The 56,991-nt window shown below is 74.1% G+C and carries 52 protein-coding genes (1 of these 52 only partly in view); 20 read left to right on the top strand and 32 right to left on the bottom strand.

The features are described from left to right. From ACI78V_RS13510 to ACI78V_RS13485, 6 genes are all read right to left on the bottom strand, one after another. Positions 1-238: the 5' end (the start) of a peptide chain release factor 3 gene (locus tag ACI78V_RS13510; RefSeq protein WP_456851508.1), read on the bottom strand. The gene continues 1,385 nt to the left of window position 1, outside the view; the window shows 238 of its 1,623 coding nt (coding positions 1-238); the start codon lies at positions 236-238; its stop codon lies off the left edge, out of view. A 195-nt stretch (positions 239-433) separates the two neighbouring features. Beyond that, positions 434-1,612, bottom strand: a complete 1,179-nt coding sequence (locus tag ACI78V_RS13505) for an alpha/beta hydrolase family protein (RefSeq protein WP_456851506.1) — start codon at positions 1,610-1,612, stop codon at positions 434-436. A gap of 17 nt (positions 1,613-1,629) precedes the next feature. After that, complete coding sequence (locus tag ACI78V_RS13500; protein ID WP_456851504.1) at positions 1,630-2,592, bottom strand: fumarylacetoacetate hydrolase family protein; 963 nt, start codon at positions 2,590-2,592, stop codon at positions 1,630-1,632. Further along, positions 2,592-3,530 (bottom strand): VOC family protein, encoded by a 939-nt coding sequence (locus ACI78V_RS13495; RefSeq protein WP_456851502.1) that lies wholly within the window; start codon positions 3,528-3,530, stop codon positions 2,592-2,594. Before ACI78V_RS13495 ends, ACI78V_RS13500 begins: the two co-directional genes overlap by 1 nt. Positions 3,531-3,619: 89 nt before the next feature. Further along, positions 3,620-4,750 carry an FAD-dependent oxidoreductase gene (locus ACI78V_RS13490; protein ID WP_456851500.1) on the bottom strand — a complete coding sequence of 377 codons (1,131 nt, stop codon included), beginning with the start codon at positions 4,748-4,750 and terminating at the stop codon, positions 3,620-3,622. A gap of 11 nt (positions 4,751-4,761) precedes the next feature. Further along, positions 4,762-5,745 (bottom strand): cyclase family protein, encoded by a 984-nt coding sequence (locus ACI78V_RS13485; protein ID WP_456851498.1) that lies wholly within the window; start codon positions 5,743-5,745, stop codon positions 4,762-4,764. Between the two features lie 87 nt (positions 5,746-5,832). Between ACI78V_RS13485 and ACI78V_RS13480 the strand changes: the two genes are divergently transcribed. The 3 genes from ACI78V_RS13480 to ACI78V_RS13470 all read left to right on the top strand — a co-directional run bounded on the left by ACI78V_RS13480 (position 5,833) and on the right by ACI78V_RS13470 (position 9,093). Further along, positions 5,833-6,753, top strand: a complete 921-nt coding sequence (locus tag ACI78V_RS13480; protein WP_456851496.1) for a LysR family transcriptional regulator — start codon at positions 5,833-5,835, stop codon at positions 6,751-6,753. Positions 6,754-6,881: 128 nt separating this feature from the next. Beyond that, positions 6,882-8,135, top strand: a complete 1,254-nt coding sequence (locus ACI78V_RS13475) for an MFS transporter (RefSeq protein ID WP_456851494.1) — start codon at positions 6,882-6,884, stop codon at positions 8,133-8,135. Positions 8,136-8,340: 205 nt separating this feature from the next. Then, entirely contained in the window at positions 8,341-9,093 is a 753-nt protein-coding gene (locus ACI78V_RS13470) for a glycerophosphodiester phosphodiesterase (RefSeq protein WP_456851493.1), read from the top strand. 33 nt (positions 9,094-9,126) lie between these two features. Here ACI78V_RS13470 and ACI78V_RS13465 read toward each other — a convergent pair whose 3' ends face one another. From ACI78V_RS13465 to ACI78V_RS13450, 4 genes are all read right to left on the bottom strand, one after another. After that, on the bottom strand, positions 9,127-10,626 hold the full coding sequence (locus ACI78V_RS13465) for a flavin-containing monooxygenase (RefSeq protein WP_456851491.1): 1,500 nt from the start codon (positions 10,624-10,626) through the stop codon (positions 9,127-9,129). 26 nt (positions 10,627-10,652) lie between these two features. Beyond that, complete coding sequence (locus ACI78V_RS13460; RefSeq protein WP_456851489.1) at positions 10,653-11,468, bottom strand: alpha/beta fold hydrolase; 816 nt, start codon at positions 11,466-11,468, stop codon at positions 10,653-10,655. 409 nt (positions 11,469-11,877) lie between these two features. Next, positions 11,878-12,510, bottom strand: a complete 633-nt coding sequence (locus ACI78V_RS13455) for a TVP38/TMEM64 family protein (RefSeq protein WP_456851487.1) — start codon at positions 12,508-12,510, stop codon at positions 11,878-11,880. Further along, positions 12,450-14,135: a ribonuclease J gene (locus tag ACI78V_RS13450; RefSeq protein ID WP_456851485.1), complete on the bottom strand. Its 1,686-nt coding sequence runs from the start codon at positions 14,133-14,135 to the stop codon at positions 12,450-12,452. The genes ACI78V_RS13455 and ACI78V_RS13450 overlap by 61 nt, the downstream gene beginning before the upstream one ends. Positions 14,136-14,204: 69 nt before the next feature. Here ACI78V_RS13450 and ACI78V_RS13445 point away from each other — a divergent pair, with 69 nt between their 5' ends. The 3 genes from ACI78V_RS13445 (at position 14,205) to ACI78V_RS13435 (ending at position 18,926) form a co-directional block, all read left to right on the top strand. Continuing rightward, positions 14,205-14,744, top strand: a complete 540-nt coding sequence (locus ACI78V_RS13445) for an N-acetyltransferase family protein (protein ID WP_456851483.1) — start codon at positions 14,205-14,207, stop codon at positions 14,742-14,744. Positions 14,745-14,847: 103 nt separating this feature from the next. Next, positions 14,848-18,090, top strand: coding sequence for a fused isobutyryl-CoA mutase/GTPase IcmF (gene icmF, locus ACI78V_RS13440; protein ID WP_456851481.1), 3,243 nt, complete (start codon positions 14,848-14,850; stop codon positions 18,088-18,090). Further along, positions 18,090-18,926 carry a helical backbone metal receptor gene (locus tag ACI78V_RS13435; RefSeq protein WP_456851479.1) on the top strand — a complete coding sequence of 279 codons (837 nt, stop codon included), beginning with the start codon at positions 18,090-18,092 and terminating at the stop codon, positions 18,924-18,926. Before icmF ends, ACI78V_RS13435 begins: the two co-directional genes overlap by 1 nt. Before the next feature lie 8 nt (positions 18,927-18,934). Here ACI78V_RS13435 and ACI78V_RS13430 read toward each other — a convergent pair whose 3' ends face one another. Then, positions 18,935-19,390 (bottom strand): MaoC family dehydratase, encoded by a 456-nt coding sequence (locus tag ACI78V_RS13430; RefSeq protein WP_456851478.1) that lies wholly within the window; start codon positions 19,388-19,390, stop codon positions 18,935-18,937. A 74-nt stretch (positions 19,391-19,464) separates the two neighbouring features. Between ACI78V_RS13430 and ACI78V_RS13425 the strand changes: the two genes are divergently transcribed. The 3 genes from ACI78V_RS13425 (at position 19,465) to ACI78V_RS13415 (ending at position 22,844) form a co-directional block, all read left to right on the top strand. After that, entirely contained in the window at positions 19,465-20,619 is a 1,155-nt protein-coding gene (locus tag ACI78V_RS13425) for a CaiB/BaiF CoA transferase family protein (RefSeq protein WP_456851476.1), read from the top strand. A 53-nt stretch (positions 20,620-20,672) separates the two neighbouring features. Next, positions 20,673-21,437, top strand: coding sequence for a crotonase/enoyl-CoA hydratase family protein (locus ACI78V_RS13420; RefSeq protein WP_456851474.1), 765 nt, complete (start codon positions 20,673-20,675; stop codon positions 21,435-21,437). Positions 21,438-21,551: 114 nt separating this feature from the next. Then, complete coding sequence (locus ACI78V_RS13415) at positions 21,552-22,844, top strand: MFS transporter (RefSeq protein WP_456851473.1); 1,293 nt, start codon at positions 21,552-21,554, stop codon at positions 22,842-22,844. A gap of 3 nt (positions 22,845-22,847) precedes the next feature. Here ACI78V_RS13415 and ACI78V_RS13410 read toward each other — a convergent pair whose 3' ends face one another. The 4 genes from ACI78V_RS13410 to ACI78V_RS13395 form a co-directional block, all read right to left on the bottom strand. After that, positions 22,848-23,222: an ester cyclase gene (locus ACI78V_RS13410; protein WP_456851471.1), complete on the bottom strand. Its 375-nt coding sequence runs from the start codon at positions 23,220-23,222 to the stop codon at positions 22,848-22,850. 43 nt (positions 23,223-23,265) lie between these two features. Then, positions 23,266-24,507 (bottom strand): acyl-CoA dehydrogenase family protein, encoded by a 1,242-nt coding sequence (locus ACI78V_RS13405; RefSeq protein ID WP_456851469.1) that lies wholly within the window; start codon positions 24,505-24,507, stop codon positions 23,266-23,268. A 72-nt stretch (positions 24,508-24,579) separates the two neighbouring features. Further along, positions 24,580-25,410 carry an IclR family transcriptional regulator domain-containing protein gene (locus ACI78V_RS13400; RefSeq protein WP_456851467.1) on the bottom strand — a complete coding sequence of 277 codons (831 nt, stop codon included), beginning with the start codon at positions 25,408-25,410 and terminating at the stop codon, positions 24,580-24,582. A 74-nt stretch (positions 25,411-25,484) separates the two neighbouring features. Then, positions 25,485-26,972, bottom strand: coding sequence for an amidohydrolase family protein (locus ACI78V_RS13395; RefSeq protein ID WP_456851465.1), 1,488 nt, complete (start codon positions 26,970-26,972; stop codon positions 25,485-25,487). A 241-nt stretch (positions 26,973-27,213) separates the two neighbouring features. Here ACI78V_RS13395 and ACI78V_RS13390 point away from each other — a divergent pair, with 241 nt between their 5' ends. From ACI78V_RS13390 to ACI78V_RS13365, 6 genes are all read left to right on the top strand, one after another. Beyond that, positions 27,214-28,428, top strand: coding sequence for a CaiB/BaiF CoA transferase family protein (locus ACI78V_RS13390; protein WP_456851463.1), 1,215 nt, complete (start codon positions 27,214-27,216; stop codon positions 28,426-28,428). Beyond that, positions 28,425-29,279 carry a citryl-CoA lyase gene (locus tag ACI78V_RS13385; RefSeq protein ID WP_456851462.1) on the top strand — a complete coding sequence of 285 codons (855 nt, stop codon included), beginning with the start codon at positions 28,425-28,427 and terminating at the stop codon, positions 29,277-29,279. The genes ACI78V_RS13390 and ACI78V_RS13385 overlap by 4 nt, the downstream gene beginning before the upstream one ends. Beyond that, positions 29,272-30,135, top strand: coding sequence for a DODA-type extradiol aromatic ring-opening family dioxygenase (locus tag ACI78V_RS13380; RefSeq protein ID WP_456851460.1), 864 nt, complete (start codon positions 29,272-29,274; stop codon positions 30,133-30,135). The genes ACI78V_RS13385 and ACI78V_RS13380 overlap by 8 nt, the downstream gene beginning before the upstream one ends. Before the next feature lie 34 nt (positions 30,136-30,169). Then, the gene (locus ACI78V_RS13375) at positions 30,170-30,529 is read left to right on the top strand and encodes a hypothetical protein (protein WP_456851458.1); all 360 of its coding nucleotides are present in this window, start codon (positions 30,170-30,172) and stop codon (positions 30,527-30,529) included. Positions 30,530-30,545: 16 nt separating this feature from the next. Next, positions 30,546-31,529: a quinone oxidoreductase family protein gene (locus ACI78V_RS13370; RefSeq protein WP_456851456.1), complete on the top strand. Its 984-nt coding sequence runs from the start codon at positions 30,546-30,548 to the stop codon at positions 31,527-31,529. Between the two features lie 141 nt (positions 31,530-31,670). Further along, positions 31,671-32,876 (top strand): cytochrome P450, encoded by a 1,206-nt coding sequence (locus ACI78V_RS13365; protein ID WP_456851454.1) that lies wholly within the window; start codon positions 31,671-31,673, stop codon positions 32,874-32,876. Between the two features lie 9 nt (positions 32,877-32,885). On the opposite strand, the gene ACI78V_RS13360 is transcribed toward ACI78V_RS13365, so the two are convergent. Continuing rightward, on the bottom strand, positions 32,886-34,028 hold the full coding sequence (locus ACI78V_RS13360) for a glycerate kinase (protein ID WP_456851452.1): 1,143 nt from the start codon (positions 34,026-34,028) through the stop codon (positions 32,886-32,888). Positions 34,029-34,045: 17 nt separating this feature from the next. Beyond that, positions 34,046-35,335, bottom strand: coding sequence for a nickel-dependent lactate racemase (gene larA / locus ACI78V_RS13355; RefSeq protein WP_456851450.1), 1,290 nt, complete (start codon positions 35,333-35,335; stop codon positions 34,046-34,048). Between the two features lie 319 nt (positions 35,336-35,654). Between larA and ACI78V_RS13350 the strand changes: the two genes are divergently transcribed. Beyond that, positions 35,655-36,848, top strand: coding sequence for an acyl-CoA dehydrogenase family protein (locus tag ACI78V_RS13350; protein WP_456851448.1), 1,194 nt, complete (start codon positions 35,655-35,657; stop codon positions 36,846-36,848). A 154-nt stretch (positions 36,849-37,002) separates the two neighbouring features. Here the strand turns inward: ACI78V_RS13350 and ACI78V_RS13345 are convergent, their stop codons facing one another. After that, positions 37,003-37,809 (bottom strand): alpha/beta fold hydrolase, encoded by an 807-nt coding sequence (locus ACI78V_RS13345; RefSeq protein WP_456851446.1) that lies wholly within the window; start codon positions 37,807-37,809, stop codon positions 37,003-37,005. A 384-nt stretch (positions 37,810-38,193) separates the two neighbouring features. Here ACI78V_RS13345 and ACI78V_RS13340 point away from each other — a divergent pair, with 384 nt between their 5' ends. After that, the gene (locus tag ACI78V_RS13340) at positions 38,194-38,745 is read left to right on the top strand and encodes a flavin reductase family protein (RefSeq protein WP_456851445.1); all 552 of its coding nucleotides are present in this window, start codon (positions 38,194-38,196) and stop codon (positions 38,743-38,745) included. 21 nt (positions 38,746-38,766) lie between these two features. On the opposite strand, the gene ACI78V_RS13335 is transcribed toward ACI78V_RS13340, so the two are convergent. Continuing rightward, the gene (locus tag ACI78V_RS13335; RefSeq protein WP_456851443.1) at positions 38,767-39,597 is read right to left on the bottom strand and encodes an IclR family transcriptional regulator domain-containing protein; all 831 of its coding nucleotides are present in this window, start codon (positions 39,595-39,597) and stop codon (positions 38,767-38,769) included. Positions 39,598-39,810: 213 nt separating this feature from the next. Between ACI78V_RS13335 and ACI78V_RS13330 the strand changes: the two genes are divergently transcribed. After that, the gene (locus ACI78V_RS13330; protein WP_456851441.1) at positions 39,811-40,674 is read left to right on the top strand and encodes a dioxygenase family protein; all 864 of its coding nucleotides are present in this window, start codon (positions 39,811-39,813) and stop codon (positions 40,672-40,674) included. Here the strand turns inward: ACI78V_RS13330 and ACI78V_RS13325 are convergent. Further along, positions 40,644-41,093 (bottom strand): STAS domain-containing protein, encoded by a 450-nt coding sequence (locus ACI78V_RS13325; RefSeq protein ID WP_456851439.1) that lies wholly within the window; start codon positions 41,091-41,093, stop codon positions 40,644-40,646. The genes ACI78V_RS13330 and ACI78V_RS13325 overlap by 31 nt on opposite strands. A 224-nt stretch (positions 41,094-41,317) precedes the next feature. Here ACI78V_RS13325 and ACI78V_RS13320 point away from each other — a divergent pair, with 224 nt between their 5' ends. Continuing rightward, complete coding sequence (locus ACI78V_RS13320) at positions 41,318-42,346, top strand: chemotaxis protein CheB (RefSeq protein WP_456851437.1); 1,029 nt, start codon at positions 41,318-41,320, stop codon at positions 42,344-42,346. Between the two features lie 4 nt (positions 42,347-42,350). After that, positions 42,351-44,327, top strand: coding sequence for a CheR family methyltransferase (locus ACI78V_RS13315; protein WP_456851435.1), 1,977 nt, complete (start codon positions 42,351-42,353; stop codon positions 44,325-44,327). 15 nt (positions 44,328-44,342) lie between these two features. Here the strand turns inward: ACI78V_RS13315 and ACI78V_RS13310 are convergent, their stop codons facing one another. From ACI78V_RS13310 to ACI78V_RS13255, 12 genes are all read right to left on the bottom strand, one after another. Then, positions 44,343-45,647, bottom strand: coding sequence for an ANTAR domain-containing protein (locus ACI78V_RS13310; protein ID WP_456851433.1), 1,305 nt, complete (start codon positions 45,645-45,647; stop codon positions 44,343-44,345). A gap of 9 nt (positions 45,648-45,656) precedes the next feature. Continuing rightward, positions 45,657-46,058 (bottom strand): hypothetical protein, encoded by a 402-nt coding sequence (locus ACI78V_RS13305; RefSeq protein ID WP_456851432.1) that lies wholly within the window; start codon positions 46,056-46,058, stop codon positions 45,657-45,659. 43 nt (positions 46,059-46,101) lie between these two features. After that, positions 46,102-47,010: an LLM class flavin-dependent oxidoreductase gene (locus tag ACI78V_RS13300; protein WP_456851430.1), complete on the bottom strand. Its 909-nt coding sequence runs from the start codon at positions 47,008-47,010 to the stop codon at positions 46,102-46,104. Positions 47,011-47,013: 3 nt separating this feature from the next. After that, positions 47,014-47,346: a ferredoxin gene (gene fdxA / locus ACI78V_RS13295; RefSeq protein WP_456851428.1), complete on the bottom strand. Its 333-nt coding sequence runs from the start codon at positions 47,344-47,346 to the stop codon at positions 47,014-47,016. A gap of 28 nt (positions 47,347-47,374) precedes the next feature. Next, positions 47,375-48,457: an NAD(P)/FAD-dependent oxidoreductase gene (locus tag ACI78V_RS13290; protein WP_456851426.1), complete on the bottom strand. Its 1,083-nt coding sequence runs from the start codon at positions 48,455-48,457 to the stop codon at positions 47,375-47,377. After that, complete coding sequence (locus ACI78V_RS13285; protein WP_456851425.1) at positions 48,454-50,133, bottom strand: benzoate-CoA ligase family protein; 1,680 nt, start codon at positions 50,131-50,133, stop codon at positions 48,454-48,456. Before ACI78V_RS13285 ends, ACI78V_RS13290 begins: the two co-directional genes overlap by 4 nt. A gap of 75 nt (positions 50,134-50,208) precedes the next feature. Then, positions 50,209-51,690 (bottom strand): benzoyl-CoA 2,3-epoxidase subunit BoxB, encoded by a 1,482-nt coding sequence (gene boxB / locus ACI78V_RS13280; protein ID WP_456851423.1) that lies wholly within the window; start codon positions 51,688-51,690, stop codon positions 50,209-50,211. Positions 51,691-51,692: 2 nt separating this feature from the next. Next, a complete protein-coding gene (gene boxC / locus ACI78V_RS13275) occupies positions 51,693-53,423 on the bottom strand; it encodes a 2,3-epoxybenzoyl-CoA dihydrolase (RefSeq protein WP_456851421.1) in 1,731 nt (576 codons plus the stop codon). A gap of 105 nt (positions 53,424-53,528) precedes the next feature. After that, positions 53,529-54,230, bottom strand: a complete 702-nt coding sequence (locus ACI78V_RS13270; RefSeq protein WP_456851419.1) for an ABC transporter ATP-binding protein — start codon at positions 54,228-54,230, stop codon at positions 53,529-53,531. After that, entirely contained in the window at positions 54,231-55,022 is a 792-nt protein-coding gene (locus ACI78V_RS13265; RefSeq protein ID WP_456851417.1) for an ABC transporter ATP-binding protein, read from the bottom strand. It abuts the gene before it with no gap. Beyond that, complete coding sequence (locus ACI78V_RS13260) at positions 55,019-56,059, bottom strand: branched-chain amino acid ABC transporter permease (RefSeq protein ID WP_456851415.1); 1,041 nt, start codon at positions 56,057-56,059, stop codon at positions 55,019-55,021. The genes ACI78V_RS13265 and ACI78V_RS13260 overlap by 4 nt, the downstream gene beginning before the upstream one ends. Further along, positions 56,056-56,991: branched-chain amino acid ABC transporter permease (locus ACI78V_RS13255; protein WP_456851413.1), on the bottom strand; the 936-nt coding region annotated here is incomplete at its 5' end. The genes ACI78V_RS13260 and ACI78V_RS13255, both read right to left, overlap by 4 nt.

The following is a 56,991-nucleotide window of genomic DNA, read 5'->3' as shown; positions in this document are numbered from 1 at the left end:
TCCCGCGGTCCCGCTCCATGTCCATCCAGTCCGACACGGTGCCGCGCCGGCCCGCCTTGCCGTGCACCGCGCCGGCCGAGCCGATCACCCGGGCGTGCAGGGCCAGGGCCTCGGTGAGCGTCGACTTCCCGGCGTCCGGGTGGCTGATCACCGCGAACGTCCGCCGCCGGGCGGACTCCCCGACGACCGGGTCGTCCGCCGGACGTGCGCCGACGACGGCCATGGGGGACGAGCTCACGGGGACTCCTGGGTACGCGGGTGGGACGGGGTGCCGGTCCCGGACCGCTGGGCTGCGGAGACCGCGCGCAGTCCCGGGACTCCCCGTCCTCCCGACGTTACGGCACGTACCGTGCCGGGCGCCGTGTCCGTCGCCACCCGGGTCGGGGCAGCCCGCGCCCGGGCCGGTGCCCCGGGCCCGGGCGCGAGCGCCGGGTCACCCCCGCCCGAGCTCGGCGAAGGTGTCGGCGACCCAGTCGGCGATGAAGGTGCTCACGTACGGCAGGTGGTCCAGGCCGATGTGCTCGGTGGCGCCCTCCTCGGGGGTGAACACCCGCAGCTCGCGCTTGGGCGAGTTGACCGCCTGGTCGTAGGAGCGGTGCGCCATCTCCAGCGGGATCTGCCGGTCGCTGGCGCCGTGGGCGATGAGGAACGGCACGGTGATGTTCTCGACGACGCCGTCGAGGTGCACGCCGTCGGCGAAGTCGAGGAAGGCGTCGAGGTGGTGCTCGTCGCCGTCCTTGCCCCAGACCCAGAGCACGTGCTCCCAGTAGTGGGGGACGGGGCGCTCGCCCTCGCGCTCCTTGCGGCGGCGCTGGACCGTGCCCCAGTCGTGGTTGGCGCCCCAGGCCACGCAGAGGGCGAACCGCTTCTCGAAGGCGGCCGCGCGGGGGGCGTAGTAGCCGCCCAGCGACCAGCCGACGATGCCGATCCGGCTCGCGTCGACGTCGGGCCGCTGCTCCAGCCAGTCGACGGCCGCACCCGCCCAGGCCTCGGTGTCGATGCGGGCGGTCAGCGCCTGCAGGCGCAGCGCCTCGCCGGTGCCGGGCTGGTCGAGCATCAGGCAGGAGATGCCGCGGGCGGCCAGCTCCTCCCAGTGGCCGGAGGAGTACATGTGCTCCTTGGTCGAGTCCAGGCCGTTGACCAGCACGACCACCGGCACGGGCCCGTCGTCGGCGGCCGGCGCGACGCTGAGGTAGGCCGGCAGCGTGGTGCCCTCGTAGGGGATCGCGACCCGCGAGACGCGGGGGCTGTGCAGCTCGAACGCCTTCTGCGCCAGCTCCAGCAGCCGCCGGTAGGTCGGGATGCGGTTCGGGTCGGAGTGGGCGAGCATCCGCTCGGCCTGGGCCAGGTAGTTGCTGGCGCGGGCGTACAGCCGGCCGGCGGTGCGGGGGTGCCCGGCCTTCTCGGCCTCCTCGGCCTGGCCGACGAGCTGGTCGGTGAGCGCCGTCCACGCGCGCAGGAAGTCCGGGGTGCCGGCGTCCTCGCCGGCGTTCGCGGCGTCCTTGATCGGCCGGCAGGCGCGGTCGACCTCGTCGATCAGCCCGCCGGAGTTCAGCGTCGCGACGACGCTGAGGTTCCAGGTGTAGGGACCGGTGGGGAAGTACTCGAACACGGGTGGGTCCTCTTCTCTCAGGTGGTGCGCGTGCGGGTGCGCGGCCGCGGCCGGGCGGGGCGGACCGGCGGCAGCTCGAGGCCCTCGACGACGCGGTTGCGGATGGTGCCGATGCCCTCGACGGTCATCTCCACCACGTCACCCGGCTGCAGCGGGGGCGGGGTCTGCTCGCCGCGCCGGCCCCACAGCTCGCCGAGGCAGCCGCCGTTGCCGCAGGTGCCCGAGCCGAGGACGTCGCCGGCGCGCACCTCCGTGCCGCGGGAGGCGTAGGCGATGAGCTCCTCGAACGGCCAGCCCATGTTGGAGAGCAGGTCCTGGCCGATCCGGGTGCCGTTGACGCTGACCCGCATGTCCAGGGCGAGGAAGCCCTCGTCGTCCCGGTGGGGCTCCAGCTCGTCGGCGGTGACCAGCCACGGGCCCAGAGTGGTCGCGGAGTCCTTGCCCTTGGCCGGGCCCAGCTTGACCGCCATCTCGCGGAACTGCAGGTCGCGGGCGGACCAGTCGTTGAGGACCGTGTACCCGAAGACGTGCTCGCGGGCCTGCTCCGGGGTCAGCGACGCGCCGTCCCGGCCGACGACGACCGCCACCTCGAGCTCGAAGTCGAAGCGCCGCGAGCCGGGCGGGACGGCGACGTCGTCGAACGCCCCGACCAGCGCGTACGGGTTGGTGAAGTAGAAGGTCGGCGCCTGGTACCACTCCGGCGCGACCGGCTCGCCGCTCGGGGCGACCATGCCCTCCACGTGCTCCTCGAACGCGACGAAGTCGCGCACCGTCGGCGCGGCCAGCGGCGGCAGCAGCCGGACGCCGTCCACGGGCACCGCCGGCCGCTGCAGCGCCGCGGCGCCGGCGTCGAGCGCGGCCGGGAGCCCCGCCCGGACGAGGTCCAGCACCGTCGTCCGGGCGGGGAGCTCGTGCAGTCCGGCGTCGCTCACCACGCCGGCGCGGACCTCGCCGTCGGCCTCCCAGGTGGCGAACCGCATCAGACCGGCGGGGCCACGAACAGGCCCTTGTCCGGGTCGTTGAACGAGCGCGCGGCGACGAACTCGTTCATGGCGTTGGCGGTGCCCCACTGGTCGGAGACCTCGGGCCGGGTGAAGTCGTAGACGTGCGGGTGCCAGGTGTCCTCGTCGAGGACCTCCAGCTCGGTCGTGTACTCGACGGTGTTGCCGTGCGGGTCGAGGAAGTAGGAGAAGGTGTTGTTGCCGGCCAGGTGGCGGCCCGGGCCCCAGATCTTCTCGACCCCGGCGCGCAGCAGCCGGCCGGTGCCGCGCATGTACTCGTCGAGGCCGCGCAGCTCGAAGCTCGCGTGGTGCAGCGACGGGTGCGGGCCGCGGGCGATCGCCATCGAGTGGTGCCAGGCGTTGGTGCGCAGGAACCACATCATCGAACCCATCCGCGGGTGCATGAGCGTGTCCGACAGCGAGAAGCCCAGGTGCCGGTCGTAGAAGGCGACGGTGGCCTCGGGGTCGGCGGAGTTGACCACGACGTGGGACAGGCGGACCGGGACGGACTCGCCCTCCTCGATCTGCCGGTGCTGCCGCACGGCGACGTCCGAGCTGACCTCGATGGTGCGGCCCTCGTTGTCGAAGAACCGGAAGCCGTAACCGCCGCCGGGGGTCTGCAGCGTGCCGGGCTCGGTGACCAGCCGGACGCCGTCGGACGCCAGGCGGCCGGCCAGGGTGTCGACGTCGGCGGCGTCCCGCGCCCCGAAGGAGATCAGGTCGATCCGCTTGTCGGCGGACTCCCGCAGCCGGACGACGTACTGCTCGGGGGAGCCCTCGGCGGCGAGGAAGGTGAGCCCGGAGTCGGTGTGCTCCTCCGTGAGGCCCCAGGTGGTCGTGAAGAAGCCGCGCTGCACGGCGAGGTCGGGCACGGCGAGGTCGACGTGCCGCAGGTGGGTGATCAGGCGGTCGGTCATGGTGGGTGTCGCTTCCTTCCGATCAGGACGGCCCTCCTGCAGGGGCCCGGCGCGGGCGTGCGAGCGCCGGGGGGCAGGAGGGTCCTTCCTCAGGCGGGCTGGCTGGTCAGCTGGGCGATGCGGCGCATCACCGCGGGGACGTCGCCCCGGACGTGGTCGAGCTGCCACTGGGCGACCTGGTTGGAGGCGTCGACCACGGTCGTCGCGCGGTCGAACCGGCGGGCGGTGAAGGCGTCCCACAGGCCGTCGTCGACCGTGGTCCGGGTGAGCAGCAGGTCGGTGAGGGCGTAGGCGTCCTCGAGGGCCTGCGCGCCGCCCTGGGCGATGGTGGGCGGGCAGGTGTGCGCGGCGTCGCCGATGAGCACGACCCGGCCGCGGTTCCACGGAGCGGGGAGGAGGTGGGTCTCGAACCAGGTGTAGTTGACCCGGGCCGGGTCGGTGAGCGTCGCGCGGATCTCGTCCCAGGGGCCGTGGTATGCCCGCGACAGCTCCCGCATCGTGGCCAGCTGCTCGTCCGGGGTCAGCGTGGAGCGGTCCTGGGCGGGCTCGACGATGTAGGCGTAGAGCGAGTCCTCGCCGGTGGGGCAGTAGCCGGCGATGAACGACGGCCCGCCGTAGTAGAGGTCGGTGCGGGTCACGCTCGCCGGCCGGGGGCCGAAGGCACGCCAGATGCCCATGCCGACCGACCGGGTCTCCAGGTCGATGCCCAGGGCGCGGCGGGTCCAGGAGCGCACACCGTCCGCGCCGACGACGAGGTCGTAGCGGCCGGTGGACCCGTCGGCGAAGGCGACGTCGACGCCGTCGGCGTCCTGGTGCAGCTCGGTGTGCGTCGTGCCGAACCGGACCTTGACGCCGACCTCGACCGCGCGGCCGACGAGGATGCGCGCGAGTTCGGGTCGGGGCATGCCCATGGCGGCGGGCAGGTCCGGGCCGCCGGTCCTGGCGTCGGGGATCTCGGCGACCACCGTGCCGGCCGGGTCGGGGGCCCGGATGCCGGTGACGTCGAAGGCGTAGCCACTGGCCTGCACCTGCTCCCAGACGCCGAGGGTGCGCAGCTCGCGCAGCGCGTTGCCCTGCAGCGTGATGCCGGAGCCCAGCGCGCTGGTCTCGGGCTTGATCTCCACGAGGTCCACGGCGACGCCGGCCTCGGCGAGGCGGACGGCGGTCGCGGTGCCGGCCAGGCCGGCGCCGACGACGAGGACCGAGTTCACGGCGGACACGGGGGTGCTCCTCACTTGACGGCGATCGGGTTGACCGGGGCGCCGACGGCGCCGGTCACGGGCAGGGGAGCGGCGGTGAGGAAGAAGTCCCACCGGCCGTCGGCGGCGCAGTCGGCCGCGAGCGCGTCGAGGTCCCACATCTCGCCGATGAACAGGCCCATGTTCGGGATCGCGACCTGGTGCAGCGGCTGGAAGGCGACGTCGAACTCGTTGGGGCGCACCTCGAAGCCCCAGGTGTCGGTGGCGATCCCGGCGATCTCGGTGCCGTGCAGCCAGTCGGCGGTGGTGAAGCTCAGCCCCGGGGAGGCGCCCCCGGCGTAGTCGCCCCACCCCTCGCGGCGGGCCCGCGCGAGCCGGCCGGTGCGCACGAGCAGCAGGTCGCCGCGGCCCACCCGGGCGCTCCCGCCCTGGGCGGCGATCGTGGCGTCGAGGTGCTCCGCGGTGATCGCGAAGCCGTCGGGCAGCTCGCCGTCGGTGCCCAGCGCCCGGCCGACGTCGAGCAGCACGCCGCGGCCGGCGATCAGCGCGGCGACGGTCTCGATGCCGGTGACCTTGTCGCCGGCGCTGGTGACGACGTCGCCCGCGCGGCGGCCGTTGTAGGCCATGCCGTGGTCGAAGATGTGGCCGAGGCCGTCCCACTGGGTGGAGGCCTGCAGCGGCATGAAGACGACGTCGTCGGCGCCGCCGATGCCGTGCGGGAAGCCCTGGGTGCCGCGCTCGGCGTCCAGGCCGGTGTCGAGCATGGTGTGCACGGGGTTGGTGCGCCGCCGCCAGCCCTTCTGCGGGCCGTCCGTGTCGAAGGACTGCGCCAGTGAGAAGCTCGCCCCGCGGCGGACCAGCCGGGCGCCCTCGACCCGCTTGGCCTCGTCGAGGAAGTTCAGCGTGCCGAGGACGTCGTCGGCGCCCCAGCGGCCCCAGTTGGAGCAGCGCTTCGCGGCGGCGGCGATGGCGCCCTCGGGGTCGGTGCGGTCGAGGTCCGGGGTGGCGGCGGTCACGCCGTCCACGGTCCGGGGCGGCCGGGGTATCAGGGAAGACCGAATGGGTGATGCCGGTCATCAACGCGGTCTATACGCTGCCGAGCCGTGAACCTGGCCAACCTCGACCTCAACCTGCTGGTGTCGCTGGACGCGCTGCTCGACCAGCGCAGCGTCACGCGCGCGGCCCAGCAGCTCGGCCTCAGCCAGCCGGCGCTCTCGGCGTCCCTGGCGCGGCTGCGCCGGCACTTCGGCGACGAGCTCCTGTCGAGGGTCGGCAACACCTACCGGCTGACGCCGCTGGCCGCGCAGCTCAAGCCGCGGGTGCGGCTGGCCCTCGACGGCGTGGAGCGGGTGTTCAGCGCCCAGCCGGACTTCGACCCGGCCGAGTCGACCCGCGAGTTCTCCGTGCTGATCAGCGACTACGGCTGCGCCGTCCTCGGCGACACGCTGGCCCAGCTGCTGGAGGAGGAGGCGCCAGGGGCGCGGTTGCGGCTGGCGCACAACACCCCGGACGCGGTGGACCAAGCCCAGCAGACGCTGCTCAACACCGACCTGATGGTGCTGCCGCGCGGCTTCCTCGCGGACCTCCCGTATGCCGACCTGCACCGCGACCGGTGGGTGCTGGTCGTCTCCGCGGACAACGCCGACGTGGGGGAGTCGCTCACCGTCGAGCAGCTGCAGACCATGCCGTGGGTGGCCACGTACCACGGTCCGACGGCGTCCACCCCGGCCGCGCGGCAGATGCGGATGCTCGGCATCGAGCCGCGGGTCCAGGTGGTGACCGAGGGTTTCCTGACCGTGCCGGCCCTGGTGGCCGGCAGCGGCCGGATCGCGCTGCTGCAGGCGCGGCTGGTCGAGCTGCTGCCGCTGGACGCCGGCGTCCGGGCGCTGCCGCCTCCGTTCGACGTCGGGCCCCTGCTGGAGGCGATGTGGTGGCACCCGGTGTACGACCGGGACCCGGAGCACCAGTTCTTCCGCGGCCTGGTGGCGCGCGCGGCGCGGCAGGCCACCGACCCCGTGGGCTGACCGCACCGTCATCAGTGACGCTGATGCCCGGCATCAGCGATCGGTCGTTCCCTGATGCGCACCGTGGTCCGCACACTCCTCGCCCAGTGACGCCGGTCACGGGACCGGCGCCCGATCGAGGAGTGCCCGTGTCGGAACAGGTCACGACCCCTGCCCAGGTCGCCGCGGACCCACTGGCCGGTGAGATCGCCGTCGACCCCGCCACCGGTCGCCCGGCTGGCCGGCCGCAGGCCCTGGTCCTCCTGCTCTCCAGCTGCCTGGCGGTGCTGGGGGCGGTGCTGCTCGCGCCGGTCCTGCCCCGCATCCAGGACGCCTTCGCCGGCACACCCGGCGTGGAGACGCTGACGCCGATCGTGCTCACCGCGCCGGCGCTGGTGATCGGGCTGACCGCGATGGTGGCCGGCCGGATCGTCGACCGGGTGGGCCGCAAGCGGCTGCTCGTCGGTGCGCTGGTGGTCTACGCGTTCGCCGGCACCGCGCCGCTCTGGCTGGACAGCCTGCAGTTGATCGTCGCCAGTCGCGTCCTGGTCGGGCTGACCGAGGCGGCGATCATGACCTGCTGCACCACGCTGCTCGCGGACTACTTCCACGGCTCGCAGCGGGAGCGGTACTTCGGGCTGCAGGTCGTCTTCACGACGGTGGCCGCGACCGTCTTCTTCGGCCTCGGCGGTGCGCTGGGGGCGCAGCACTGGCGGACGCCGTTCTGGCTGTACGCCGTGAGCCTGCCGCTGGCCGTCCTCGCCGTGAGGTACGTGTGGCAGCCCGCTCCGCAGGCCGCCGCGCGCACCACCGCGCTGCCCCCGCTCCCGTGGCGGCAGCTGGCCGCGCCGGTGGGCGTCAGCCTGCTCGGTGGCCTCGTGTTCTACGTGCTGATCGTCGAGCTGTCGTTCGTCCTCGACGGCATCGGGGTCGAGTCGACCGGGACCATCGGCGCGGTCAGCGCGATCGGTTCCCTGGGCACGGCGGCCGGGGGCTTCCTGTTCGCCCGGGTCGCCCGCCTCGGTCCCGCGGTCACCGTGCCGGCGGCCTTCGCCCTGTCGGGGGTGGGGCTGGTCGGGCTGGGCCTCGCCGGCTCGGTGCCGGTGGTGGTGGTGTTCGCCGTGGTCACCGGTTTCGGCAACGGGCTGCTCCTGCCCGGGCTGCTCAGCTGGGCGCTCGGCTCGCTGGGCTTCGAGCAGCGCGGCCGCGGCACCGGCGTCTGGACCTCGGCCATGTTCATCGGCCAGTTCGTCTGCCCGCTGCTGGTGCTCGGTCTGAGTGACGCGATCAGCGGCCTGGACTCGGCGCTCATGGCCCTCGGCGTGGTGGCGGTCGCGGCTGCGGCCGGCGTCCGGCTCGCCCGGCCGGTCGGCAGCTCCGAGCCGGTGACCGCCGCGCACTGATCGCGGCGGACCCCGTCCGGCCGGCTGTCCCTGGGGGGCGGCCGGCCGGACGCGCCGCGGGCCCGTCCCCTCGTCGGCGGGTCGACCTCGCGGCCGGGCGAGGTGTCGACACGTCCACCGGCTCGGGGCTGAGCTTCACGGGGCGGACACCGGCGGCTCGTGTCGCCGTCACGGGCCCGCCGTCCGGCGTCGACAGCGTGCGGGCATGCGCGTCATCGGCCATCGCGGCACGCCCACCTGCTCCCTCCACCCCGAGAACACCCTCACCGCCGTCCGGGCCGCCCTGGAGGCCGGCGCCGACGGGGTCGAGGTCGACGTCCGGAGCACCGCGGACGGCGTGCTCGTCCTCTCCCACGACCGCGACCTCGGGCGGGTGCTCGGCGCGGGCCCCGACTCCGGGCCCGTGGTCGCGCAGACGTCGTCGGCCGAGCTGCTCGACGTCGAGCTGCCCGGCGGCACCGTCGTCCCGACCCTGGGCGCGGTGCTGGACCTCGCCGCGGTGTACGGGGCGCACGTCCTCACCGAGGTGAAGCCCGAGGCCGGTGGTCCGGAGGCGTGGCGGACGGCGAACCTGCTGGCCGCCCACCTGATCGACCGCCGGCGGCGGCTGCCCCGAGCCGACCGCGTCACGACCACGTCGTTCGACCTGACCACCGCCGCGTCGCTGTCCGGGTGCGGCACCGTCTCCGGCGCCCTCATCGTCGCGCCCGGGCTCGACCCCGACCGGGCCGCCCGCCGGGCCCGTGAGCGCGGGCTGACCGACGTCCACCTCGCACCCGCCCACGTGCGGGCCGACCGCGCGGTGGTGGCTCGCGTCCGCGCGCTCGGCCTGCTCGTCGGGGTCGGCGTGCTGGACGACCCCGACGAGGCGGCCGAGCTGGCGGCGCAGGGCGTCGACATGGTCTGCACCGACGACCCGGCGGGGCTGGTGCGCGCCCTGACGCCGGCCGCTGCCTGAGCGGGAGCCGGTGGCGCGTCCCCGCCCGGGGCCTCAGACCCCGGCGGGGACCAGTTCGTAGTCGGCGACGTCGAGCTCGGCGGTGCGCTTGCGGTAGTCCTCGACGCTGCCGGACCAGTTGTTCGTGATGCGGCCGTCGGGCGTCTTGTACCAGCTGTTGCACGGCCCGGCGAAGGACGTGCCGCGCAGCTCGTCCTGCAGCTGCGCGTTGTAGTGCTCGAGGACCTCCGGCCGCAGGTCCAGGGCGGCGCGCTTCTCCTTGCTGGTCTGCACCGCCCGCAGGACGTAGTCGAACTGGCACTCGAGCATCGCGATGATCGAGTTGTGGCCCAGGTTGGTGTTGGGCCCGTAGAGGATGAACATGTTCGGGAACCCCGACACCGTCATCCCGAGGTAGGCCTCGGGACCCTCCCGCCAGGCGTCGCGGAGGGAGACGCCGTCGCCGCGGCGCTGCGGCCAGCTCTTGGGGGAGCGGCCGACGACGTCGACGTGGCCGACGAAGGACAGCGTCTCGAAGCCGGTGGCGTAGACGATCACGTCCATCTCGTGCAGCCGGCCGTCGGCGGTCCGCACCCCCGCCGCCTCGATCCGCTCGATCCGTTCGGTCACCAGGTCGACGTTGTCGCGCATGAGCGCCGGGTAGAAGGTGTCGGCGATCAGCAGCCGCTTGCAGCCGATGGGGTACTTCGGCCACAGCTTCTCGCGCAGCTCGGGGTCGGGGACCTGGGACTCCAGGTGCTCCCGGGCGATCCGGGTGAACTCCTGGGCCACCGGGTTGTCCTCGAGCTTCATCGCCCCGATCCAGCTCTCGTGCTCCCAGTAGTACCCGTCGCGGCTCTCCCGCAGCTTCGACGGCTCCTCGAGGAACATCCGCCGCTCCTCCTCGGTGTAGGGCCGGTCCAGCCGCGGGACGCAGTAGTTCGGCGTCCGCTGGAACACCGTCAGGTGCCCGGCCACCTCGGCGACCTCGGGGATGAACTGGACGGCGCTGGCGCCGTTGCCGATGCTCGCGACCCGCTTGCCCCGCAGGTCGACGTCGTGCCGCCACCGCGCCGAGTGCCAGGACTCACCCTCGAAGTGCTCGCGGCCCTCGATGCCCTTGAAGCTCGGCCGGTTCAGCTGGCCCCACGCCGCCACGAACGCCCGCGCCCGGATCTGCTCACCGGTGAGGGTGGTGATCACCCACTGCCCGGTCTCCTCGCTCCACACGGCCTCGGTGATCTCGGCGCCCAGCCGGATGTGGTGGTTGAGGCCCCGCCGCGCCACCAGCCGCTCGATGTTGGCCTGGATCTCCGGCTGCATCGCGAAGACGCGGCTCCAGTCCGGCTGCTCGTCGAAGGAGAACCAGTACAGGTGCGACTGGACGTCGCAGCTGGCCCCGGGGTAGCTGTTGTCCCGCCACGTGCCGCCGACGCGGTCCTCCTTCTCCAGGATGACGAAGGACTCCTCGCCGGCCATCTTCAGCTTCATGCCCATCCCGAGCCCGGCCAGGCCGGCTCCCAGGATGGCGACCTCGTACACCTCGGTGTCCATGGATCCCCCTCGTCGTCGGTGCGTGCTCAGCGCTGGATCGGGTGTTCGCTCAGGAAGTCGGTGACGATGCGCAGCAGGTCGTCGGGGCGCTCGATGTGCATGCCGTGGCTGGAGCCCGGGCCGGTGACCAGCTCGTAGCGGGCCCCGGGGATCCGGTCGGCCACCGCCTTGGACTGCCACGGCGGGGTCAGCAGGTCCTGCTCGCCGACGACCACCAGCGTCGGGGCGGTGATGTCGCCCAGCCGGTCCAGCGTGTCGTGGGCGAGGTCGGCGTCCCACTGCTCGGTGGTCACCGCCATCTGCGCCTCGTCCTGCGGGAAGGCGGGCAGCATCGGCTCGAGCAGTTGCAGGAAGTCCGGCCGGTCCAGGATCTGCGGGGAGAAGGCCAGCCCCGCGGCCCCCAGCGCGGCCTCCATGTCCCGGGTCGCGTACGGGTGGCGCAGCGCGGTGAAGACCGACCGCTGGAAGCCGTCGCAGCGACCCCAGGTGGCGTAGAGCACCGCGGAGGCCACCTGCTGCGGGACCGCCAGCGCCATCTCCTGGGCCACGGCGGAGCCGAGCGACCACCCCATCACGTGGGCCCTGGGCACCTCCAGCGCCTCCAGGAGGGCGGCGGCGTCGTCGGCCATGGACGCCGCGGTGATCGCGCCCTCGCCGCGCTCGCTGCCGCCGAGGCCGCGGTTGTCGAAGGCGATGACCCGGAACCGCTCGGCCAGGCGGGGGACCACCTGGCCCCACAGCCCGATGGACCCGGAGGTCCCCATCACCAGCAGGAGTGGGTCGCCGTCCCCGGTGGACTCGTAGTTCAGACGGACACCGGTGCGGACGGCCTGCTGCGGCATGACACTCCTCGGTCGGGCTCCACGGTCGTCGTGACGGTGTCAGGACGTGACGCACGTCACGGGAGCCCGAGCATGGCACGGGGGAGGGTGACGACAACAGCCCGCCCGGACGACGTCCGGACGGGCTGTTGTCTGGTCCTGGGGTCAGGCGGCGCGCTGCACCTGCCGGATCCCCACGGCCGCGGCGACCCAGCGCATCTCCATGTGCCGACGCCCCGAGGCGTCGACCACGGACACCCACCGACACTGGGGACAGTTCTCGGTTCGCATCGCAGCCACCTCTCGTTCACCTGTTGTTCACCTTCTCGTCAGGTGGGGCCGGATCACACCTTCGCGGGCGGATCGTGACCGATCCGTGACCTCGGAGGTGGGCGGTCCCGGCGAGGAGGCGAGCGGCTCCGTCGATCTGCTACAGCCAGCCCAGCACGGAGGCGCCGATGCCGACGTGCAGCACCGAACCGGGCACCACGCCGACGGCGGTCCCCAGGGCGTGTGGCAGCCAGCGCACGCTGGACAGCCCCGCCGCGTAGCTCACCACCCAGAACGGCACGGGGCTGATCCGCGCGGTCAGCACGGCGAGGAACCCTCGGTCGCGCAGCAGCCGGTCCGCGCGGGACAGCCACCGCCCGGTCAGGCGGGCGACGGCGTCACGGCCCAGTCGCCGGCTGAGCGCGAAGCCGGCCAGCCCCCCGAGCAGCCCGGCGGCCACCGCGACGGCGAGCCCGGCGGGGAACCCGGCCGCGGCACCGAGCAGCACCGACAGCGCCGTCCGCGGGACCGGGGTGCACAGCGCCAGCGCCACCCCCAGGACGAGCGCGCACCACCCGCCCGGCCCGGTGTCGTGCAGCCAGGCGCGCAGCGCCGGGACGCCGGGCCGGTCCACTGTCAGCGCCAGGACGACGGCGCCGGCCAGCAGCAGGCCGAGGACGACGACCCGCGACCGCCAGGCCGGCGCGGGCGTGTCCGCCGGCGGTCCGGGGCTCAGGCGTCGACGACGATCGGGATGACCATCGGGCTGCGGCGGTAGGTCTTGTTCGCCCACGACCCGACGGCCCGGGCGATGAGCTGCTCCAGCTGCAGCGACCCGCCCACGCCCTCCTCGGCCGCCCTCGCCAGCGCCTTCTCGATCACCGGGATCGCCGTCTCGAACGTCGCCTCGTCGTGCACGAAGCCGCGGGCGAGGAAGTCCGGCTCCTCGGCCAGGGCCCCGGTGTCGGCGTCGACGATCGCCACCACGGTGATGACGCCCTCCTGGGCCAGTGTGCGGCGGTCGCGCAGGTGCGCCTCGGTCGCCTCGCCGACGGTCGTCCCGTCGACGTAGACGTTGCCCGCGGGGACCTTGCCGGTGATCCGCACCCTGCCGTCGAGGAGGTCGACGACGACGCCGTCCTCGGCGATGACGACCCCGCGCGGGTGCACGCCGGTGCGGATCGCGATGTCGGCGTTGGCCCTGAGGTGCCGCCACTCGCCGTGCACCGGCATGACGTTGCGCGGGCGGACGACGTTGTAGCAGTAGGCGAGCTCGCCGGCGCTGGCGTGCCCGGAGACGTGCACCTTGGCGTTGCCCTTGTGGACGACGTTCGCGCCCCACCGGGTCAGCTCGTTGATCACCCGGTAGACGGCGTTCTCGTTGCCGGGGATGAGCGAGCTGGCCAGCAGCACGGTGTCGCCGTCGGTGATCCGGATGACGTGGTCGCGGTTGGCCATGCGGGAGAGCGCGGCCATGGGCTCGCCCTGGGAGCCGGTGCAGATCAGGCACACCCGGTCCGCGGGGAGCTTCTCCAGCTCCTTCATGTCCACCAGCAGGCCGGGCGGCACGGTGAGGTAGCCCAGGTCGCGGGCGATGCCCATGTTGCGGACCATCGAGCGGCCGACGAACGCGACCTTGCGCCCGTGCGCGGCGGCGACGTCGAGGATCTGCTGGATGCGGTGCACGTGGCTGGCGAAGCTGGACACGATGACCCGCTTCGGGGCGGTGCGGAACACCGTCTCGATCGCCGGCACGAGCTCGCCCTCGGAGGTGGTGAACCCCGGCACCTCGGCGTTGGTGGAGTCGGTGAGGAAGAGGTCGACGCCCTCCTCGCCGAGCCGGGCGAAGGCGCGCAGGTCGGTGATCCGCCGGTCCAGCGGGAACTGGTCCATCTTGAAGTCGCCGGTGTGCAGCACCATCCCGGCCGGGGTGCGGATCGCGACGGCCAGTGCGTCGGGGATGGAGTGGTTGACCGCCACGAACTCGCAGTCGAAGGGGCCGAAGGACAGCTCGTCGCCCTCGCGCACCTGGCGGGTCACCGGCCGGATGCGGTGCTCCCTGAGCTTGGCGTCGACGAACGCCAGCGTCAGCTTGGAGCCGACCAGCGGGATGTCCTGCCGCTCGCGCAGCAGGTAGGGGACGCCGCCGATGTGGTCCTCGTGTCCGTGGGTGAGCACGATCGCCACGACGTCGTCGAGCCGGTCCCGGATGGAGGTGAAGTCCGGGAGGATGACGTCGACCCCGGGCTGGTGCTCCTCGGGGAACAGGACCCCGCAGTCGACGACCAGCAGCTTCCCGGCGAACTCGAAGACCGTCATGTTCCGGCCGATCTCCCCGAGGCCGCCGAGGGCGACCACCCGCAGGCCGCCGGCCGGGAGCGGCGGTGGCGTGCGGAGTTCGGGGTGTGCGTGACTCATGCCGCTAACGCTACGGCGGTGGGCCGGGGCGGCTGCGCCGACCGGCCGGGACCCCGGTTGGATGGCCGGGTGGGCACGGGGTGGCGGGTCAGGGACGCGACCCCGGAGGACGCCGCCGGCTGCGCGGAGCTCTACACCCCCTACGTCCGCGACACGGTCATCTCCTTCGAGACCGAGCCGCCGACGGCCGCGGAGATGGCCGCGCGGATCACGGCGGCCCTGGCCACGCACGCCTGGGTGGTGCTCGAGGACGACGAGCGGGTGGCCGGCTACGCCTACGGCGGGCCGTTCATGGCCCGGGCCGCCTACCGCTGGTCGGTGTCGGTCAGCGTCTACACCGAGCGGGGACGCCGCCGCCCCGGGGCCGGCCGGGCGCTGTACACCGCGCTGTTCGACCGGCTGGCCGCCCGGGGCTACCGGATGGCCCTCGCCGGCATCGTGCTGCCCAACGACGCCAGCACCGGTCTGCACCGGGCGCTGGGGTTCGAGCCGGTCGGCACCTACCGCCGGGTCGGCTGGAAGCACGGCCGCTGGCACGACGTGGTCTGGTGCCAGCGCCCCCTGGGCGACGCGGCGGACGACGACGCACCGCCGGGACCGCCCGTCTGACCCGGCCCGCGGGGAGCGTGGACAGCACCGGTCGGCGGAGAGATACTAGGACGTCCAACTAATTCGGCGCGGCGGTGCTCGCGACCGGAGACCAGGGAGTGGCATGTCCGCCTCGGCGCCCGATCTGCACGTCCCCGTCCACCCGGTGCGGTTCGTGACCGCGGCGAGCCTGTTCGACGGGCACGACGCGGCGATCAACGTGATGCGACGGTTGCTGCAGGCCCAGGGGGCGGAGGTGGTGCACCTCGGGCACGACCGCAGCGTCGATGCGGTGGTGCGGGCCGCCCTGGAGGAGGACGTCCAGGGCGTGGCGATCTCCTCGTACCAGGGCGGGCACGTCGAGTACTTCAGCTACCTGGTGGAGCGGCTGGCCCAGGCGGGTGCGGGGCACGTGCAGGTCTTCGGCGGCGGCGGGGGCGTGATCGTGCCCGAGGAGATCGCCCTGCTGCGCGAGCGCGGGGTGACGATCTTCTCGCCGGAGGACGGCCAGCGCCTGGGCCTGCCGGGGATGGTCAACGAGTTGATCCGCGCCTGTGACGTCGACCTGACCGGCTCCGGGCCCGACGTCGACGCGCTCCTGACCGGCGACCCGGCGGCGCTGGCGCGGGCGATCACCGTGCTGGAGGCCGGCCGCGGCCCGGAGCTGGCCGCCCGGCTGCGGGAGGCGGCCGCGGCGCGCACGGTGCCGGTCCTGGGGATCACCGGCACCGGGGGGTCGGGGAAGTCCTCGCTGACCGACGAGCTGCTGCGCCGGCTGCGGACCGACCAGGAGGACAAGCTGCGGGTCGCCGTCCTGGCGATCGACCCCACGCGGCGCCGCGGCGGCGGTGCGCTGCTCGGCGACCGGATCCGGATGAACGCCCTGGAGACCGGGGAGGGGTCGCACACCTTCTTCCGGTCGCTGGCCACCCGGTCCGCGGGCGCGGAGACCCCGGAGCACCTCGACGACGTGCTGTGCGCGGTGAAGGCCGCCGGGTTCGACCTGGTGGTCGTGGAGACGCCGGGCATCGGCCAGGGCGACGCCGGCATCGTGCCGTTCTCCGACGTGTCGCTGTACGTGATGACGCCGGAGTTCGGCGCCGCCTCGCAGCTGGAGAAGATCGACATGCTCGACTTCGCCGACGTCGTGGCGGTCAACAAGTACGAGCGCCGCGGCGCCGAGGACGCCCGCCGCGACGTCGCCCGCCAGATGCTGCGCAACCGCGAGGCGTTCGGGCAGGCCTGGGAGGAGATGCCGGTCTTCGGCACCAGCGCCGCCCGGTTCAACGACGACGGGGTGACCGCGCTCTACCAGCACCTGCTCGGCCTGCTGGCGGACGAGGGGCTGCCGGTGGGGTCCGGCGTCCTCCCGCGGGTCGACGTCAAGGCGTCGTCCGGGCTCTCGTCGGTGGTGCCGTCGTCCCGGTCGCGCTACCTGGCCGAGATCGCCGAGGCGGTGCGCGGCCACCACGCCGTCACCGAGGTGCAGGCCGGGATCGTGCGGCGGCGGCAGCACCTCACCACCGCCGCCGACGTGCTGGACGGGGACGCCGCCGAGGCCGCCCGGGCCGCCGTGGCGGCCGCCGACCGGGAGCTGCTGCCCGAGGTGCGCACCCTGCTGGAGGAGTGGCCGGCCCGGGTCGAGGACTACTCCGGCGACGAGTACGTCTACACCGTCCGCGGGAAGGAGATCCGCACCCCGCTGACGCGGGAGACGCTGTCGGGCACGAAGGTGCGCCGGGTGTCCCTGCCCCGGACGACCGACGAGGCCGACCTGCTGCGCTTCCTGCGGCGGGAGAACCTGCCCGGCTTCTACCCGTTCACCGCCGGGGTGTTCCCGTTCAAGCGGGCCGGCGAGGCGCCGGCCCGGATGTTCGCCGGCGAGGGTGACGCGTTCCGCACCAACCGCCGCTTCAAGCTGCTGAGCGCCGGCAGCGAGGCCACCCGGCTGTCGACGGCGTTCGACTCGGTCACCCTCTACGGGCGCGACCCCGACCCGCGCCCGGACGTCTACGGCAAGGTCGGCACCTCCGGGGTCTCGATCGCCACGCTCGACGACATGCAGGTCCTCTACTCCGGCTTCGACCTGTGCAGCCCGACCACCTCGGTGTCGATGACCATCAACGGCCCGGCGCCGGCGATCCTGGCGATGTTCCTCAACACCGCCATCGACCAGCGGCTGGACGCCTTCCGCGCCGAGGAGGGCCGCGAGCCCGACGCCGCCGAGGCCGAGGAGATCCGCGCCTGGGTGCTGGCCAACGTCCGCGGCACGGTGCAGGCCGACATCCTCAAGGAGGACCAGGGCCAGAACACCTGCATCTTCTCCACCGAGTTCGCGCTGCGCTGCATGGCCGACATCCAGCAGTGGTTCATCGACCACCGGGTGCGCAACTTCTACTCGGTGTCGATCTCCGGCTACCACATCGCCGAGGCCGGGGCGAACCCGATCAGCCAGCTGGCCTTCACGCTCGCCAACGGCTTCACCTACGTGGAGTCCTACCTGGCGCGCGGCATGTCGATCGACGACTTCGCGCCCAACCTGAGCTTCTTCTTCTCCAACGGCATGGACGCCGAGTACTCGGTGATCGGCCGGGTGGCCCGCCGCATCTGGGCGGTCGCCATGAAGGAGAGGTACGGCGCGGAGGAGCGGTCGCAGAAGCTCAAGTACCACGTGCAGACCTCGGGCCGGTCCCTGCACGCGCAGGAGATGGACTTCAACGACATCCGCACCACGCTGCAGGCGCTCTGTGCGATCTACGACAACGCCAACAGCCTGCACACCAACGCCTACGACGAGGCCGTGACCACGCCCTCCGAGCACTCGGTGCGCCGCGCGCTGGCGATCCAGATGATCATCGACAAGGAGTGGGGGCTGGCCGGCAACGAGAACCCGCTGCAGGGCTCTTCCGTCATCGAGGAGCTCACCGACCTGGTCGAGGAGGCGGTGCTCGCCGAGTTCGACCGCATCGCCGAGCGCGGCGGCGTGCTGGGCGCCATGGAGACCGGCTACCAGCGCGGCAGGATCCAGGACGAGTCGATGCTCTACGAGCACCGCAAGCACGACGGCACCCTGCCGATCGTCGGCGTCAACACCTTCCTCGACCCGCACCGCGACCAGACCCCGCCCAAGCCGCTGGAGCTGGCCCGCGCCACCGAGGCGGAGAAGCAGTCCCAGCTGCAGCGGCTGGCGGACTTCCACGCCCGCCACGCCGACGAGGCCCCGGCGGCGCTCGCCCGGCTGCAGCAGGCCGCGACCGAGGGCGGCAACGTCTTCGCCGAGCTGATGTCCGCCGTCCGGGTCTGCTCGCTCGGGCAGATCTCCGAGGCGTTCTTCGAGGTGGGCGGCCAGTACCGGCGCAACGTGTGATGGAGGACCCCGCCGCCCCCCGCCGCTCGCTCCGCTCGCGGCGGGACCCTGCAGCAGGGCCGTTCCCGCACGTCACCACCGATGACCTCGGGACGGACGTCGAGCTGCCGGCGCCGCCGCGGCGGGTGGTCTCGCTGGTGCCCTCGCTCACCGAGGCGCTGGCGGCCACCGTCCCGGAGCGGCTCGTCGGCGCCACCGACTGGTGCACGCACCCCGCCGGCCTCGACGTGGCACGGGTGCGGGGCACCAAGAACCCCGACCGGGCCGCGATCGAGGCGCTGGCGCCCGACCTCGTGGTCGCCAACCGCGAGGAGAACCGACGGCTGGACGTCGACCGGCTGCGCGCGTCGGGCGTCCCGGTGTGGGTCACCGTCATCGAGTCGGTCGACCAGGCGCTGGCCTCGATGCGGCGCCTGTTCGCCGAGGTGCTCGACGTCGGCGAGCCGGGCTGGCTGACCGAGGCGGCCGACGTGTGGGCCCGGCCGGCGCCGGAGCGCGGGGTGCGCGTCGCCGTCCCCGTCTGGCGGGACCCGTGGATGGTCGTCGGCGCGCGCACCTTCACCGGTGACGTCCTCACCCGGCTCGGCCTGGTCAACGTGTTCGCCGAGTCTGACGACCGCTACCCGAGGGTGACGGTGGAGCAGATCGCCGCGGCCGGCCCGGACGTCGTCGTGCTCCCCGACGAGCCCTACGTGTTCAGCGCCGACGACGGCCCCGAGGCGTTCCCCGGCACCCGTACCGCGCTGGTGTCCGGCCGGGACCTCACCTGGTACGGCCCCTCGCTGGGGCCCGCGCGCCGCCGGCTGCTCGAGGCGATCGGGCAGCGCCCCCGCTGAGGTCGGGCTCAGGCGGCCGGGCGGGCGCGGATCAGGTTCATCGCGACCATGCTCAGGGCGACGACGCCGTCCTGGTTGCGCAGCTCGATGCGGGTGCGCACCAGGCCGCGGTCGGGCTTGGAGCGCGACAGCCGGGCCTCCTCCACGGTGACCCGCAGGGTCAGCTCGTCGCCGGGCCGGACCGGCGCGGTCCAGCGCAGCTCGTCGACGCCGGGGGAGCCGAGGCTGGAGACGGGGGAGAGGTACTCGTCGGCGAACAGCCGCATCATGAGCGCGCAGCTGTGCCACCCGCTGGCGATCAGCCCGCCGAACGGCCCGGCCGCGGCGGCCTCGGCGTCGACGTGGAACGGCTGCGGGTCGAAACGCCGGCCGAAGTCGACGATGTCGTCCTCCTCCACCTGCAGCCGACCGAACTCGGCGGTCGTCCCGGGCACGTAGTCCTCGAACCAGCGCTCGTCGCTCACCGGCCGAACGTAGGGCACCGGTACCCCTCCCGCGTGCCGGGTGGGCGGGGTCCCGCATTGCTAGCGTGACCGGCGTGCCGTCCGCCTCCGGCCCCCTCGCGGGCATCCGCGTCGTCGAACTGGCCGGCCTGGGCCCCGCCCCCTACGCCTGCATGCTGCTGGCCGAGCTCGGCGCCGACGTGGTGCGGGTCGACCGCCCCGGCGGTGGCACGCGACTGGTGTCCCCGGCCAAGGAGGCGCTGCACCGCAGCCGCCCCTCGATCGCCGTCGACCTGAAGACCCCCGGCGGCCGCGACGTGGTCCTGCGGCTGGTCGAGTCCGCTGACGTGCTCGTGGAGGGCCTGCGACCGGGCGTCACCGAGCGGCTGGGCCTGGGCCCCGACGACTGTTCCGCCCGCAACCCCCGGCTGGTCTACGCGCGGATGACCGGCTGGGGCCAGGACGGCCCGCTCGCCGCCCGCGCCGGGCACGACATCAACTACCTCGGCCTCACCGGCGCCCTGCACGCGATCGGGACGGCGGACAAGCCCGTCGTCCCGCTCAACATCGGCGCCGACTTCGGCGGCGGGGCGATGTTCCTGGTCGTCGGCGTCCTCGCCGCCCTGCTGGAGCGGGGCGGCAGCGGGCAGGGCCAGGTCGTCGACGCGGCGATGGTCGACGGCGCCAGCTCCCTGGTCACCATGGTCTACGGGATGCTCGGCGCCGGGCTGTGGCAGGACCGCCGCGCGGCCAACCTCCTCGACGGCGGCGCCCCGTTCTACGACACCTACGCCTGCGCCGACGGCCGGCACGTCGCCGTCGGCGCGATCGAGCCGCAGTTCTACGCACAGTTCCTCGCCGGCCTCGGGCTGACCGGCGACCTGCCCGGCGGCCAGCACGACGTCGACCGCTGGCCCGAGCAGCGGCAGATGATCGCCGAGGTCCTCGCCACCCGCACCCGCGACGAGTGGACGACGGTCTTCGAGGGCACCGACGCCTGCGTCACCCCGGTGCTCGGGCTGACCGAGGCGCCGACCCACCCGCACCTGGCCGCCCGCGGCACCTTCGCCGACACCCACGGGCACCCCCAGCCGGCCCCGGCGCCGCGCTTCTCACGCACACCCGGCGCGGTGCGTGGCGCTCCCCGCGCCCCCGGGCAGGACACCCGGACGGCGCTGCGGGCGTGGGGCGTCCCGACCGACGAGGTGGACCGGCTGCTGGAGTCCGGCGCCGTCGTCCAGGCCGACTGAACCGGCCTCCCCAGGGCCGCGACACGCAGACGAGAACTCCCGGAGGAGGCCCGGTGGCGGACGAGGTACTGGTCGAGCGGCGCGACGGCGTCCAGGTCATCACGATCAACCGGCCGGAGGCGAAGAACGCGCTCACCCGGGCGGTGGCCGAGGCCGTGGCGGCCGCGGTCGACGAGCTCGACGCCTCCGACGAGCTGCGCGTGGGCGTCCTCACCGGCGCCGGCGGCAGCTTCTCCGCGGGCATGGACCTCAAGGCGTTCCTGCGCGGGGAGACCCCGGCCATCGAGGGCCGCGGGCTGTGCGGCATCACGCAGACCCCGCCGCGCAAGCCGTTCATCGCCGCCGTCGAGGGGTGGGCCCTGGCCGGCGGGTTCGAGCTGGTGCTCGCCTGCGACCTCGTGGTCGCCGCGGAGGACGCGCGCTTCGGCGTCCCGGAGGTCAGGCGCGCCCTGGTCGCCGCCGCCGGTGGCGCGCTGCTGCTGCCGCGGCGGGTCCCGGCCAACGTGGCGATGGAGATGTTGCTGACCGGCGACCCGCTGTCCGCTCGGCGCGCCGCCGAGGTGGGCCTGGTCAACCGACTGACACCCACCGGCGGCGCGCTCGACGGCGCCCTCGAGCTGGCCGCCGGCATCGCCGCCAACGGGCCCCTGGCGCTGGCCGTGACCAAGCAGATCGCGCGCAGCAGCGCCGACTGGACGACGGCGGAGGGGTGGGCCCGGCAGGCCGAGCTCCTGGAGCCGGTGTTCACCAGCGAGGACGCCCGCGAGGGGGCCACCGCCTTCGCCGAGAAACGTGCACCGGTGTGGCGGGGGCGTTGACCGGGCACCGGCGCGCGGACGTCGTCCTCGTGCCGGAAACGCCGTCGGTCCGGCTGCCGCCGCGGTGGTAGACCGGCAGGGTGCAGGCCGAGGGCCTGCCGGATCGAGGAGGACATGAGCGCGGAGACCACGCCGGACCCGGGGATCGCCACCGCGCAGCCGGCGGCCCCGCAGGCCCTGGGGGCGCTGGCGATCCTGCGCATCGGCGGCTTCCTCGTCCTCTACCTCAACGCCGCCGCGGTGTTCCTCGGCGTCATGGGGCAGGCCATCGCCCGCAGCTGGCTGGCCTTCGAGCTGACCGGCTCCAACGCCGCCCTCGGCGGGGTGCTGCTGTCCTTCGGCATCGCCCTGCTGATCGCCACCCCCTGGGGCGGGGTGGCCGCCGACCGGCTGCCCAAGCGGCTGGTGCTGCAGCTGTCGGTGCTGATCCTGGCCGCGTCGAGCGCGTGGATCGGCCTGGCCGTCGTCTTCGACGTCATCGAGTACTGGATGCTGCTCGGTGCCGGCGTCCTCCAGGCGGTCGGGTTCGCGCTGTTCAACCCCGCGCGGATGGCGTTCCTGTCCGAGCTGGTGCCGCGCGGGTCGGTGCCGCAGGCGGTGTCGCTGCTGCTGGTCAACGCCGAGGTGAACCGGGTGGTCGGCCCGGCGCTGGCCGGCGTGGTGGTGGGCGCGGTCGCCTGGGGCACCGAGGCGGTCTTCCTCGCCAGCGCCGGGCTGGCCACCGTCGGGGTGCTGCTCACCGGCGCGCTGCCGCCGGGACGCCGGCGCGGGGAGCCGTCCGACCGCTCGCCGCTCGGGGAGCTGGCCGACGGCGTCCGCTACGTGCGGCGCCATCCCGAGCTGTCCGCGCTGACCTGGTGCGGCATCGGCGTCACGATGTGCGGGATGCCCTACCTGGCGTTCATGCCGACCATCTCCAGCGACCTGTTCGGGCTGGGCTCGGTCGGCTACGGCGTGCTCTCGGCGATGTCGGCGGTCGGCGGGGTCACCGCCGGTCTGCTGCTCGGGCGGCGCTCGTCGCGGGCGCGGGAGGACCGCGTGTTCGCCGGCTCCGGGGCGCTGTTCGGCGTGGCCATCTGCGGGTTGGCCGTCACGCCGAACGCCGGCGTCGCGGTCGCCGTCCTGCTGGTGATCGGCGGGTCGATGCTGGCCTTCCAGACCACCAACCAGGCCCAGCTGATCGCGCTGTCGGACATGGAGTACCACGGCCGCGTGCAGTCGCTGATCATGCTGAGCTTCGGCGCCTTCGGCATCGCCGCGCTGCCGCTGGGCCTGCTCGCCGACGTCATCGGCCTGCGCTGGACGCTGACCGGGATGGGTGTCGGCGTCCTGCTGTTCGTGCTGCTCTACGTGCTGGTCAGCCGGCGCCGCGTGGGCCGTGCCCGGCGGCTGCGCGACCTGGGCTGACGCTCAGCGCCAGTCGACCCCCGGCAGCGTCGCGCTCCAGGATTCCACGATCCGGCCGTCGGCCACCCGGTGCACCACCAGCCAGGTGACCACCGAGGTGTCCCCGGTGTCGAGGTTCACCCCGGTGGTCGTGGCGCGGGTCCACACGCGGTCGCCGGCGGTGACCTGGTCGTCGACGGTCGTGGCCGGGTCGTGCAGCAGCTGCCAGGAGTGGGCGACCTCGCGCTTGAACTCCGCGCGGCTCAGCGACCGGGTGCCGGCGGAGGAGTGCCGGACGTAGGGCTCGCCGATCAGCTCGTCGATGACGCCGAGCTCGCGCCGGTTCCACAACCCGTCCCAGTACCGCCGCACGATCCCGGTCACCACCTGCTGCTCCACGAGCGGGGATCGTAGAGGCCCCGTCCCGGGCCCCGCGCCGAGCTCAGTCGACGACCACCCGGCCGGGGGGCAGCAGGGGCTCGCGCTTGAGCTCGGCGCGGGCGATCGAGCGCAGGTGCACCTCGTCGGGGCCGTCGAACAGCCGCATCGCCCGGTGCCAGGCGTACATGGCCGCCAGCGGGGTCACGTCGGTCATGCCGGCACCGCCGTGCACCTGGATGGCCCGGTCGATGACGCGGGTGGCGGCCCGGGGCACGGCGACCTTCGCCATCGCCACGAGGTCCTTCGCCGCCTTGTTCCCCTCGGTGTCGATCACCTGGCAGGCGCGGTGGCACAGCAGCCGGGCCTGCTCGATCTCCAGCCGGGACTCCGCGATCGACTGCTGGACGACGCCCTGGTCGGCCAGTGGCCCGCCGAACGCCACCCGCTCCTGCGCCCGCGCCGTCAGCAGGGCCAGCGCCCGCTCGGCCGCGCCGAGGGCGCGCATGCAGTGGTGGATCCGGCCGGGGCCCAGCCGCGCCTGGGCGGCGGCGAACCCGCCGCCCTCCTCGCCGACGACGTTGGCCACCGGCACCCGGACGTCCTGGAAGCGCACCTGGGCGTGCCCGTGCTGGTCGTGGTGCCCCATGACGGGGTAGTCGCGGACGACGGTCACGCCGGGGGTCTCCCGCGGCACGATCACCATCGTCTGCTGCCGGTGCGTCGGCGCCGACGGGTCGGTCTTGCCCATGAGGATGAACAGGGCGCAGCGCGGGTCCATCGCGCCGCTGGTCCACCACTTGCGGCCGTTGATCACGTACTCGTCGCCGTCCCGCTCGATGCGGGTGCCGATGTTGGTGGCGTCGCTGCTGGCGACGTCGGGCTCGGTCATGGCGAACGCCGAGCGGATCTCCCCCTGCAGCAGCGGCTCCAGCCACTGCTTCTTCTGCTCGTCGGTGCCGAGCAGGTGCAGCAGCTCCATGTTGCCCGTGTCGGGGGCCGCGGAGTTGATCGCCTCCGGGGCGAGGTCCAGGCTCCACCCCGACAGCTCGGCGATCGGGGCGTACTCCAGCTGGGTGAGCCCCGACTCCGCGGGGAGGAACAGGTTCCACAGCCCCCGCTCCCGCGCCTCCTGCTTGAGCCGCTCGACCACCGCCGGCACCTCGTGGCCATCGGGGCCGGCCTCGCGGCGGGCGGCCAGGTACTCCGCCTCGGCCGGCAGCACCTGCTCGCGCATGAACGCGACCATCCGGTCGTAGAGGTCGCGGGCGCGGGCGGAGGGCGGGGACAGCTCGTTGTGCGACATGGCATCTCCTGTCGGACCGGCGGTGGGCTCCACCCCGACCGTAGGGACTCCCGCTCCCGCCCGCGCGCGGGGTCACGCGCTCGCGGTGCCGCCCCCGTTCGCCGCCGGGACGTCGCGGTGCGGGCGCGACTGCCAGACCGCCCATTCCGCGCTGACGTCGCCCGCGGTCCGCAGCAGCCGCGGCAGGTGCTCGCCGAGCAGGCGCGCCGTCGAGGTCTCCGCGGCGTGCACGGTGACGTTCATGGCCGCCCTCACCGCGCCCGAGGCGTCGCGGACGGGGACGGCCACCGACCGGACCCCGGGGGCGAGCTCCTCGTCGGCCAGTGCCCAGCCGCGCGCCCGGACGTCGACCAGCTCCTCCCGCAGCCGCTCGGGGGTGCGGCCGATGTGGGTCGGCAGCCCCGAGCGGCTGGGCAGGGCCAGCGTCTGCTCGAGTTCGTCGGGGGAGAGGGCGGCGAGCAGCACCTTGCCCTGCGAGGTCTGCACCGCCGGGAAGCGCGTGCCGATCTCCACCCGCAGTGCGATCAGCTTGGGCACCGACACCCGCGCCACGTAGACGACGTCGGAGCCGTCGAGCTGCGTCATGGACGACGACTCGCCGGTGCTGGCCACCAGCGCCTCCAGGTGCGGCCGGGCGACGTCCCACAACCCCAGCGCCCCGACGTAGGCCATGCCGAGGGTGAGCACCCTCGGCGTCAGCTGGAAGGCGTTGCCCGCCGACCGGACGAAGCCGAGCTCCTCCAGCGTGAGCAGCAGCCGGCGCGCGGTCGGGCGGGCCAGTCCCGCGGCCGCGGCGACCTCCGAGAGCGTCATGCTCCGGCGGTCGGCGTCGAAGCAGGCCAGCACGTCCAGCCCGCGTGCCAGCGCCTCGACGAAGTCCGGTCCGGTCCCGCGACCCGCCATGGTGGTCCCCCTCGCTCCGTCGGCGGTGCCCGCGGGGAGGGCCGGGGTGCCCGGCCCTCCCCGCGGCGCTGGGCTCAGCGCCCGAGGACGCGGTCCTCGCCGCCGGCCCGCTTCGACTCGTCCTTGAAGTCGGTGTACTGGTACGGGTTGTCGAGGATCTCGGCCTCCGCGGCGGGCTCGTCGGGGAACATCCCCGCCTGCCACGCCTCCTCGCCGATCTCCGCGCGCAGGTACTCGATCGTGTTCTCGATCTCGCGGCGCACCGGCGCCAGGTCGATGCCGACCAGCTCCCCGTCGTACTTCACGACCCGGCCGTCGACGATGACCGTGTGCACGTCCCCCCGCTGGGCCTGGAAGACGACGTGGCCCAGCGGGTTGAGCAGCGGGAAGGACACCGGGGAGGAGTCGTTCTTGACCAGCACGACGTCGGCCTTCTTGCCGACCTCGAGGCTGCCCAGGTCGGCGTCCCGGCCGATCGTGTGCGCGCCGCCCCGGGTGGTCCACTCCACCACCTGCCGGGCGCGCAGCCGCAGGTGGGTGATCGTCTCGCCCTGCAGGTGCGCGGTGAGGTGCTCGGCCATGCGGTCGGCGTTGAGCGTGGCGCGCATCGCCGAGAACATGTCGCCGCTCCACCACACGCTGGTGTCCATCGACAGCGACACCGGGATGCCGTACTGCAGCACCTGCTCGGTGGGCGCGTGTCCCTGCCCGGCGCTGCACTCGGACTCGGTGGCCACCGAGATCGACCCGCCGGTCGCCGCGATGCGCTGGTAGGAGTCCCGGGTCAGCGTCGACGCGTGCACGTACGTCGTCTCCGGCGTCATGAACCCGTTGTCGTGCATCTGCTGGATGCCGGTGTCGCTGGTGGCGCCCCAGACGCCGGCGTGCGTGGTCACCGGGAGGCCGAGGTCGCGGGCCACCTCGAAGGCGGCCCGCTCCGGGAACGCCGGGTCCCCGGTGACGTCGAAGGCGATCTGCACGCCCATCATGTCGTCCCGGGCGTCCCGCAGCCGCTCCAGGAACGACCGGACGGCCGGGTCGGCGGTCCACTCCCAGGGGCCGGCCTGGATGTTGCCGTAGGCGAGGACGAACCGGCCGGGCACCGACCGCAGGGCGTCCAGCGCGGCCTCGGCGTGGTCGACGGACTGCAGGTTGTGCGACCAGTCGACGGTCGTGGTGACGCCGGCGTCCAGGGACTCGATGGCCGCCAGCCGGTTGCCGGCGGCGATGTCCTCGGGGCGGAACTTCTTGCCGTGCTCGAGGTAGTACCAGACGAAGTACTGGGTGAGGGTCCAGTCGGCGCCGTAGCCGCGCATGGCGGTCTGCCACATGTGCCGGTGCGTGTCGATCATCCCCGGCATGACGATCCCGCCCGACGCGTCGATCTCCTGGGTGCCCTCGGGCACCTCCAGGCGCGGGCCGACGGCGGCGATCCGGTCGTCGACGACCAGCACGTCGGCGCCGGGGAGCACGGTGCAGGCGTCGTCCATGGTCAGCACGGTGCCGCCGCGCAACACCGCGGGGCGTCCGGGCTGCGGGACCGGGCCGTCGGAACGGGTCATCGTCTCCTCCTCGAGACAGGCGACCGACTGCGGACTTGCGTCCGTATACCGGTCAGGACGTCGGATCGAGCCACCCTCGCGCCGGGTTCGCGACGCTGTCAAGCAGAGTGGGCGCCGCGGGCGCCCCGGGGACGGTCACCGGCGGTCGCTTGACAGTGGGGTGCGCCGCGCGAAGGATCGGGACGCGGTGTGCGGACCGTCGTCCGTATGCCGGTCGCAGGCTAGGAGAGGGGCTCGACCGATGACCGCACACGCGCTCCCGCCGGGCGCGACGCCGGCGAGGGGGCCGCTCTCGGGCCTCCTGGTCGCCGACTTCTCGCGCGTGCTCGCCGGCCCCTACGCCACCATGCTGCTCGCCGACCTCGGCGCCGAGGTGGTCAAGGTGGAGAGCCCGGCCGGCGACGACACCCGCAGCTGGACCCCGCCGGTCCGCGACGGGGTCTCCACCTACTACCTCGGCGTCAACCGCAACAAGCGCTCCATCGCCCTGGACCTCAAGGACGCCGAGGACGTGGCCGCCGCCCGCGAGCTGGCCCGCCGCGCCGACGTGCTGATCGAGAACTTCAAGCCCGGCGGCCTGGCCCGCTTCGGCCTGGACTACGAGGCCGTCGCCGAGAGCAACCCCGGCATCGTCTACGCCTCGATCAGCGGCTTCGGCAGTGGTCCGCAGGGCCGGTCGCTGCCGGGCTACGACCTCATCGTCCAGGCCATCTCCGGCCTCATGAGCCTGACCGGTGACCCCGACGGCGAGCCCTACCGCGCCGGCATCTCGGTCTTCGACGTCATGGCCGGGCTGCACGCCACCATCGGCGTCCTCAGCGCGCTCAACGTCCGGCACGAGACCGGCCGCGGTCAGCACGTCGAGGTGAACCTGCTGGCGTCGGCGCTGTCGGGCCTGGTCAACCACTCCAGCGCCTACGTCGCCGGTGGCGTCGTCCCCTTCCGCATGGGCAACAGCCACCCGAGCCTGTTCCCGTACGAGCCGCTGCCCTGCTCGGACGGCGACCTGATCATCACCGCCGGCAACAGCGGGCAGTTCCGCAAGCTCGTCGAGGTGCTCGGCGTGCCGGAGCTCGCCGACGACCCGCGCTTCCTCCGCAACGAGGACCGCACCGCCAACCGCGACCAGCTGCGGCCGCTGCTGGTCGAGCGGCTGCGCACGCGGACCAAGCAGGAGTGGTTCCGCGACATCATCGCCGCAGGGGTGCCCTGCGGGCCGATCAACACCGTCGACCAGGGGGTGGCCTTCGCCGAGGAGGTCGGCCTCGACCCGGTGGTCACCGTGGGGGAGGGGGACGCCGCGGTGCCGTCGGTGCGCAACCCGATCCGGTTCTCCTCCACCCCGGCCGACTACCGCCTGCCCCCGCCGCGCCTGGACGAGCACGGTGCCGAGATCCGCGAGTGGCTGGCCGCGCCGGCCGCCCGCACCACCGACGGGCAGGAGGGGACGGCGTGAGCGACGAGGGCCGACCGGTGTACGAGACCGCGCTCGGCGCCTCCAGCCTGGAGAGCATCACCCTGCTCGGCTCCGACCTCGCCCGCGACGTGATGGGTGAGGTGGGCTTCGGCGAGCTGGCCTTCTGGCTGGCCACCCAGCGGCGGCCGTCGAAGGGGGAGACCCGCGTCTTCGAGGCCGTGCTGGCCGCGCTCGCCGACCACGGCTTCACCCCGACCGCGATCGTCACCCGGCTGACGTACCTCTCGGCGCCGGACTCGGTGCAGGGTGCGCTCGCCGCGGGCCTGCTCGGTGGCGGCTCCCGGTTCCTGGGCGTCACCGAGGACTGCGGCCGCTTCCTGCACGACGTCCTCACCTCCGTCTCCGCCGGGGACCCCACCCGCGCCCTGCCCACCGACGACGCCGGGTGGGACGCCCTCGCGCTGGAGACGGTGACCGCGCAGCGGGCGGCCCGGCGGTTCGTGCCGGGGCTGGGGCACCACGTGCACAAGCAGGGCGACCCGCGCACCCCGCGGCTGTTCGAGATCGCGGCGGAGGAGGGGCTCTACGGCCCGCACCTGTCGCTGTTCGCCGCGATCGGCCGGGTGCACCCCCAGGTGCTGGGCAAGCGGTTGCCGCTCAACGGCGCCGGCGTCTGCGGGGCGGCGCTGGCCGACCTCGGGCTGCCGCTGGAGCTGCTGCGCGGGTTCGCGCTGCTGGCGCGCACCGCGGGGCTGATCGGTCAGCTGGCCGAGGAGCTCCGGCACCCCGTCGGCAACGACATCTTCCTGTCGGTGGACCTCAACAACCGGTCCGTCGCCCCTGACCCGTACACCCCCGACATCGACGCCAACGGAGGTCGTCGTGGCTGAAGTCGCCGCGGTCATCGCGTCCACGCACCACCCGTTCTACTACCGCGCCAGCACGGCGACCGGCGAGGACCGGCCACCGTTCGCCGACGAGTGGGTCGCCAAGATCGAGCGGTTCCGCGAGACGCTCACCCGCGCCGAGCCCGACGTGCTGGTGATGGTGGGCAGCGACCACTTCCACCAGCTGTGGCTGGACAACATGCCCCAGTTCCTCGTGGGGAAGGCGCCGTTCTTCGACGCGAACTTCTACAACGAGGAGCGCGAGTTCGGCCTGCCCCGCATGACGCTGAAGGGCGAGGAGGAGCTGGCCGCGCACATCCTGCGCGACGGCCTCGACCGCGACTTCGACCTGGCGTTCAGCAACGAGCTGCGGATCGACCACAGCATCACCTGCCCGATCATCACGCTGCGGCCGCAGGCCGACCTGCCGATCGTGCCGGTCTACACCAACATCTTCGCCCCGCCGCTGCCGCAGCCGAAGCGGTTCGTGCAACTGGGCCGCGCCATCCGCGAGATGGTCGAGTCCTGGGAGAGCGACAAGCGGGTCGCCATCATCGGCACCGGCCACCTGTCGCTGGAGCTCGGGGGTCCGCGCCAGTTCGGCGAGCACGGCCCCGACCCGGAGTTCGACCGCAGGGCCGTCGAGTGGATCGCCAGCGGCGACATCGAGGGCTGCCTGGCCGAGGTGTCGCTGGAGTCCCTGCACCGACCGGGCAACGCCACCCACGGCTTCATGGACTTCATGCTGATGATGGGCGTCGCCGGCGAGGGCCAGAAGGCCGACCACGTCGACACCCTCGACCTGTTCCACACGATGGAGGCCTACTTCACCTGGTACCCCGACGGGGCGCCGGCGTGACCCTGCGGACGGCGACCAGGACGGAGACCCAGGCGTGAGCAAGTACCTGCTCGACAAGTTCCTCTACACCGTCGACCGCGACCCCGAGCTGGTCGAGCGGTACCGGGAGGACCCGGCCGGCACGGTCCGGTGGTGGGAGGCCGAGATGGCCGGCAGGATCCTCAACTGCACCGACGACGAGCGGACGACGTGGCTGTCGTTCACCGACGAGGAGCGGAAGGCGCTGCGGGAGCACGACCACGTCACGCTGTTCCGGATGGGCGCCCACCCGTTCCTGACGCTGACGCTGTTCATCGCGATGTTCGAGCGCGACCACGGCCCGCTGGAGTACCAGAAGGCCTACGGGAAGGCGATGGAGCACATCTCCATGCCCTACCCGGACATCACCACCTGAGCGGGCGGGGACCGTCGTGCGTGCCGCCGTCCTGACCACCCCCGGCGAGCCGCCCCGGCTCGGCGCGCACCCGGCGCCCGAGCCCGCCGAGGGACAGACCCTGGTGCGGGTCACCGCGGCGCCGGTCGTGCCGCTGGACCTGCTCTGCGCCTCCGGCACCTCGTACTTCGGCCGTCCGGCGACGCCGTACGTGCCCGGGGTGCAGGGCGTGGGCGTCGTCGAGCGGTCGGGGGCGCACCCGGCCGGCACCCGCGTCTGGTTCGCCACGTCGGCCGGGATGGCGCCCGGCGACGGCAGCCTCGGCGAGCTCTGCGCGGTGCCCGACGCCGACGTGGTCCCGGTGACCGCCGACGTGCCCGACGAGCTCGCCGCGGCCCTCGGCCTCTCGGCCGTCGCCGGGTGGATGGCGCTGACCTGGCGCGGGCGGTTCAGGGCGGGGGATCGGGTGGTCGTCCTCGGCGCCGGGGGCGCGGTCGGCCAGGTCGCCGTCGGGGCGGCGAAGCTGCTCGGCGCGGCCCGGGTGGTCGCCGTCTGCCGGCCGGGCGCCTCCGCGGACCGCGCCCGGCGGGCCGGCGCCGACGAGGTGGTGGCGCTGTCGGCCGACGTCGAGGACCTCACCGCCCGGCTGACGGAGGCCACGGGCGGCGCGGCCGACGTCGTCGTCGACCCGGTCTTCGGGACGGCGGCCACCGCGGCCTCCCGGGTGCTCGCCCCGTTCGGCCGGCTGGTCAACCTCGGCGGGGCGTCCGGTGACGAGGCGTGCCTCTCCTCCTCGGTGCTGCGCAGCCGCAGTGCCGAGGTGCTCGGCTACACGAACAACGCGCTGCGCCCCGAGCAGCGGGCGCAGGCGCTGACCGACGTCCTCGGTCACGCCGAGCGCGGCGCCCTGTCGCTGGACCACCTCGTGCTGCCCCTGGCCGAGGTGGAGCGCGGCTGGGCGCTGACCGCCGAGGGTGCCGGACGGCGGGTCGTCCTCGTGCCCGGGACCGCGGGGGGCTGACGTCGGCTGCGGTCCCCGCCGGGCGGGTGTGGCCCTTGACACACCGCTCAGCGCTCCGGCATCGTCCCCGTGTCCGCGACGCGGACAACTGTCCACTCGTGCCGCCGTGCGGCTCCGCGCGTTGGAAGGACCCTCAGGGACATGACCACGACCGCCCCGAGCTCGGCCCCGACCTACGACGGGGACATCTTCACGGACGAGGCGCTGCTGGAGCCGTACGAGGACTACCGCGCCCTGCGCGAGCTCGGGCCGGCGGTGTGGCTGTCGCAGCACGGGGCGTACGCCGTCGCCCGGTACGAGGAGGCGAAGGCCGTCCTCATGGACGGCGACACGTTCCGCTCGGCCAACGGCATCGCCCTCAACGAGCCGGCCAACCAGGCGATCCTCGGCTGCACGCTGGCCAGTGACGGCGAGCTGCACGCACACCTGCGCCAGGTGGTGGCCCACCGGCTGACCCCCCGCGCGCTGCGCCCGATGAGGGACACGGTCACCGAGAAGGCCGAGGAGCTCGTCGCCGCGCTGGTCGAGAAGGGCTCGTTCGACGCGGTCGCCGACCTCGCCCGTGCACTGCCGGTGTCGATCGTCCCGGACTTCATCGGGTGGCCACAGGAGGGTCGCGAGCACCTGCTGCGCTGGGCCGGCGCCAACTTCGACTCCTTCGGGCCGATGAACGCCCGGACGGAGCGGGCGCTGCCCCAGTGCGGGGAGATGGCCGCCTACGGCGCCGAGATCGTCCGCACCCGCAACGTCTCGCCGGGCAGCCTGGGTGCCGGCGTGCTCGAGGCCGTCGACAGCGGGGACATCTCCACCGAGCAGGCGATGATGCTCATGCTCGACTACCTCGCCCCGTCGCTGGACACGACGATCAGCGCGGTCGGCAGCGCGGTCTGGCTCTTCGCGCAGCACCCCGACCAGTGGGACCTCGTGCGCAACGACCCGGGCCTGGTCCCCAACGCCGTCAACGAGGTGGTGCGGATCGAGTCGCCGATCCGCTCCTTCGGCCGGCTGACCAGCAGGGCCACCCGGATCGGCGACGTCGACATCCCCGAGGGCTCGCGCGTGCTGGTCATCTACGCCTCGGCCAACCGCGACGAGCGCCGGTTCGACCGGCCCGACGAGTTCGACGTCACCCGCGCCAACGCCGTCCACCAGCTCGGCTTCGGCATGGGCGAGCACGGCTGCGCCGGCGCGGGCCTGGCCCGCATGGAGGCCGAGTCCCTGCTGCGGGCGCTCGCCCCGCGCGTGGAGCGGTTCCACCTCCAGGGGAGCGAGCGGGCGCTGAACAACCTCATCCGCGCCTTCGGCCGGGTCGACGTCACGATCGACCGGACGGCCGCGGGCAGCTGAGCGCCGGGGTCAGTGCCGGGCGGCGAGCTCCTCGCCGATCCGGCGCCCCACCGTCTCCAGCAGGCCCGCGGCCCCGGTCATGCACCGCGTCTCGTCGGGTTCGAGGTCGGTCAGCGGGTGCACCGCGGCCAGCCCGGCGTCCCGGGCCTGCGCCGCGGTGATCAGGCTGCGCCCGGCGACGGCGACCACCGGGGCCCCCGCCTCGCGCGCGACCGCGGCCAGCCCGACCGGGCCCTTGCCGCGCAGGCTCTGCGCGTCCAGTGACCCCTCGCCGACCACCACCAGGGCGGCACCCCGCACGCTGTCGGCGAAGCCGGTGAGGTCCAGCAGCAGCCGCACGCCCGGGGTGAGCCGGGCGCCCAGGACGCTGGACAGGCCGAAGGCGACACCGCCGGCCGCCCCGGCCCCGGGCTCGTCGCGGCGGTCGGTCCCGGTCGCGGCGGCGACGACGTCGGCCCAGCGGCCCAGGGCGGCGTCCAGCCGGGCGACGGCGTCCGCGGTGGCGCCCTTCTGCGGCCCGTAGACGGCCGCGGCGCCCTCGGGTCCGGTCAGCGGGTTGTCGACGTCGCAGGCCACGACCAGCTCGGTCTCCGCGAGTCGGGGGTCCAGTCCAGCGAGGTCCAGGCGGGCCGCCGCGGCCAGCGCGGCGCCGCCGGGCGGGACGTCGGCGCCGTCCGCGGTCAGCACCCGGGCGCCCAGACCGACCAGGGCGCCGGCGCCGCCGTCGGTCGTGGCGCTGCCGCCCACGCCCAGGACGACCCGCCGCGCACCGGCGTCCAGCGCGTCGGCGACCAGCCGGCCGACACCGACGGTCGAGGCGTGCAGGGCGGTGTGCTCGGTCGGCCCGGGCGGCGGCAGCAGCGCCAGGCCCGCGGCCGCGGACATCTCGAGCACCGCGGTGCCGCCGCCCACCGCGTAGCGGGCCGGCGTGGGGTCCCCGAGGGGGCCGGGCACCTCGCAGGTGCGCGGGGTGAAGCCGTGCGCGAGCACGAGGTCCACGGTGCCCTCGCCGCCGTCGGCGATCGGCGTCTCGACCAGCTCGGCCCCCGGCAGGCTGCGTCGCAGGCCGCGGGCCAGGGCGGCGGCCACCTCGGCGGCGCTCAGCGAGCCCTTGAACTTGTCGGGGGCGAGCACGATGCGCGGACCGGTCATCTCCGGTGCTCCCTCGGTCAGCCGGCGAGGTAGGGGATCGTCTGGGGGCCCTCGGGCAGGTAGCAGACCCGGGCGCCCGGACCGTGCCGGCGGACGGCGTCGTCGATCGCCCCGGCCAGGTCGGCCACCGGGACCAGGTGCGCGGCGCGCACCTCCTCGGGCGGCAGGCCCGAGCAGTACAGCTGCACCTCGGCCCGGGCGAGGATGCGGGCCAGGACCTGCACCTGCCACTGGTCGGGGACGCTGAAGCCGGGGGAGCCGATGAGCTCGAGCAGCCCGTCGGGGTCCGGCGCCGCCCCGAGCACCTCGGCGAAGGAGCCGTGCGCGGGCAGCCCGTCGGCGCACTCGGCGGCCACGACGACGGTGCCGCCGGGCCGCACCACCCGTTCGGCCGCCGCCATGCCCTTCACCGCCTGGTAGAGGTTCTGGTCCAGGGGGAAGCCGGAGTTCGTCGTCACGACGACGTCCATCGGGTGCGGGACGGCGCGCATCGCGGCGGCGCGGGCCAGCTCGCAGGCCCGGGCGTGCATGGTGGACAACTCGCCGCACACGACGTGGGTGATCCGCTTGGCGCGGTCGAGCAGGACGTCGAGGGCGAGGTCGGGCGGGGCCGCCGCGGCGCAGGCGCGGATGTCCCGGTGCACCGGGTTGTCCTCGACGACGCCCCAGGTGGCCAGCGGGCTGCCGATGCGGGCGGCGTCGTGCAGCACCATCACGGTGTCGAGGCCGGCCAGCCCGGGGGCGACCATCTTCGGCCCGCCGCTGAAGCCGGCGAAGAAGTGCGGCTCGACGAAGCCGGTGGTGATCCGCAGGTCGGCGGTGAGCCAGCGGGTGTTCAGCTCCAGCGGCACGCCGTCGCCCACCGTGCCCAGGGAGGTCAGGGACGAGCGGTCGCGGGCGTCGTGGTTGACCACCTCGCACCGGTCCACGACGTCGTCGCCGAGCATGGCGCGCAGCTCGTCGGGGGTGTTGCCGCGGTGCGTGCCGGTGGCCACGAGGACGACGACCTCACAGCCGCGCGCGGCGCCGTCGATCTCCTCCAGCAGGGCGCGGAGCACCGGCTGGCGCGGCTGGGCGCGGGTGCCGTCGCAGACCGAGACGGCGACGGACATGCCGTCGCGCACCAGGGTGGCCAGCGGGGGAGCGCCCAGCGGGGCGCGGAGGGCCGCGCGCAGGGCGGCGGCGGGATCGGGCAGGGCGGGGTCGTCGCGCGGCGTGACGACGAGCGCGCCCTCGTGCAGGGGGACGTCGACGGCCCCCCGGCCGTAGGCCAGGGACACGACCGGGGACGCCGAGCCGACCGTCATGACCGCACCGTCTCCCCGCCCCCGCGTCCGCGTGCCGACCGGACGTACGGTGCTGCGGCCCCCCGGCCGTGTCAAGTCGCCCCCGACCGGTGCCGAGCGGGGCTCCGGCCCGCGACATGTGTCTCTTGACACACTCCCGTGCAGCCCCGGAGACTTCATACGGATGGTTGTCCGTCAGGCGGACACCGGGCGGTACCGCCCTCGGGTGCCCGGCCGGCCCCGCCGACGGCCCCTGCGCAGTCGTGGCCCGCACCGGCGCCACGCCGACGTCCGCTCCACCCGACCCGCACGAGCCCCGCTCAGCAGAACAGGAGCCACCATGACGACGACCGCACCCGACACGGTCCCCGCCGCGCAGCGCTGGGCGGAGCCGGCCGACCTGGTCGCGGCCGCCCGCGCGCTGCAGCCCCTGGTCCGGGAGAACGCGGCCGCCGGCGAGGCAGCCGGCCGGCTCGTCGACGCCGTCGACGACGCCCTGCACGAGGCGCGCCTCTACGGGATGTGGACGCCCCGGGAGCTCGGTGGCGCCGAGTGCGACCCCATCGCCTCGCTGGAGATCGTGCAGGCCCTGGCGGCCGCCGACCCGTCGACCGCGTGGGTCCACATGGCCGCCTCGCTGGCCATCGGCACGGGCGGGGCCTACCTGCAGGACGCGGCCGTCGAGGAGGTGTTCTCCGGCGAGCGCCTCCCCGTCGTGGCCGGTCAGGGCACCCGTCCTGGCACGGCCACGACCGACGGCGACGGCTTCCGGCTCAGCGGCGACTGGAGCTTCGCCTCCGGCATCAAGCACGCGCAGTGGATCCACACGCTGGGCATCATCGAGGAGACCGGCGAGCCGCGGATCTTCGTCCTGCCGGTCGAGAAGGCCGAGCTGATCGAGACCTGGGACGTCATGGGTCTGCGGGCCACCGGCAGCATCGACTACACGATCCGCGACGTCTTCGTGCCCGAGACCTTCACGCACCTGGGCCCGGTCGAGACCCCGCTGCGCGGCGGCTGGATCTTCAGGCTCGGCATCATGCACTTCGCCCTCATCGGCCACTCGGGCTGGGCGCTGGGCGTCGCCCGGCGGATGCTCGACGACCTCGCCGAGCAGGTCCGCACCAGGGCCGGCCGGGCCGGCTCCATGGCCGAGAGCCCGCGCTTCCACGCCACCTACGGTGAGCTCGAGGCGAAGTACCACGCCGCCCGCGCCTTCGTGTACGAGGTGTGGCGGGAGGCCACCGAGACGCTGGAGAACGGCGGCGAGCTCGACTCCGACCAGCGCACCCGGCTGCGGCTGGCGCTCTACAACGCCACCTGGACGGCGGAGGCCATCAGCGTCGAGGTCTACAAGGCGGCCGGCACCTCGGCGCTGCGCACCGGGGCGATCCAGCAGTACTTCCGCGACATGCACGCCGGCACCCAGCACGTCACGTCGGCACCGCCCGTGCTCGAGGGCTGCGGCAGGTTCCTGGCCGGGCTGGCCCCCGACCACACCTGGCTCTACATGAACCTCGTGCCGAGGAGCTGACGCCGACCAGACGCGACAGGGGCGGGACCACCGGTGAGGTGGTCCCGCCCCTGTCGCCTTCCTGCGGCTGCGCAGGGTCTGCCCCGGCCGCGGAGGGCCCGGCTCCGGCCACCCGACCCGCCGGATGGTGCCCGGGCCTCCGTGACCGCGGCTCTCACCGCGGAGCGGCGTCCGGACCGGTGAGGAAGCCCAGCACCTCCGCCGCGACCTCCTCGGGCCGCTCGTGGTGCAGGCCGTGCCGGGTGCGCGGCAGGTCGCGCAGCTCGGCTCCGGGGATGGCCTTCGCGTAGGCCTCGCTGTGCGCCCGCGGGACGATCGTGTCGATCTCCGCGGCGATCACCAGCGTGGGGCAGGTGATGCGCGGCAGGCGGGCCGGCAGTTCCGGGTCGTGCAGGTACGGGTCGCGCGCGAAGCGGGCGAAGGCGGCCATGTCCTTCTCGGTCTGCGCGATCTGCTCGGGGGTGGGCGGCGCGGAGAGCGCGGCCTCGACGAGCGCGTCGTCGTAGAAGAGGGCGCGGACGAGGTCCGGCGGGGCCATGTCGAACAGGTCGGCCGGCGGCGCCTCGGGCACGTGGAGGCCGGCGGGGGCCATCAGCACCAGGTGCTCGACGCGGTCGGGGATCGTGCTGGCCAGCTCCGCGGCGGTCCAGCCGCCGAAGGACGCGCCGACGACGTCGAGCCGGTCGAGGTCCAGCACGTCCATGAGCCGGAGGTAGTGCTGGACCAGGTCGGCCATGGTGGCGACCTCGGGGAGCTCGTCGCTGCGCCCGAAGCCGGGGTGGTCGGGGGCGATCAGGTCGACCGACCGGGACATCCGCTCGTGGAACGGTTCCCAGCTGCCGGCACCGCCCGCGGCGTGCAGGAAGAGGACCGGGCGGCCGGAGCCCTGCCGGAACAGGCTGATCTCGCCGGAGCCCATCGGCACCCTGGTCGGCGTCGGTCCGGTTGCGGGAACGGTCACGGGAACTCCTGCCTCGACGACGGGAACGGACAGTCGTCCGCCCCGTCCCGCACCGTGACGCATGACACGCGGCAGTGTCAACGGCACCCCCGCCGCGCGGGCGCCGCGCTGTGGACGACCGTGCGGTGGGCAGCCCGGCGCGGCACCTCACTCCGAGCGGACACCTGACCGTCAGACGGTTGACATGGGGGTGTGGCTCCTGTCACCGTTCCGTCCCACCTGAGGTGGCTCTCCTGGGGCGGTGACCCATCCGCCCCGGCAGGATCGGCTGGTGGAGTACGGCCCCTGCACGGACGCCGCCGCGACCGCGTTCCGGCGGGCGTCGCCGGACGGGGACGGCGCCGACCCGGTCCACCCCTCCGACGACCCCGGGAGGAACCCCTCATGACCCAGCCCGCCCAGCCGGACACGCCCTCGGTGGAGGCCGCGCCCGTCGAGCCCGCGCCGGTCGACCCCGAGCTGCAGGCCCGGTTCCGCGAGGTGATGGCCGGGGTGCCGACGCCGGTCTCGGTCGTCACAAGCACCTCCGGCGGCCTCCCGCACGGGACGACGGTCAGCGCGTTCGCCTCGCTGTCGATGACCCCGCCCATGGTGCTGGTGAGCCTCGACCGGGGCTCGGACCTGCTCGCCGTCGTCCGGGAGTCGGGGCGGTTCGGGGTCAACGTCCTGGGCGCGCACCAGTCGCACCTCGCGCTGGCGTTCGCGCGCAAGGGGGGCACGGGCAAGTTCTCCGGCGTCCGGTGGGACGTCGACCACGACCTGCCCCGGCTGCCGGGCGCCCCGGGCTGGCTGGCCTGCGAGGTCGCCACGCTGGTCGACGGTGGGGACCACGTGGTCGCCCTCGGCACGGTGGTCGCGGCCGAGACCACCGAGGGGCAGCCGCTGACCTACCACGGCCGCGTGTTCGGCACGCACGCCGCGCTCGAGCTGCCGTGACCGGGCGGCCGGCCCGGGTCCTCAGGCCGAAGCGGTGTCCCCGGCCGCCGGCCGGGCGACCTCCACGTGCGGCCGCGACTGCCACAGGGCCCACTCGGCGCTGACGTGCCCGGCGGTCTGCAGCAGCCGCGGCAGGTGCTCCTGCACCAGTCGTTCGGTGGAGGTCTCGGCCGCGTGCACGGTGACGTTCATGGCGGCGCGCACCGTGCCGCTGCCGTCACGCACCGGGACCGCCACCGACCGGATGCCCGGGGCCAGCTCCTCGTCGGCCAGCGCCCAGCCGCGCGCGCGGACCTCGACCAGCTCGTCGCGCAGCCGGTCGGCGTCCGGCTGCGGTGCCGGCGGCAGGCCCGCCCGGCTGGGCTGGGCGAGGGCGGCGTCCAGCTCGTCGGGGGAGAGGGCGGCCAGCAGCACCTTCCCCTGCGAGGTGCGCACGGCCGGGAACCGGGTGCCGATCTCCACGCGCAGGGTGATGATCCTCGGCACCGCCACCCGGGCCACGTACACGATGTCGGAGCCGTCGAGCTGGGCCATGGACGACGACTCGCCGGTCTGCGCGACGAGGGCCTCCAGGTGCGGGCGGGCGATGTCCCACAGGCCCAGCGCGCTGACGTAGGCCGTGCCCAGCGCCAGCACCCGCGGGGTCAGCTGGAACACCCCGCCGGCGGAGCGGACGAGACCGAGCTCCTCCAGCGTCAGCAGCAGGCGGCGGGCGGTGGGCCGCGCCAGGCCCGCGGCGGCGGCCACCTCGGTGAGCGACATGGCCGGCCGGTCGGGGCCGAAGGCGGCGATGACGTCGAGGCCGCGGGCCAGCGCCTCGACGAAGTCCGGTCCCGTCCCGCGCCCGGCCATCGCGTTCCCCCCGGTCCCTGCCGCCGGCGCGGGTGCGCCGGACCGTCGCCGTCATCTTCCCCGACGGCCGCCCGGCAGCAGCGTCCCGCGGGCCGGCCACCACTCCCCGGAGGGAGGCGGCGACGGCGCCGCCGCGTCCCCCGCGGGGGTCACCGGCGGACGACAATGCGGCGACGGTGCCCGCCGTCGCCCGACCACCGAGGAGGAGGACCCGTGCAGCTGGTCACCGAGGAGAACATCACCGCTCTCGCCGAGGAGCGCTGGGCGACGGCGAAGGACCCACGGCTCGCCGAGCTGATGACGGCGCTCGTGCGGCACCTGCACGCCTTCGCGCGCGAGGTCCGGCTGACCGAGGCGGAGTGGATGGCCGCGGTGCAGTGGCTCACGCGCACCGGGCAGATCAGCGACGACAAGCGGGAGGAGTTCATCCTCGCGTCCGACGTCCTGGGGCTGTCGATGCTCGTCGTCCAGATGAACCACCGGCTCGATCCCCGGGCGACCCCTGCCACCGTGCTGGGGCCCTTCCACATCGAGGGCTCGCCCGAGCTGGAGTTCGGCGCCGACATGTCGCAGGGGCTGCCCGGCACACCGCTCTACGTGACCGGCGTGGTGCGCGACCTGGACGGCGCCCCCGTGGCCGGGGCCGTGCTGGACATGTGGCAGGCCGACAACGAGGGGCTGTACGAGTCCCAGTACGCCGACGTGGACGAGGCCCGGCTGCGTGGCAAGTACCGGACCCGCGAGGACGGCAGCTACTGCGTGCGCACCGTCGCGCCGCTGGGGTACAGCATCCCGATGGACGGCCCGGTCGGGGAGCTCGTGTCGCAGACGGAGATCAGCCACTTCCGGCCGGCGCACATCCACTTCCTGCTGGACGTGCCCGGCTTCGAGCCGCTGATCACCCACCTGTTCCAGGAGGGGGCGCAGTACCTCGACAGCGACGTGGTCTTCGGGACCAAGGAGGAGCTGGTCGTCCGCTTCGAGGAGCGGGAGCCGGGCCCCACGCCGGACGGTGGGTCGATCGACCGGCCCTGGCTCGAGGCGCGCTACGACTTCGTCCTGCAGCCCAGGGCCTGACCGGGCGCCTCCCGGGCGGGGTCGGCGGGCGCGGGCCGAGCGGGCGGGGGTCGTCGGTGGGGAGAGGACGGCGGCTGCCGCTCGGCGAGCAGGTGGCCCAGCCCGGCCACCTCCACGAGGTGCACCAGGTGCGGCCGCAGACCGACCAGCCGCACCGTGCGGCCGCGGCTGCCGGCCACCACCCGGGCCCGCGCGAGCGCACGCAGCCCGACGGTGTCGCAGAAGGTGATCCGCGCGCCGTCGACGGTCCACACCGGGTGGGCGGTGAGGGCGAGCGCGGCCAGGGCGTCGAGGAGGTGGTGGGCGCAGCCGCGGTCGAGATCGCCGCTGACCTGGACGCGGCCGGCGCGCAGGTCGACCGAGACCAGCAGCGGGTGGGGGGACGGATCGCGGGACGACCCGGGAGTACGAGCGAGCACGGTGGACCCCGCAACGGTGTCCGGGCCCGGGAAGGGGAGCTTCGGGCAGGAAGAGCGTGCGCACCGACGTGCGCGGGGCCGGAGCTTCGACCCGGTCGGACCGTATCAACGATCCCCGCGCCGCGCCGGACGCTCGCACCACCGGGCAGGGATACCGTTCAGGGGCACGACCCACTGCGCGCTGCGGATCGACGCGGCGACCGTGACGGGATGGGCGAGAACTCGTGGCGACTCGGCGTGACCTGGTGGTGGTCGGTGCCTCCGCCGGTGGGGTGGAGGCACTGCGCGACCTCCTCGCCGGCCTGCCGGCCGACCTGTCGGCCGCCGTCCTCGTGGTCCTGCACATGCCCCCGAGCGCCCGCAGCGCCCTGCCGGCGGTCCTGGCACGGGTGTCGGAGCTGCCCGTGCGGCCGGCGGAGGACGGCGCGCCGCTGGAGGTGGGCACCGTGACGGTGGCCGTGCCCGACCAGCACCTCATGGTCGTGGGTGACCGCGTCCACCTCGCCCGCGGACCACGGGAGAACGGGCACCGGCCGGCCGTCGACGTCCTCTTCCGCTCGGCCGCACGCAGCGCCGGGCCGCGCGTGGTCGCCGTCGTGCTCTCCGGGGCGCTGGACGACGGCACGGCGGGGATGGTCGCGGTGCGCAGCCGCGGCGGCGTCGGCGTCGTCCAGGACCCCGAGGACGCCATGTACCGCAGCATGCCGGAGCACGCACTGGAGGTCGGGGGGGCCGACCACGCGGTGCCGCTGGCCGAGATGGGGGCGCTGCTGACCCGCTTGCTGGAGGAGGGGGTCGCGGCCGCCGAGGTCCCGCCACCCTCGGAGCTCATGGAGACGGAGACCGCCATGGCCGAGCTCGACGGCGACGCCTACGACGACGACGAGCGACCGGGCACCCCGTCGGGGTTCGGGTGTCCCACCTGCCACGGCGCGCTGTTCACCATCACCGAGGGGGGCATGGAGCGGTACCGCTGCCGGGTGGGTCACGCCTGGTCGCCGGAGGCCCTGGCCGAGGAGCAGTCGCAGGCCCTGGAGGGCGCACTGTGGATGGCGCTGCGGGGCCTGGAGGAGCGGGCCGCGCTCAGCCTGCACATGGGCCGGCGCGCGGAGGAGCGCGGGCACCGCCACAGCGCCACGCACTTCCGGCAGCGGCACGACGAGGCGCAGGACGCCGCCTCGCTGCTGCGCCGGCTGCTGCACCGGGGCGAGCTGAGTGCGACCGCGGTGCCGGACGAGGCCGGGGAGGCCTGAGCCGATGGGGACGCGACCCGACCGTGAGCCGGTCAGGCCCGGCGACGCCCTGCCGGACGCGGAGGACGCCGACGACGTGCTGACCGACGTCGACGACGACGTGCCCGGCCCTGACGGCGCTGCCGCGGGACCGGACCCGGCGCACGCGGGGCTGGACCCCGACTTCGAGGCGCTGCTGGTCTACCTCCGCGAGCGGCGGGGTTTCGACTTCACCGGGTACAAGCGGCCCAGCCTCGTCCGGCGGGTGCGGCGGCGCATGGCCGAGGTCGGCATCGACTCCATCGCCGACTACCAGGACCACCTCGAGGTCCACCCCGACGAGTTCACGCCGCTGTTCAACACCATCCTCATCAACGTCACCGGCTTCTTCCGCGACCGGTCGGCCTGGGACCACCTGCGCGAGGACCTGCTGCCGGCCCTCCTGGCGTCCGCCGGTCCGGCGATCCGGGTGTGGAGCGCCGGCTGCGCCTCGGGGCAGGAGGCCTACAGCGTGGCGATCCTGCTGGCCGAGGCGCTGGGTCCCGACGAGTTCCGCAAACGGGTCAAGATCTACGCCACCGACGTCGACGAGGACGCGCTCGCCTACGCCCGGCAGGCACTGTTCACCGAGGGTGAGGTGGCCGGGCTGACGCCGGCCCAGGTGCGCGACCACTTCACGCAGGAGGGCACGCGCTACGCCTTCCGCAAGGACCTCCGGCGCTCGGTCGTCTTCGGTCGCAACGACCTCGTGCAGGACGCGCCGATCTCCCATGTCGACCTGCTGCTGTGCCGGAACACCCTCATGTACTTCACGGCCGAGACCCAGGCGCGGATCCTCGGCCGGCTGCACTACGCCCTCACCCCCGGTGGCCTGCTCTTCCTCGGCAAGGCCGAGATGCTGCTCTCGCACAACCAGCTGTTCGCCCCCGTCGACCTGACCCGGCGCTTCTTCCGCAAGCGGGAGGGCGGGCCGGTGCTCGAGCGGCGGGCCGTGCCGCCACCACTGCAGCCGGCCACCGACGACGGCAACGGGAACGTCGCCCGGCTGCGCCACGAGGCGCTGCTGTCCGGGCCGGCCGCGCAGATCGCCCTGGACGCCGAGGGCCGGCTCGCGGTGGTCAACCACCAGGCGGAGCGGGTCTTCGGGGTCGACCAGCGCGACATCGGACGGCCGTTCCAGGACCTGGAGATCTCCTACCGACCGGTGGAGCTGCGGGCCTCGATCGCGGAGGCCACGCAGACCCGCCGTCCGCTGTGGCTGCGGGGCGTCGAGCGGCCCCGGCCGGGCCAAGACCCGACGCTGTACGACATCCAGGTCGTGCCGATCCTCCGTGAGGACGGCGAGTCGCTGGGCACCACGGTGGTCTTCGACGACGTCACCCGCTACCGGCTCCTGCAGCGGGAGCTCGAGGTGACCAACCGGCAGCTGGAGACCGCCTACGAGGAGCTCCAGTCGACCAACGAGGAACTGGAGACCACCAACGAGGAGCTCCAGTCGACGGTCGAGGAACTGGAGACCACCAACGAGGAGCTCCAGTCGACCAACGAGGAACTGGAGACGATGAACGAGGAGCTCCAGTCGATGAACGACGAGCTCCACTCGACCAACGAGGAGCTGCGGGCCAGCACCGAGGAGGTCATCGCGGTCAACCGCTTCATGCAGGGTGTGCTCAGCAGCTTCCGGGCGGGCGTCGCCGTGGTCGACCCCGACCTGCGGGTGCTGGTGTGGAACGCCGCGGCCGAGGACCTGTGGGGCCTGCGCCAGGACGAGGTGCAGGGACGGTACGTGCTCGACCTGGACGTGGGGCTGCCCGTCTCGCGGCTGCACCCGCTCCTGCGGCGCACCGCCGCCCCGGACGGCGACGAGCACGACACGGTGGAGGTGGACGCGGTGAACCGGCGCGGCCGGCCGATCCGGGTGCGGGTGACGGTCTCCGCCTTCTGGCAGGCGGCAGGGGATCGGGCCGGCGCCGTCGTCCTCATGGACCCGGTCGAGGGCTGAGGGCGGACCCCCTCCTCACGGGCCCGAGACGGCGATCACCTCGTCGGCGTGCCCGGAGACCACCAGCTGGGCGAGGTCGCGCAGCTTGACGTTGAGCCGGTTGCTCAGCGTGACCAGCCGGGCGAACGCGTCGTCGGCGTCGACGCCGAGCCGGGCCATGAGCACCCCCTTGGCCTGGTCGATCACCGCGCGGGAGGTGAGTGCCTTCTCCAGGTTGGCGGCGAGGTCCCGCAGCGCCTGCCGCTCGGACGCGCTCTGCAGGACGCCGCCGACCGCGGCCGCGACGAGCTCGGCGATGCGCCGGCTGTCCGGCCCGAAGGCGGCCACCTCCTCGGCGTAGACGTTGACCACGCCCACGGCCTGCTCGCCGTCGTGCAGCGGGATCGCCAGGACCGCCCGGACGGTGGTGTCGCCGAGCGTCTGCTGCAGCCGGGGCCACCGCTCGTCGGTGGTGACGTCGGGGGTGACGACGAGGGTGCCGGTGACGAGGGCCTCCCAGCAGGGGCCCTCCTCGGCGTGCATCTGCCGGCCGTCGAGCTCCTGCGCCAGCGTGGAGTCGGTGCCGAGCTGCTGCGGCTCCAGCGGGGAGCCGAGGGTGATGCTCACCGCGGCGGCGGCCGGCACCGCGCTGCGCACCAGCGCGGCCATGCGGGTCAGCAGCCGCTGCCGGTCCTCGCCGACGACCGGCATCGCCGAGAGCTCGGCGAGCGCGGCGGCCAGGCCGAGGCTCTCGATCACCGAGACCGTGCCCGCCGTCCCCACGTGCCCGACGGTGTCCTTGTCCGGGACGAGGACCAGTGCCCACTGCACGTGGGCCGCCGAGCCGACCGCCGTGGCGTCCTCCGGGAAGCCGAACAGGTCGACCGGCACCTCCTCCTCCGCCCGGCGGCCGCGGACCGTCACCCGGAGCCGGCGCTCGAGCGCTCCGCGGGTGGTGAGGTCACCGACCGCGGTCCGGAACGACTGGGCGTGCCCCGCGCCCAGGAAGACGCTCAGCGGCTTGCCCCGCACCAGGTGCAGCGGCACGTGCAGGAGGTCGGCCAGTGCCGGGTTGGCGTCCACGAGCCGGCCGGTGCCGTCGGTGACGCAGAGGGCCACCGACACCAGACCGGACAGCTGCCCGCGCCACCGCCGCTCGGCCTCGTACCGGGCGAGCAGCTGTTCGATCTGTGCCTGCTGGACACGGACCTCCTCCTCGGCGACCCGCAGCTCCTCGTGGGCGACCTCCAGATCGGCCAGCCGGTCCAGCGCCTCCTGTGCCGGGAGCCGGGGGGCGGGCGGGTGCGACCCGCCCCGGGGTGGTTCGGAGGCGTCGGTCACCGGGGCCTCTCAGGCTTCCCGGATGCCGGGACGGGTCGGGGCCACCCCGGCGCGGTCGTGCTCGGCCGCGGCGCGGTCCTGCTGGGCCTCGCGGTGGTGATCGGCGGCGCAGCGCCGGTGCTCCTCCGGGTCACCGACGCCGTGCGCGGCGGCCTGCTCGTGTGCTGCCGCGGCCGCCTCGTGGCTCCGGGCAGCCCGCTCGTGGCCGGTCACGGCCCGGTGGAGGGCCACCCGGGCGTTCTCGGCCGCCTCCTCGGCCCGCCGCTGGGCGGCGCGGACGTCGTCGGCGGAGGACCCCCGCTCCTGCGCCATGCGGCGCAGCCGGTCGGCCAGCTCCCGGGCCCGGTGGGCGGCCTGCTCGGCGCGTAGCGCGGCCTGCTGGCCGACGTCGTCGTCCTGCACGACCAGCATCCTCCTCCCGACGACGGTCCCTGCACAGCCGTCGCCCGTCGGGTCAGCGCAGGCGCGGCAGCACCTCGGCGGTGAACAGGTCGATCACCCGCTGACGGCCGGCATCGGCGCCCACGGGCGAGAAGACGAGCGTCTCCGCACCGGCGTCGGCGTACTCCCGGGCCCGGGCGGCGACCCGGTCTGGATCACCGTGCAGGAGGTAGCGGTCGGCCAGCGGGTCGAAGTCCTGCTGGTAGACGGCGCTCACCGTCTCGACGACCTGCCGCCGCGAGCGGGCGGCGTCCTCGTCCACCCCGCCCCAGCAGAAGACCGCACCGCGCACCCCGCCGGGGTCCCGCCCCGCGGCCTCGGCCGCCTCGCGGACCTCCGCGAGGCTGCGCGCCAGCTGCTCGGGCGTGTACATGTACGGCATCCAGACGTCGGCGAAGCGGCCGGCCCGGCGGATCGCGGGCGGCCGGCGGCCCCCCAGCCAGATCGGCGGCCCACCCGGCTGCACGGGCCCGGGGTCGAGCGCGAGACCCGGCACCTGCGTGAACCGGCCGGCGAACTCCACCGGGCCACCGGCCCACAGCGCGCGGAACAGCTCCAGCGCCTCGTCGGCCCGGGCGCCGCGCTCGGCGACGTCGACGCCGGCGGCGACGAACTCCGGCGGGTGCTCGCCGCCCACCCCCACGCCCAGGTCGAACCGGCCGCCGCTGACCCGGTCCAGCGTGGTGGCCAGCTTCGCGGCCAGGGCCGCCGGGTACAGCGGCAGGACGGTCAGCGAGCTGAGCAGCCGGATGTCCGTGGTGGCCCCGGCGGCCGCGGCGAGCGCGACGAAGCCGTTCGGGTGCGGGCTGTGGAAGAACAGGTGTTCCCCGCTGGCGATCCCGTCGTAGCCGGCGGCCTCCGCGGCGCGGGCCTCGGCGGCGACGGCGGTCTGGTCGCTGCCGAGGGTGAGGACGACCCGCATCGGTCAGGCGTGCTCGGCGACGAGCTCGGTGTCCACGCCGATCCGGCCGACCTTGGAGGCGCCGCCGGGGCTGCCCAGCGGGGCGTCGCGGCCGGGCAGCACCTCCACGAAGAAGCGCCGGTTGTCGTCGATGTGCGGCTCGTTCTCCTCGCTCACCCGGCGGTCCTGGGCGATCGCCTCCACCGGGCACACCGGCTCGCAGGCGCCGCAGTCGATGCACTCCTTGGGGTTGATGTAGAGCTTGCGGTCCCCCTCGTAGATGCAGTCGACCGGACACTCCTCGACACACGACATGTCGGTGGTGTCGATGCACTCGGCGCCGATGACGTAGGGCACGGGGCTCCTCCTGTGGCTGCGGGCGGGCTCAGGCGTGGGCGGCGGCGCCGATGCCGGCGGGGTCGTCGCTGCTGTGGCCGGGGAAGAGGGGCTGGTCGGGGTCGAGGTAGGTGGCGGCGTTGTTGACCGCCGTCGCTGCCTCCCCGAAACCGACCGCGATCAACCGCACCTTGCCCGCGTACTCGGTGATGTCCCCGGCCGAGTAGACGCCGGGCACCGAGGTGCGCATGGCGGTGTCGACGAGGATCTTGCGGTCGACGATCTCGATCCCCCAGGTCTCCAGCGGGCCGATGTCGGCGGTGAACCCCAGGGCGGCGATGACCGACTGTGCCTTGTGCGGGGTGACCGTGCCGTCCTTGGTGCGCACGTGCACGGTGTGCAGCACGTCCTCGCCCTCGAGGGAGTCGACCTGGGCGTCGGTGACGATCACGGTCCGGCCGCGCTCCAGGTCGGCGACGCTGGCGGCGTGCGCCCGGAAGTGCCTGCGCCGGTGCACCAGGGTGACCGAGGCGGCGATGGGCTCCAGCGCCAGGGCCCAGTCGACGGCGCTGTCCCCGCCGCCGACGATGACGACGTCCTGCCCGGCGTGCGCGGCGAGCTCCTTGACCACGTAGGTCAGCCCGCGGCCCTCCCATGCCGCGCCGCCGGGCAGCGGGCGGGGGGTGAAGGTGCCGATGCCGCCGGTGACCACCACGGCGCCGCAGCAGATGCGGGTCCCCTTGTCGGTGGTGACCACGAGGCGGGCGCCGGCGCGCGGGCGGTGGCCGGCCTCGTCGGTGAGCGTCTCCGCGCGCTCGCCGAGGACGTACACCGGGTCGAAGCGGGCAGCCTGCTGGACCAGGCCGGCGACGAGGTCGCGGCCCTTGATGCCGGGGAAGCCGGCGACGTCGTAGATCATCTTCTCCGGGTAGAGCGCCATCACCTGGCCGCCGGGCTCGGGCAGGCTGTCGACGACGGCGGTCCGCAGGCCGCGGAAGCCGGCGTAGTAGGCGGCGTAGAGGCCGGCCGGGCCGGCCCCGACCACCAGCAGGTCGACGTCGACCCGGCGGCCGTCGCCCGCCCCGGCGTGTGGCGGTGCGGTGTCCTCACGTGACCTCGCGAGCCCGGTCACGCGGGCTCTCCCGGGGTGGCGGCGGCGAGGTTGTCGGAGCGCGCGGCGCCGCTGAGCCGGTCGAGGGCCAGCTCGCGGATGCGGAAGCGCTGCAGCTTGCCGGTGGCGGTCGTGGGCAGCTCGTCGAAGACCAGCACGTGGCGCGGGCGCTTGAACGCCGCCAGCCCCTCGCGGCAGAAGCCGACCAGGTCGTCCTCGGTCGTGGCGTCGCCGGGCAGGAGGACGACGCAGGCGACCGGCTTGTCCAGACCGTCGGCGTCGGGCAGGGACACCACGACCACCTGGTTGACCGACGGGTGCTGGCGCAGCCGCTCCTCGACCTCGGTGGGGGAGACCCAGATCCCGCCGGCCTTGATGATGTCGTCGGTGCGGCCCAGCGAGGTGTAGTAGCCGTCGGCGCTGCGCACGTAGGTGTCACCGGTGCGCACCCACGGCCCCTGGAACACCCGCCGGGTCACCTCGGTCCGCTGCCAGTAGCCGGTGGCCGCGGAGTCGCCGCGGACGTAGAGGTGGCCGGGGGTGCCGTCCGGGACCGGCGCGCCCTCGTCGTCGACGATCTTGGCCTCGTAGCCGGCGACGATCTCGCCGGTCGACCCGGCGCGGGTCCGCCCCGGCCGACCGCTGATGAAGATGTGCAGCATCTCCGTCGAGCCGATGCCGTCGAGCATCTCCACGCCGAAGGTGCCGGTGAACCGCTCGAACAGCGCGGCGGGGAACGCCTCGCCGGCCGAGACGCAGGCGCGCACGCCCGCGAAGGCGTCGGCCGGCAGGCCGGCGGCCAGCAGGGCGGCGTAGTAGGTGGGGCCGCCGAAGAACAGCGTCGGCCGGTGCTCCTGCAGCACCCGCAGCGTGCTGGCCGGGCTGGGCCGGGCACGGTCGAGCACGGTGCTCGCGCCGACCGAGAACGGGAAGGTGAGGGTGTTGCCCAGGCCGTAGGCGAAGAAGAACTTGGCCACCGAGAAGGTGACGTCGTCCGGGCCGATGGCCAGGACGTCCCTCGCGTAGGTCTCGGCGGTGTCCCGCAGCGACCCGTGCCGGTGCATCGCGCCCTTGGGCGTGCCGGTCGTGCCGGAGGTGTAGAGCCAGAAGGCGGGGGAGTCGGCCACGGTGGGGTAGGGCGTGGCCGCCTGGTCCAGGACGTCGGCACCGGCGGCGACGAAGGCGTCCCAGTCGCGCACCCGCGCGCCGGCGACGTCCGGCAGCCGGTCGGCGCCGAGCACCACGACGTCGGCGAGGTCGCGCAGCCCGCCGACCGCCGGCGCCAGGCCGGCGAACTCGGAGCTCAGCGCGACCAGCCGGGCCCGGCTGTCGGTGGCGAGCAGCGCGATGTCCTTGGGCGTGAGCATCGTGCTGACCGGGACGGGCACCGCGCCGATGCGCAGGCCGGCGAGGAAGGCGGTCAGCAGCTCCGGGGTGTCGCCCATGCACAGCAGCAGCCGCTCCTCCGGGCGGACGCCCGAGGCGATGAGCGCGGCGGCGAAGCGGGTGACCGCGTCGTCGAGCTCGCCGTAGGTGAGGGTGCGCACGCTGCCGTCGAGGTCGATGGCGGTGATCGCCCGCCGTCCCGGGTCGGTGCGGGCGTGCCGGGTGACCAGCCACTCGGCGGCGTTGAACGGCTCGGCGCCGGGCGGCGGTGGGAGCGACGGTGCGACGGGGGCGGTGTCGAGGGTGGCCACGCTGCTCAGCCCTTCTGCCTCGGCGCAGTCGCCGGGGGACGGTCCCCGCTCCCCGGCGACTCCGCTGGAGGCTGCTCAGAATCGGACGTAGTCGTACTCGACCGGCAGCGAGTTGATGCCGACCGACGGCGGGGCGATCCAGCCGGCGAACTCGCCCGGCTCGTGGTGCGGGACCATCAGCTCGGCGACCCGCGCGCGGTCCTCGGCGGTGGGCAGGTACTCGCCCACCGAGCGCTCCCAGGTGGCCTCGTCGACGATCTCGCCGGTGGGCGTGACGTGGTGCCCGGCGAAGGCGCCGACCTTGCGGTTGAAGCCCTGGTGGGGGAGGAACAGCCGCTGCTCCAGCCCCGCCTCCTCCAGCTCCTGGTTCCAGCGCTTGACGCCGTTCTCGCAGTCGGCGGAGTACTCGTTGCGCAGGTCGAGGTTGAGCGCGTTGAGCATCGGCACGGTGCGGGTGGTCATCCGCCCGCCCTCGATGCCGGGCACGTCCATCGTGTAGTCGGTGAGCAGGTGGTCGTCCTTGCGGCGGGTCTCCATCCAGCGGCCCTTGAGGCCGGCGGTGTAGTAGGAGGCCGCGTTGGAGGACACCTCCGAGCCGAAGAGGTCCATCGACACCGAGTACTGGAAGTTCAGGTACTTCTGGATCACCGACAGCGGGATCCCGCCGTACTCCCAGATGTCGTCGGTGCCGTGCTCCTTCATCAGCTGCGCGGTCCGCTGGACGGTGCGCTGCACGCCCGTCGTCCCGACGAACATGTGGTGCGCCTCCTCCTTGAGCATGAACTCGCAGGTGCGCGCCAGCGGGTCGAAGCCGCTCTCCTTCAGCGTGCCGAGCTGGTACTTGCCGTCCCGGTCGGTGAAGTAGGTGAACATGAAGAACGACAGCCAGTCGGTGGTCTCCTCGTTGAACGCGCCGAGGATGCGCGGGGAGTCGTAGTCGCCGGAGTTGCGCTTGAGCAGCTCCTCGGCCTCCTCACGGCCGTCCTTCCCGAAGTAGGCCTGCAGCAGGTAGACCATCGCCCACAGGTGGCGGCCCTCCTCCACGTTGACCTGGAAGAGGTTGCGCATGTCGTACAGGGACGGCGCCGTCATGCCCAGGTGCCGCTGCTGCTCGACCGACGCGGGTTCGGTGTCGCCCTGGATGACGATCAGGCGGCGCAGGTCCGAGCGGTACTCGCCGGGGACCTCCTGCCAGGCCGGCTCGCCCTTGTGCTGGCCGAAGGCGACCTTCCGGTCGGGGTCGCGCTCGGCCAGGAAGATGCCCCACCGGTACTGCTCCATCGGTACCCGGTCGAAGTGCGCCCAGCCGTCGCGGCCGACCGCGATCGCGGTGCGCAGGTACACGTCGTGCGTGGGGATCGACGGCCCGAGGTTCTTCCACCAGTCGAGGAACTTCGGCTGCCAGCTCTCCAGGGCCCGCTGCAGCTTGCGGTCGCCGGCCAGGTTGACGTTGTTCGGGATGCGCTCGCTGTAGTCGATCTTCGACAGCGGTCCGGTCGGGGCAGGGGACTCCCCGGTCACCGTGCCGGTCTGCGGCGTGCTCTCCGTGGTGGTCATGCTCAGACCCGCTTCCTGTCGTAGTCGGCCCGCTTGCCGGTGCCGTACCGGCGCAGCGCTCCTTCCGGGCCAGCGGCGTTGGGCCGCTGGAAGATCCAGTTCTGCCAGGCGGTGAGCCGGCCGAAGACCTTGGTCTCGGGGGTCTCGCGGCCGGCGAAGCGGAGGTTGGCCTCCATGCCGGTCAGCGCGTCGGGGGAGAAACTGGCCCGCTCCTCGACGACCAGGCGGATCTCGTCCTCCCAGTCGATGTCGTCCGGGGTGCTGGTGACCAGGCCCAGCCCGGCGGCGTCGGCGGCGAGCAGGTCGCGGTCCACGGCCGCCTCCGCGGCGGCCAGCTCGTCGGCACTGCCCAGGAACCGCACCTGCAGGCGGGAGAGGCCGTTGCTCATCGGCAGCAGGCCGGTGTTGAACTCGTCGAGCCGGATCACCGCCGGCGGCAGCGGCTCGTCGTCCTCCTCGAACTGGCCCTCGAGCATGAACTGCCGGTCGGCGGCGAAGGCGATCTCCGCCAGCGCCCCGACGAAGCAGGAGCCGGGCTCGACGAGGGCGAACAGGCTGCGGCTGGTGGTGTCCAGCCGCTTCACCGTGCGGCGGTAGAAGCCGATCGTCTCGTTGACCAGCCAGTGGTCGCGGTGGGCCAGCAGGAACTGGTCGTAGGCCGCGGCGGTGGCGACGTCGCCCTCGGTGCGCAGCAGCCAGGTGCCGATGGCCAGCTCGTTGGTGCGCAGCCGCAGGATCGTGTCGTCGAGCTCGCGGGTGGCGGCCAGCAGCCAGGCGGCGTCCCCCTGCTCCTGCAGCTCCTCGACACTGCCCGGGACGGCGGTCGGGCCGAGCACGGTGATCGTCGCGGTGCCCGAGTCCCGGTCGAGGACCACGCGGACGTGCTCGTAGCGGGTGGTGTCGCCGTCGGCCTCCCGGCGCAGCGGGGTCAGCGCGACGCCGGTGGCGCCGGCGCCGGGCCGGGTCGAGCGGGCCGCGAGCCCGGCCGCCCGGCGGGCGACCTCCGCGGGGAAGTCGCGGGCCTTGACGCTGGCGTCGACCAGGCGCCACTGCACCGCCCGCTCGCCGCGGATGCCCTCGGCGGTCGTGGAGAAGACGTCGGCGAGGTCGCGCCGGACGCCGCGCTTGTCGACCACGCGGGTCAGCCCGCCGGTGCCCGGGAGGACGCCGAGCAGCGGGACCTCGGGCAGCGAGACGGCGGAGGAGTTGTCGTCGACCAGCACGATCTGGTCGCAGGCCAGCGCCAGCTCGTAGCCGCCGCCGGCCGCGGTGCCGTTCACCGCGGCGAGGAAGGGCAGGCCGGAGTGGGCGCTGGCGTCCTCGAAGCCGTTGCGGGTCTCGTTGGTGAACTTGCAGAAGTTCACCTTCCAGCTGTGCGGGGAGGCGGCCAGCATCTTGATGTTGGCGCCGGCGCAGAACATCCGCTCCTTGGCGCTGGTGACGACCACCGCCTTGACCTCGGGGTGCTCGAACCGGATCCGCTGGACCGCGTCGTGCAGCTCGATGTCCACGCCGAGGTCGTAGCTGTTCATCTTCAGCTCGTAGCCGGGCACGATGCCGCCGTCCTCGGCGACGTCGAGGGTCAGCGTGGCGATCTCGCCGTCGACCGACAGCGTCCAGTGGCGGTAGGCCTCGGGGGACGTGTCGAAGGAGACCTCGGTGGTCGCGGCCGGCTCGGCGACGGGACCCGGGCCCTCCGTCGTCGCAGCCGTTCGGTCGTCGAGGGTTGTCACGGGACCTCCAGGGAGTTGCCGGCGCCGGGCGTGTGACGCCCGCCACCCATCCTGACGTGCTACACGATGACGCGCAAGAGGCTGTCCTGATGTAGCGCCAGGCCGTCAGGCCACGCCGAGCAGCGCGGCCGCGACGGAGCTGTCGCTGCGGAACTCCAGCGTGGGGGAGCGGTGCACGACCCGGCCCTTGTCCATGACGGCGATCTCGTCGGCGACGGCGAAGGCGAGGTGGAGGTCCTGCTCGACCACCACGAGGGTCACGCCCTCGGCCTTCATGCCGGCGACGGCCTCGCCGATCAGGTCCACGACGGCGGGGGCCAGCCCGTCGGAGGGCTCGTCCATGAGCACCAGCCGGGGGTTGGTGAGCAGCGCCCGCGCGATGGCGAGCATCTGCTGCTCCCCGCCGGAGAGCTGCCCGGCGGTGTGCCGGAGGCGCTCGCCGAGCCGGGGCAGCAACCCGACCACCCGCGGCAGGTCCCACGGGCCGCGCCCGCGGCCGCGGCGGGCGGCGAGGTCCAGGTGCTCGGTGACGGTCAGCGGAGCCCACACCCGCCGGCCCTGCGGCACCAGCGCCACCCCGGCCCGCGCCACGACGTCGGGGCGGCGGCCGGTGAGGTCGGCGCCGTCCAGGCGGACCGACCCCGCCGACGGCGTCACCAGGCCCATGAGGGTGTGGATCAGCGTGGTCTTGCCGACGCCGTTGCGACCGAGCAGGCCCACCACGCGGCCGTCGGGGACGTCGAGGTCGACCCCCTGCAGGACCGTGCTGCGCTTGTAGCCGGACCGCAGCCCGCGGACCTCGAGCACTCAGCTCACCTCCAGGGACGCCGGACCGGTGCCGTCCAGGAACAGGGCGCCGCGCCCGGTGCCGAGGTAGGCCTCCTGCACCGCCGCGCTGGCCCGCACCTCGTCGGGGGAGCCGGTCAGCAGCACCCGGCCCAGGTGCAGCACCGTCACCGACGTGGCGAGGGCGAACACGACGTCGAGGTCGTGCTCGACGATCACCAGCGTCACCGACTCCGGCAGGGCCTGGAGCAGCGCCACCAGCCGGGCGCTCTCCGCCGGCGACATGCCGGCGGCGGGCTCGTCGAGCAGCAGCAGCCGCGGCTCGCAGGCCAGCGCGACCGCCACCTCCAGCTGGCGCCGCTCGCCGTGGGAGAGCGCGGCGACGGGCGTCCCGGCGCGCGCCGCGAGGCCGACGTCGTCGAGCAGCTCCCGCACCCGCGCGCGGGCGGCGGCCTGCCGGCGCGGGACCAGCGAGTGCCGGGTGCGGTGCCGGCGCTGGGCGGCCAGCAGCACGTTCTGCTCCACCGTCTGGCTGAGGAACAGGCTGGAGTGCTGCAGCGTCTGGCTGATGCCGCGCCGTGCGCGCTGGGGCTCCGGCAGCCGCGTGACGTCGTCCCCCGCGAGGGCGATGGTGCCCGCGGAGACCCGCAACGACCCGGTGACCAGCTTGAACAGCGTGCTCTTGCCCGCGCCGTTGGGGCCGATGAGGGCGTGCCGGGCGCCGGGCGGGACGTCGAGGGTGACGTCGTCCACGGCGGTGAGGGCGCCGAAGGAGCGGCTCACCCCGGACAGGGACAGCAGGGGTGCGCTCATGCCGAACGCTCCCGCGCGCCCCGGCGGCCGGGGAGGGCGGCCCGGCGCAGGCCGGCCAGGCCCGCGACGCCGCGGGGCAGCACGTACACCGCCACGATGAAGACCAGGCCGAGCAACAGCGGGCCGTGCCCGTCCAGCGTCGGCCCGAAGGTGTCCCGGACGAGGACGACGACCGCCGCGCCGAGCGCCGGCCCCCACAGCGAGCCGGCGCCGCCGAGGACCACGGCCAGCAGCATGAGCGCGCTGGTGGTGAAGCCGGTGTCGCTCGGGTTGACGATCCGGACCAGGCCGGCGAACAGCCCACCGGCCAGCCCGGCGAACCCGCCGGCGATGGCGAAGGCCAGGTACTTGTAGCGGAACGGCGAGTACCCCAGTGAACGCATCCGGGCCTCGTTGTCGCGGATCCCGCGCAGCACGCCGCCGAAGGGGGAGGAGGCCACCAGCCAGAGGCCGAGCGCGCCGAGCAGCACGACCGCCAGCACGAACCAGTAGACGTACCCGGCCAGCGTCAGCGGGGTGCCGGCGAGCCGGATCGACGGGATGCCGAACAGGCCGTTGGAGCCGCCGGTGACCGACGACAGCGACTGGGCGAGCTGGTGCACCAGCTCGCCGATCGCGAGGGTGAGCATGAGGAAGAAGACCCCGCCGCTGCGCACCGCCAGCCAGCCGGTGGCCGCGGCCGCCACCGCGCCGGCGACCGCGGCGGCCAGCACCGTGACCACCCCCTCGGCACTCCAGTGGATCGCCACCAGCCCCGCGGTGTAGGCGCCGATGCCGAACCAGGCGGCGTGGCCCAGCGAGGGCAGCCCGGTCAGGCCGACCAGCAGGTCCAGGCTCATCGCGAACAGCGCGAAGACGAGGATCCGGGAGACGGTGTTCGTGCCGAACGGGTCGACGAACAGGGGGACGGCGGCGAGCACCGCGAGCAGGGCCAGGCCCAGGACGACGGCGAGCGGCCGGTTGCGGCGCCGCGGTCCGGCAGCCGCGACCGGGGCCCCGTCGGCGGTGCTGACGACTGGGGGGCTGTCCACACTCATGAGTGGGCCACCTTCCCGGCGAAGAGTCCACGGGGCCGGACGATGAGGACCAGGGCGAGGGTGCCGAAGAGGATGAACGAGGCGAGGTCGGGCAGCAGCGCGCGGCCGAGCGACTCGACCTGCCCGATCACCAGCGCCCCGATGAGTGCGCCCCGGATGGACCCCAGGCCCCCGATGACGACGACCACCAGGGCCAGCAGCAGGATCGTCTCGTCCAGCCCCGGCCGGGCGCCGTACACCGGGGCGGCGAGCACGCCCGCCACGGTGGCCAGCATCGACCCGATGCCGAGGACGGCGACCTTCACCTTGCGGTTGTCGATGCCCATCGCCGAGACCATCTCGCGGTCGGCGACGCTGGCGCGGACCAGCGCGCCCACGGAGGTCTTCTCCACGACCAGCCAGACGACCAGGGCCAGGACCAGCCCGACCCCGATGACCAGCAGCCGGTAGGTGGGGTACGCGTTGCCGGCGACGGCCACGCTGCCGTCGAGGCCGGGCGGCGGGGAGACCGAGCGGACGTCGTTGCCGTAGACGATGGACAGGACCTCGGCCACGACCAGCGAGATGCCCAGGGTGAGCAGCGCCTGGTCGAGGACCGGCCGCCGGGCCAGCGGCTCGGTCATGCCCGACAGGGCGCCGCCGGCCAGGAGGCCGACGAGGGCGGCGACGCCCAGCGCGGTGAGGAACCCGCCCCAGGAGTCGCCGGCGACGAAGCTGACCGCCAGGTAGGAGCCGACGAGGAAGAACGCGCCGTGGGCCAGGTTCAGCACGTCCATCATCCCGAAGACGATGGACAGCCCGACGGCCAGGACGAACAGCAGCGCGCCGATGGCGAAGCCGTTGAGGATGCTGACGAGGTTCGCGTCGAACCAGCCGAGCACGGGCTGCTCCTTCCGGGGGTGCCGGGCCGCGGGGAGGTGGCCCCACGGCCC

This window comes from Geodermatophilus sp. SYSU D00742 (assembly GCF_054049935.1).
The sequence above is the reverse complement of the archived record's forward strand: the minus strand, read 5'-3'. Positions and strand labels throughout refer to the sequence as shown.

What these genes read in the sequence shown, in the direction of transcription:
- ACI78V_RS13500 (WP_456851504.1), bottom strand. Translation starts at nt 2,592, where the DNA reads ATGCGGTTCGCCACCTGGGAGGCCGACGGCGAGGTCCGCGCCGGCGTG.
- ACI78V_RS13495 (WP_456851502.1), bottom strand. Translation starts at nt 3,530, where the DNA reads ATGACCGACCGCCTGATCACCCACCTGCGGCACGTCGACCTCGCCGTG.
- ACI78V_RS13470 (WP_456851493.1), top strand. Translation starts at nt 8,341, where the DNA reads ATGCGCGTCATCGGCCATCGCGGCACGCCCACCTGCTCCCTCCACCCC.
- ACI78V_RS13465 (WP_456851491.1), bottom strand. Translation starts at nt 10,626, where the DNA reads ATGGACACCGAGGTGTACGAGGTCGCCATCCTGGGAGCCGGCCTGGCC.
- ACI78V_RS13460 (WP_456851489.1), bottom strand. Translation starts at nt 11,468, where the DNA reads ATGCCGCAGCAGGCCGTCCGCACCGGTGTCCGTCTGAACTACGAGTCC.
- ACI78V_RS13450 (WP_456851485.1), bottom strand. Translation starts at nt 14,135, where the DNA reads ATGAGTCACGCACACCCCGAACTCCGCACGCCACCGCCGCTCCCGGCC.
- icmF (WP_456851481.1), top strand. Translation starts at nt 14,848, where the DNA reads ATGTCCGCCTCGGCGCCCGATCTGCACGTCCCCGTCCACCCGGTGCGG.
- ACI78V_RS13435 (WP_456851479.1), top strand. Translation starts at nt 18,090, where the DNA reads ATGGAGGACCCCGCCGCCCCCCGCCGCTCGCTCCGCTCGCGGCGGGAC.
- ACI78V_RS13415 (WP_456851473.1), top strand. Translation starts at nt 21,552, where the DNA reads ATGAGCGCGGAGACCACGCCGGACCCGGGGATCGCCACCGCGCAGCCG.
- ACI78V_RS13405 (WP_456851469.1), bottom strand. Translation starts at nt 24,507, where the DNA reads ATGTCGCACAACGAGCTGTCCCCGCCCTCCGCCCGCGCCCGCGACCTC.
- ACI78V_RS13400 (WP_456851467.1), bottom strand. Translation starts at nt 25,410, where the DNA reads ATGGCGGGTCGCGGGACCGGACCGGACTTCGTCGAGGCGCTGGCACGC.
- ACI78V_RS13395 (WP_456851465.1), bottom strand. Translation starts at nt 26,972, where the DNA reads ATGACCCGTTCCGACGGCCCGGTCCCGCAGCCCGGACGCCCCGCGGTG.
- ACI78V_RS13390 (WP_456851463.1), top strand. Translation starts at nt 27,214, where the DNA reads ATGACCGCACACGCGCTCCCGCCGGGCGCGACGCCGGCGAGGGGGCCG.
- ACI78V_RS13365 (WP_456851454.1), top strand. Translation starts at nt 31,671, where the DNA reads ATGACCACGACCGCCCCGAGCTCGGCCCCGACCTACGACGGGGACATC.
- ACI78V_RS13360 (WP_456851452.1), bottom strand. Translation starts at nt 34,028, where the DNA reads ATGACCGGTCCGCGCATCGTGCTCGCCCCCGACAAGTTCAAGGGCTCG.
- larA (WP_456851450.1), bottom strand. Translation starts at nt 35,335, where the DNA reads ATGACGGTCGGCTCGGCGTCCCCGGTCGTGTCCCTGGCCTACGGCCGG.
- ACI78V_RS13350 (WP_456851448.1), top strand. Translation starts at nt 35,655, where the DNA reads ATGACGACGACCGCACCCGACACGGTCCCCGCCGCGCAGCGCTGGGCG.
- ACI78V_RS13340 (WP_456851445.1), top strand. Translation starts at nt 38,194, where the DNA reads ATGACCCAGCCCGCCCAGCCGGACACGCCCTCGGTGGAGGCCGCGCCC.
- ACI78V_RS13335 (WP_456851443.1), bottom strand. Translation starts at nt 39,597, where the DNA reads ATGGCCGGGCGCGGGACGGGACCGGACTTCGTCGAGGCGCTGGCCCGC.
- ACI78V_RS13315 (WP_456851435.1), top strand. Translation starts at nt 42,351, where the DNA reads ATGGGGACGCGACCCGACCGTGAGCCGGTCAGGCCCGGCGACGCCCTG.
- ACI78V_RS13305 (WP_456851432.1), bottom strand. Translation starts at nt 46,058, where the DNA reads ATGCTGGTCGTGCAGGACGACGACGTCGGCCAGCAGGCCGCGCTACGC.
- ACI78V_RS13300 (WP_456851430.1), bottom strand. Translation starts at nt 47,010, where the DNA reads ATGCGGGTCGTCCTCACCCTCGGCAGCGACCAGACCGCCGTCGCCGCC.
- boxB (WP_456851423.1), bottom strand. Translation starts at nt 51,690, where the DNA reads ATGACCACCACGGAGAGCACGCCGCAGACCGGCACGGTGACCGGGGAG.
- ACI78V_RS13265 (WP_456851417.1), bottom strand. Translation starts at nt 55,022, where the DNA reads ATGAGCGCACCCCTGCTGTCCCTGTCCGGGGTGAGCCGCTCCTTCGGC.
- ACI78V_RS13260 (WP_456851415.1), bottom strand. Translation starts at nt 56,059, where the DNA reads ATGAGTGTGGACAGCCCCCCAGTCGTCAGCACCGCCGACGGGGCCCCG.